A 57,671-nucleotide genomic window follows, 5' to 3' on the forward strand; every position below is an offset into this window, starting at 1 on the left:
CGGTGCCGCAGGTGAGTGCGACCTGAACTTTCACAAGTACTTCGCCGTCGCCCACGCGCGGGATGGGTACTCGTTCGATCTTGATGTCTTCTTTGCCGTAGAGGACGGCCGCCGTCATTTTGCCAGTCACAATGAACGTCCTTTCCACGCGCTGCCCGGTTGGATCACGATTTTCATCGAATCCGGTTGCGGGTGGGCAGCCCGATGGAGCGCTTCCACACTTTCATCCAGCGGGAAGCGGTGGCTAATCAGTTGTTCCAGGTCCATTTCTCGATTCATCACAAATTGTATTGACTGCTCCTGTAACTCCACGGACGCGCTGTAGGAACCCAGCAACGTCTTTTCATCCACACAAACTGCCGCGGGATCGATGGTCGCCTCGCCGCGCACAGTCTGCGCAAACAACAAAACACGACCGCCTGGACGGGTTGCGTCCATGGCAGGCCTTATCAGGGCACTTCCCGCGACCGCCAGAATCACGGCGTCCGCGCCCCGGCCCTCGGTCAGCTCGCGGATCGTACGAACGACATCCGCTTGCGACGCGTCAATTGTCTGGTCCAACCCGAGTCTTGTAGATATTGTAAGCCTCGCCGGATACAAATCGGAAGTTATCACCCGAGCGCCTGCCCGTTTGGCCAGGACCGCCAGGATGAGCCCGATCGGGCCTTGTCCGATGACCAAGACGGTCTCGCCAGCCTCCAGCCGGAGGGTCTCGATTCCCTTCATGCAGGTGTTAACGGGCTCCACAAACGACGCCTGCTCGAAACTGACACCGTCCGGTATAGCCACAGTACCCTGTTCGACAATCCAGTCCATCACTCGCACATATTCGGCGAAACCGCCCCCCGAGGGTTCGAATCCAGCCGTGCAGCCCACGTTTTTGTACATCTCGCACTGGGCAAAAGTTTTCGCACGGCAATAGAAGCATGTACGACAGGGAATGTGATGGAACACCATCACGCGGTCACCGACGCGGAACTTCCGAACACCCTCGCCGATGCGCGCAACTACTCCTGAGGTTTCATGTCCGAAAATGCGGGGAGAGGAGTGCGAGCCGGTGGCAATCTTCTTCAGGTCGGTGCCGCAGATACCGCACGTGTGCACGCGGACGAGGATTTCGCCGTGTCCAATCTCAGGCACGGGAATTTCTTCGAGCCGTACGTCATTGACGCCGCGATAGACCGCGGCTTTCATGGTTGACGGTATCGTGTGCGTCTCGGCAACTTCCGGCGATTTGGTGAGAGTTTCGGACATTCTGATTTATGGCTTCGTGTTGGTGAAGTTCACGGCTATATCCATTTGATTCACATAAGGCCGGTCGGGGATCAACCGTTTGACATCTTTCACCTGGACAACGCAATAGAACTGTTCGACCTTGAACACGCGTCGGGACTGCAGAACAGTCTTCGCATAAGGCTTGGCATCAATCCACCAGAGCTGTTGCGAGTCGCGGGAAACGTCGGGAGATGCCGGCAGGACACTGTCATATATCCTATGATGCGCATCCGCCAGCCGAACGAACCATCCCAGAATCTTGGTGTCGCCAACCGGGATGTCGGGAATAAAACGCAGGATGTAACGAGGCCGGCCAAACGAGTCCAGAATTTTGAACTCCTGCTTAGGCTTTTCAGCAGTGAGGGTGACATCTAACGTCAGTTCTGTAATCTTGGTGGGGCCTTTTTTGAACGCTTCAGAGTAAACGGTCTTCACCGAGTCTTCAGCGGCGGCCACGGATGAGGCAGTCAAGAGGACAACGAGTATCCAACGAAGCACATTCCTCCTTTTAAAGCATTTCCTTCATTTCAAACCCGACTCAGATACTGATCGAGTGCTACGCACAATGATCGACTTGCTCGGGCGCTGTTTCTACCGAGAGCGATCACTGGCCACCATAGTGAAGGCCGCACTGCTACGTACATCACGAACGGCCTCACGGAAAAGGTGCCGTCCAATTTCATAAACTTTTCCAGGGGCGGCATGTTGAAACCCGCCTCGTCGGATACGACTTTCAGCGCGCCAAATCGAACGCCGCGACGTTCCGCGCCCTGCGCTACCGCTGCCGCTTCCATGTCTACTGCCGCCGCGGAGTACGCTGTGCGCAACTTTTCTTTTTGCTCGCGTCCAGCGACCGCACTGTAACTCACCAATATGCCTTGGCCCGATCCGGTATCCGTTCGGACGCCGTCGGATGCGTTCACCACCGTGCGCGGCTCGAAAATGTCACTCACCGTTAGCGCCGGATCCAGTCCGCCGACAAAGCCCGTCGACACAATCTGCGTGGGACGAAACTCTTGAATGATGGCCTCGGTAGCGCGGCGAGCTGCATCCGCGCCGATTCCACCGCAGATCAAAGCTGCATTTCCATTTTCAAAGAGCCGGTACTGCCTGCCACCATGTTCGATCGTCCGGACCTGCCACTTTCGGATCAGCGGCGCTACTTCCCGTTCAAGCGCAGCGACGATCGCGATTCTAGGCATATCCGTTGTTACGAAACCATTCCACTGAGCGTTGTAACGCTCCATCCACTGGCGACGAACGCCAGCCTAATTCGCGCTCGGCCTTCGCCGAGGTGATGAACATCTTCTTGCGCCCCATGCGAACCGCGTCGATGGTCGCCCGCGGCTCCTTGCCGAGTATGCGTCCAGTCACGGTCTCGTCGACGACTCCCGCAGCGAGCGCAAAAAAATACGGTAACTTCACCTTGGGCGATGGTAGTCCTGTGATCGCGGCGAGTCGATCAAGAATCTGTTTCAAGGTTAGGTTCTCGCCACCCAGGATGTAGCGCTCTCCCGCTCTTCCCTTTTCCAACGCCTGGATGTGACCGCGAGCGCACTCGGTGGCATCGACCATATTCAAGCCGGTATCCACGTAAGCCGGAAACTTTTTCTTAAGGAAGTCGACAACAATTCGTCCGGTCGGAGTCGGCTTAAGGTCGCGTTCACCAATCGGCGTCGTGGGATTGACGACCACGACATCGACTCCAGCCCGCGCCGCTTCGAACGCCACTTGTTCCGCCATAAACTTGGAACGCTTATAAGGTCCAATCATTTCAGCCAGAGATACTGGACTGTCTTCACTCGCCACCGTGCCGTTGGAACTGAATCCCATGGTTGCGACGCTCGACGTGTAAACGATACGCCGCACGCTTTGCTTCCGGGCGGCTTCGATCAGGCCACGCGTTCCTTCTACATTCGAGCGGTACATCTGCTCTGGATCCTTCACCCAGAGCCGGTAGTCCGCAGCAACATGAAAGAGCGCGTCGCAGCCGGCGAGAGCTTTTTCAAAGGTCGCGATGTCCCTGAGATCACCGACCACTCGCTCGGCGTTCAAGTCCGCGACGTTGCGCAGATCGCTCGAAGGCCGAACCAGCAGTCGCAAACTCGCTCCCTGCTTTTGCAGGACGCGAGCGACGTGACTGCCTAGAAAGCCTGTAGCGCCAGTGACGAAAGCAAGCAAAATCAGTTCTCAGTTCTCAGTTCCCGGTTCTCAGTCTCAAACCTCTCGTAGTCACCTTTGCGGATCTCTTCACCGGTCATGTACGTAAGCGTCATGCACTGAGAACCGGGAACTGAGAGGTACTCCTAGCTGCTGCTCTTCATCACCTTGGCATAGGTGGTCAAGGCGATCAGCGGGAAGTACTGGCGATACAGGTGATACGCCAGATAGAACACCCGAGGGAATCCCGTTCCGGTGTAAAGAGGTTCATCCCACGAACCGTCCACCTTTTGGGTACGCAGCAGATACGCAACACCGCGCGCGACCGAATCGCTGCGCGTATCGCCTGCGGACAGAAGACCCATGATCGCCCATGCTGTTTGGGAAGCAGTGCTCTCTCCCGTACCTCGCAGGCTTGGATCGTCATACGATCCCACGGATTCGCCCCAGCCGCCGTCGGAATTCTGCACCATGCGCAACCACTCGGCGGCCTGCTGGACCATCGGTTCGTGATTGTCGATGGCCATCGCTTCGAGTCCGCGCAAGACCAGCGCGGTACCGTAGATGTAGTTGACGCCCCAGCGTCCGAACCAACTGCCATCGGGTTCCTGCTCGGCACGAATAAACTTCAGCGCCTTCATCACCGCAGGATGATTCTTGTCGTACCCGTAAGTTGCGAGACACTCGAGCATGCGTCCGGTGATGTCGACGGTCGCCGGATCCAGCATGGCGTTATGATCCGCGAACGGCACGTATTGGAACACCATGCGGTCGTTGTCTTTGTCGAACGACGCCCATCCGCCATTCTTGCATTGCATGGAGAGCATCCAGTCAATGGCGCGCTGCACGGACTCGAGCTGATAGCGTCCATTGGGATGCTCGACGCGGCTCAGGCCGAGGCACACCATCGCGGTGTCATCCACATCGGGATAGAACTCGTTGTTAAATTCGAAATACCATCCGCCGGGCTGACCCTGCGGATTCTTGATCTTCCAGTCGCCGACGGTGCGCACCTGTTTCTGCAGGATCCAGTCGGCGCATTTCACCATTCGTGGATCGGTCGTCGGCACGCCCGCTTCGCCGAGCGCGAACAGGGCATACGCCGTGTCCCACACCGGGGACATGCAGGGCTGCATGCGGAACGTGTCTTCTTCTTCAATGCCAAGTTTTTCAAATTCGTCGGATGCGCGAATGACTTGGGGGTCGTCGACCGAATAACCGAGACAACGCAGCGCGATGATCGAATTCATGATCGAGGGATAAATCGCGCCCAGACCGTCGCTCTTCTCGAAATGTTCGACCATCCACTTTTCCGCCTTGCGGAGGGCAATCGTTCGCAGCGGACGAATGTGCACTCGTTCGGCCCAATGGGTAAGACGATCGAGCACGAGAAAGAAGTTCCGCCAGGAGAAGCGTTTCTTGTCCCACCGGAGATGCATCCGAGACTTGTCGCGACCGCCGACAAATAATTCTTCGACGCCCATGTCATCGGGGATCTTCTTGAACGGCTTCTTCGCATAGCAGATCGAAAGCGGCACCAGGATGGCGCGCGACCACGAAGAAATTTCGTAAATATTGAACCAGAACCAGTTCGGAAAGAGCACGATCTCGGGCGGGATCGCGGGAACCGCATCGTAGTCGTACTGCCCGAAGAAGCAGAGGTAGATTTTGGTGAAGGTGTTGACCTCGGTCACTCCACCCATTTCCAGGATTCTCTTGCGCGCGCTTGCGAGAGCGGGATGATCCGCCTTGAAGCCGGCGAGTTTCAGTCCGAAGTAGGCCTTGACGGAGGCAGAGATGTTCGACGGGCCTCCCGCATAAATACCCCAGCCGCCGTCGGCATTCTGATGATTGAGGATGTGGCGAGCGGCCTTATCGAAGCGCTGCTGATTTCCCGTACCGAAGAGGGTGTGAAGCAGGATGTAGTCGGATTCAAGGGTGGTGTCAGCTTCCAACTCGCCGCACCAGTAGCCTTCTTCGTGCTGTTGAGAAAAAAGGAATTTGCGCGCGCCGTCGATTCCAACTGCGACCCGGCTCATCAGGTCGTCGATCTTGCCGAATCGCATCTGCGGCGCAGAGGCCGGACTCGAGGGGGAGTAATCGTCCATTAGGACTCCACAGCGACGCTCGCGGGCGCCGCAGCAATGGCTTCCACGATTTCCGGCGGCAGTCCAAAGCGGACATTCTCCGGCATGATCTCCAACTCCTGAATATTGTTAAAACCCTGGGTTCCCAGGAAAGTTACGACTTGCTCCACCAAATGTTCCGGAGCCGAAGCTCCGGCTGTCAACGCAACTGTCTTCACGCCAGTCAACCACTCCGGACGGATATCGCGGTCATTGTCGATTAGATGCGCGTCCGTGCGCAAAGCGCGCGCCACTTCCACCAGGCGCTTGGAATTCGAACTGTTGTCGGAGCCAACGACGAGCAACAAGTCGGCGTCAGAGGCAACATGCTTTACTGCGACCTGGCGATTTTCGGTGGCGTAGCAGATGTCCTGCGCTGCCGGCCCTTTGATGTTGGGGAATTTCTTGCGGAGGGCAGCGATGATGTCGCGAGTCTCGTCGAGGCTGAGCGTGGTCTGAGTGAGATAGGCGACGCGGTTGGGATCCGGCACAGTGACGGAGTCCACTTCGCTGGGCGACCCGACGACTTGTGTCACCGTAGGCGCCTCGCCGAGTGTTCCGATCACTTCGTCGTGATCGCGATGGCCGATGAGGATAAGCGAATATCCCTCGCGCGCGAACTTGACCGCTTCCACGTGCACCTTTGTGACCAAGGGACAAGTTGCATCAATCACGCGCAGCTTGCGGAGCTTGCTCTTCTGCCGCACTTCCGGGGAAACTCCGTGCGCGCTGTAGATGACGCGCTCGCCTTCAGGGACCTGGCTGACACTGTCCACAAAAATGGCGCCCTTCTGCTGGAGTTCTTCCACGACAAACCGGTTGTGGACGATCTCCTTGCGGACATAGATGGGCGGACCAAAAGCTTCCAGAGCGATCCGGACGATGTCGATTGCGCGGACGACTCCTGCGCAAAATCCACGCGGCTTCAACAGCAATAAAGTCTTACTTTCGGCCAATGCAATTCCCCCACTGATATCAGGTTACACGTTTCCTTGTGACGATTGTTTCTAGGGTATCGAAAACGGCACTCCCAGTCAATGTAAGCCTTTGATAGGGCGGGGATTAGCAGCGAATGGGGACTGGGAGTAGCGAACGGTACTGGCCTACCAGAGGCGGCGGACTCCATAGTGATCGAAGACTACTTCGTTGCTGACAAGAACCAGGTCTTCGGTCTAGCAAATGTGGGCTAGCTAAGGCAAGAGTTGGGTCCGTGGGATCTGATTTTGAGGCGGGATGAGCCCCGAAAGTCTCACCCGTTGGCCTTGATCATTTGCTCGGCATGTTTCCGTGACGTTTCCGTGAGCTTGGCGCCGGAGAGCATCCGCGCCACTTCTTCGGTGCGCTGTTCGCCCGTGATCAGGCGGACTGAGGTCTTGGTTCGGCCGGAGGTTTCACGTTTTTCGATCAGATAGTGCTGGTCAGCGAAAGTGGCGATTTGCGGTAAATGGGTAACGCAGAGGACCTGATTGCCCTTGGACAACGCTTTCAGTTTCTTGCCGACGGCTTCCGCGGCACGGCCGCCGATGCCGGTATCGATTTCGTCGAAGACCAAGGTGCGTTGAGCGGCTGCGGACTTCTTCTTCCCTGCCGGATTGGCTCCCGCCTCTACACTCGCTTTCAGCGCCAGCATAACGCGAGATAATTCTCCGCCTGATGCGATTTCTTCCATCGGCCGCATGGGCTCGCCGGTGTTGGTGGCAATGCGGTATTCCACCTGGTTAATGCCGGACGGCGTCCAGTGGTCCTCGCTGTCCTGCTCCTCGACGGCGATTCGAAAGCTTGCGCGCATGGCGAGGTCGTTGATCTCGGCTTCGACCAACTTTTCCAATTTGCGGCCGGCCTCGGCGCGTTTGCGGGACACGGCACGAGCCGCCTTTCGATACTCCTCTGCCGCTACTGCTTGTTTAGCGCGCAGTTCGCGTAGGACTTCATCTTTGTTTTCCATCTCGTCCAGTTTGCGGCGGACGTCTTCCCCGAATGCAATGACCTCTTCCAAAGTTGGTCCGTACTTGCGTTTGAGGCGATCGATTTGCGCCAGGCGATCTTCGAGTTCGGCCAAGCGCTCAGGAGATGCCTGAATGCCACCCGCATAGTCACGCAGGGTTGCGCCGACGTCTTCCACGGAGATGCGTGCGGATTCCAAGGCTGCGAATGCTTCCTGAAATTTCGGTTCGTAGCGGGCCAGTTCTTCTACCTGTTTCTGCGCGGCGCGCAGGCTCGACGACGTGGAGGCATTCCCTTCATAGAGCAGGTCGAACGCATTGATGGCAGCGCCGTAGATCTTTTCGGAGTTGGCCAGGACCCGCTTTTCGGTTTCGAGGCGTTCATCTTCGCCGGGCTGCAGGCGGGCCTCGTCGATCTCGCGGGATTGGAAGGTCCACAAATCCAGCAGGCGCATTCGATCCTGCTCGTCGCGTTCCAGGTCGGCGATGCGGCTGCGGATCTGCTTCCAGTTAGCAAACGGAGCTGCTACCGCGTGGGGCTCGACGTTGGCGTAGGCGTCCAGCAAGGACTGCCGCGCGGCCGCGTCGGAATGAGCAATCGATTCGTTCTGGGCGTGGATAATCGCCAGGTGGGGCGCGATCTGCTTCAGGACCGACACGGTGGCGGGCTGATTGTTGATGAAGACGCGGCCCTTGCCTCCGGAAGCAATCTCGCGGCGCAGGATGAGCGAGGCGTCTTCGGCATCCAGACCGTTACTTTCGAGGATCTCCTCGATCGCGGCCAGGGCCGCACCTTCACTCTCGAAAACGGCAGAAACAACCGCACGGTCTGCGCCGGTGCGGATCACTTCGGACGAAGCCTTGTCGCCCAGGAGCAAACCGAGCGCGTCGATCAGGATGGACTTGCCGGCACCGGTTTCGCCGGTCAGGAGGTTCAAACCGGCGGCGAACTCGACGACTGCGTTGTCGATCACCGCGTAATTTTCGAGTCGCAGTTCGCTGAGCACAGAATTATCGAAAGTCCGAAATCAGGCGCAGCATAGCACACACAGGGGATCCACGCCCGTACATCAACGGGTACAGGATGGCGGAAAACTGCCCTTCTGAGTTTGCCTTCGGAGCGGGCATTCCGGATCATGAATCCGGCCATGCAATTCTTCCCCCGAGTGGCATTGTTATTGTTTTTGTCGGCGTTACCACTGGTCTCAGCCAGTGCGCAGAAACTCGAATGCAAGCCATGCAGTAACCACTTCGGAAAAGTTCAGATCGGCAATTCAAGCCAGCGTTCCATCCAACTAAGTAATGTCGGCAAGCGTTCGTTGAAAATCATCGCGATATCGATCAAAGGCAAGGGCTTTAGTCTGGGAAAGTTCCCGGTGCCAATGAATCTGGGCGCGGGAAGGTCGATCAGTCTTCCCGCAACATTCAAGCCCAAGGTAGTGGGGAAGAGTACCGGTACGATCACGCTCTCCACAAACGGTACGAACGCAAAGCTCTTGATCGATCTGTCGGGCGTGGGGTTTACGCAGAGCCAGGCTCATTTGTCGGTGACCCCGACCAGCCTCGACTTCGGCAATGTCAACGTGGGTTCGAGTGCTTCGCTTTCGCTGACGCTGAGTGCCACGGGTGCAACCGTAACGGTGTCTGCGATCCAGTCGGATAATTCGGAGTTCACTTTGCCCGGGCTCAACCTGCCGCTCACCGTTGCGGTCGGGCAGAACGTGCCGGTGACGGTCAAGTTCAAGCCCAGCATCGGGGGCACATCATCGGGAACGTTGACCATTGCCAGCAACGCTGACAATTCACCTGTCACGGTTTCGGTCACGGGGAGCGGCATTACGGGAGGGTCCCATAGCGCGGACCTGACATGGAACGCGAGCAATGATCCGGTGATCGGATACAACGTGTATCGAGGCGGCACCAAGGGCGGCCCGTACTCGCAAATCAACGGCGTGCTGGACTCTTCGCTCGACTATACGGACAGCACTGTGAAGGGTGGCGCGACCTACTATTACGTGGTCAAGGCCGTCGCTTCGGACGATGTGGAAAGCGCGCCGTCCAATGAAGTGAAAGTTTCTATTCCTAGTCCGTAGGGAAGATCGTCGTGGGTCGTTCGTCCTTCGTCGTTCGCTGCTGGTCATTGGCACTCCTCTCTATGTCCTTTGCTAACTGTGATGCATCGAAGACTTTCAGCTAGCGATTAACGACGAACGACGCCCGCCCGACGACCATCCCAGCATTGACCGATGCGGTACCCCGCTCATCTGCTTGTCAACGCTGTTCTATAATCGACGGAAGGACTCTCCAACCTCATGCATTTTTCTCCTGTCCTTGCATTTTTTGCCGGCGGCGAAATCGTCGATCTCGTTCTGCAGACTGGCGCGGTCGCTAAAGTCGTTCTCCTGATGTTGATTGCCTTCAGCGTGCTTTCCTGGGCAGTGATCCTTTCCAAGTGGCGCCTGATCAGCCGTGCGCGCATGCAGGGTGGGCGCTTCGTGCGTTCGTTTCGAAAAGCGCAGCGCATGCAAGATGTCGCTTCGGTCGTGGACCAGTTTCGCCCGAGTCCGCTGGTTGATGTCTTCGAAGGCGCGGTCGTGGAGTTCAAGCGCCAGATGGGAACCACCGGCGCGATTCATAATCTTCCCGCGATTCAGCGCTCGATGCAGATTGCCTCGTCGGAAGGAATCACGCGGCTGGAACGAAATCTCCCGTGGCTCGCAATTACGGGTGCGGTGACTCCGTTCATTGGGCTGTTTGGAACAGTCTGGGGAATCATTGACGCTTTTCACGGCCTGGGTACAGCTGGTGCGGCTACGTTGCGCGCAGTGGCTCCGGGAATTTCTGAAGCGTTGATCACGACCGCCGCAGGTCTCGCAGCTGCGATTCCGGCGGTGATTGCGTACAACCTGCTCATCGGATCAATTCGCGAGCTGGCGGCACGCAACGACGACTTCTCGCTGGAGATGCTGAACCTGGTCGAGCGCCAGACGCCGCAACCCGCGGAGGCGCGTCGCTAATGGCGTTTACCAATGCCAACGGACGAACGCAGACCGCGCTCGCGGATATCAACATCACCCCGCTGGTCGATGTCGTACTCGTCCTGTTGATTATCTTCATGGTGACTGCGCCGGTGCTGCAGTCGGGCATTGAAGTCGCGGTTCCGCATACGCGAACAGTGAAAGAGATCACGGAAGAACGCCTCGTGATCAGCATCGATAAATCGCAGCGCGTTTATTTCGGCAACGATCCCATCAACATCAACCAGATCGCAGCTGCGCTGAAGAAGAGAGTGCGCGATCCGCAGCATCAGGCGATTTATCTGCGATCGGACGAAGCCGTGCCTTTTGGTGCCTTCGCGACCGTGATGGACGCGGTGAAATCTGCCGGTATCGGCAATGTAAGTATTGTGACGCAACCCATCGACTCCCATGGCGGCAAGCACTGACATCTATAGCGAACGCAGCCAACTGACGCGGCCCATGGCCTGGTCGGCGGGACTGCATCTCGCGTTCGTCACGTTCATTGTTCTCTACACCACGTTCGTCCACGGATTCCGCGGCGAAGGCTGGGGAGCGGGCGGCGGTGGAGATGCGATGGGCGCGACACTCGTCAGTTCCGTTCCCTTGCCCGCGAGCGAAGTACAAACAACAAATGTGCTGGCAACGGAATCCAAGGGTCTGTCGAAGTCGGAACCAAAGGCGCAGGAGCAGACTCCACCGGAAGCGGTTGCGATCCCGGACAAGAACACCAAGATCAAGCCGAAACCGGTCACCAGCGCCGCAAAGAAGAAACCCGAACCGGAGCCTGAGGATTCGAATCAGATTCCCTACGGTGAAGGCGGCCCAGTGAGCGGGCCGTACAGCATGTTCAACGCTGGTGGAGCGAAGGGTGCATTCGGCTTTACCGGAGGTAGCGGAGATTTCGGCAACCGGTTCTCGTGGTATGTGCAGGCGGTGCAGCGCAAAGTATCGGAGAACTGGCTGAAGTATGAGATCGATCCCAGCATCACCGAAGCGAAGCGCTTCTATCTGACCTTCGACATCGCGCGAGACGGCACGCCCGGGAATGTGAGTATTGAGCAGTCCAGCGGTGTGCCGGTCGTTGACCAATCGGCCGTCCGGGCGATTCAACGCATTGATACTTTCGGACCGTTGCCGCCCGAGTATTCGGGAAATAAAGTTTCGGTAGAGTTCTGGTTTGATTACAAGAGATAGCGATTAGCTTCTAGCTCCTGGCTTCTAGCTCAAGAATCGCTCTTTGCATCAGCTACTCGCCGCGAAGCGGAGCAAGAATGCAGCCCACGGCGCAAGCCGTGGGTGGGCTCCCAAGAAATCTAGAAGCCCCAAAGGGGCGAAAGAAACACAGGAGAATAAATTGAGGAAATTTGCTCAGCACAATGGCCGGTTCCCTTTCGTCGCGATCGCGATGCTGCTTCTCTTCGCGGCGAGCGCCTTTGCACAAGATTGGATCAAGACCGGCACTGGCCTGGGCGTGGAGAAGGTTCGGCTGGCGGCATCCGACTTCAAGCCTGCTACGCAGGATCCCAAGAACACCGACCTGCTGAAGACGTTCAACGACACTCTGTTCAGCGATCTCGATAATGCGGGCATCTTCGACCTGGTCTCGAAGAGCTTCTACCCGGTATCCGTCCCGGGACAACCGACCGAACTCAATGCGAGGGATTGGGGTTCTCCTCCACCGAATGCGTCGATGCTGGCGTTCGGCAACCTGGGCGTGACGTCGGACAAGGTTCAGGTTCAGGGCTGGCTCTATGACGTTAAGAGCACTTCAACTTCTCCGCAGGTACTGGGCAAGCAGTACAACGACAATGCGACAACGGATGCCGTCCGCGTCATCGCGCACAAGTTTGCGGATGAAATCATCTTCCGATTGGGTGGGGGAATCGCGGGTATCGCCGAAAGCAAGATCTATTTCGTGAGCAGCCGCGGCGGTAGTAAAGAAATCTGGGTGATGGACTACGACGGCGCCAACCAGCACGCGGTCACGCATCTTGGATCGATCTCGCTTTCTCCACGGATCGCGCCGGACGGATCGCGCCTCGCCTTCAGTTCGGTGCTCAAAAGCGGCTGGGAAATCATGATGTATTCGCTGGAACTGAACCGGATGGTGAGTTTCACGCGGTTTGGTGGAATGAACCTCTCGCCATCATGGTCGCCGGACGGCAGCAAACTGGCGCTATCCTCTTCGCGCAACGGCTATCCCAATATTTTCGTGGTGGACGCGGCGGGCGGAAATTCGAAGCGCCTTACATCCGGCCAGGGACCTGACGTTTCGCCAACGTGGAATCGTAAGACTGGGGCACAGATCGCATTTGTCAGCGGGCGCACGGGATTGCCGCAGATTTACACCATGGAAGCGGATGGCACCAATGTGCAGCGTCTCACTGACCAGGGGTATGCGGTATCGCCAAACTGGGCGCCTAACGGGCAGTTCCTGACGTTTTCATGGATGCGCAAATACGGTCCTGGCGAACCGGGATCGAACGATCTCTACTTGATGGATATCGCCAGTAAACAGTGGGTGCAGCTCACCCACGATGCAGGCCGTAACGATTCTCCGTGCTGGTCTCCGGATGGCAGGCACATCGTTTTCCAGTCGCATCGCACCGGCACCGATCAGATTTTTTCCATGCTGGCCGACGGCACGAATGTGAAGCAGTTGACGTTCAGCGGCAACAACTCGCAGCCCAACTGGAGTTGGAAGTAGGGGAACCTGTTTAGCAACGGGGCTTCTGTTGCGGTGATCGTTGCACCCCGCAGAGCACGAGCATAGAATTTTATTAACGAGGTGAAGCACTCGATGAGACGATTTTTGACGCTGGTATTCATGCTGAGCATCATTCTTTTCGTGGGCGCCTGCAAAAAGAAAGTTGCGCCACCACCGCCGCCACCCCCTCCCGCACCGGCTGCACCGACGGCTTCCCTGTCGGCGAATCCGAATACGATCGACAAGGGCCAGTCGACCACGCTGACATGGCAGACCACGAACGCCACCGAGGTCAGCATTGACGGGATCGGTCCAGTCGAGACAAGCGGCTCCAAATCAGTCACACCCGCCGACTCCACAACTTATCGCCTGAGCGCAAAAGGCACCGGCGGAACGCAAGACGCGACCGCTCGGGTTACTGTGAACGCACCTCCGCCTCCGCCACCACCCCCTCCATCTCTGACCGAACAACAACTGTTCGCGCAGAGCGTGAAGGATATTTACTTCGAGTACGACAAGGCGGACATTCGCGCGGATCAACAGGCAGCTTTGCAGGCGGACGCGCAGTTCCTGCAACAGCATCCGAATATCCACATCACGATTGAAGGACACTGCGACGAGCGCGGTTCGACGGAATACAACCTCGCGCTGGGAACAAATCGTGCGGACGCAGTCAAGAACGCGCTCGTGCAAGGTGGAGTGGGCGGCGATCGCATCAAGACGATCAGCTACGGCAAGGAAAAGCCGTTCTGCACTGAATCGAACGATTCCTGCTGGCAGCAAAATCGCCGCGGGCACTTCGTTTACGAACAGTAACAAACGTGGCAAGTTGCTGGCGCTACTCTCACGGGGCGGCTACGGCCGCCCTTATTTCTAAGCCCAACCAACTAGCCGTCGCCGGAGGGTTTTACATCCAATAGGTTGACTATGAAATCAAATCGCATCTTCCCTGTCCTCGTCCTGATTCTTACCCTTGCCTATACGCCGGCGTATGGCGCCAGCAAAGAAATCATCCAACTGCAGACGCAAGTCGATCAACTGCAGCAGCAGATGACGCAGATGACGCAGTCCTTCAATGAGCGCATGGGCGTGATGAAGAACCTGGTCGAGCAGAATACTGACGTCGCTAACAAGGTGAATGTCAGCTTGAAGGATCTGCAGGCGCTGATCACCAAGCAGCAGCAGGATCGCGGCGCGCAAGTGGACCAGATCTCAGGCCAGGTACAGGCACTGAACGACACCATGGACGAAATCAAAGTCCGGCTGGCGAAGGTGAGCAAGCAACTGGAAGATATGCAGTCGGCACAGCAGTCGCTCGCGGCCAACCAGGCGCAGCAGCAACAACAGGCGCAAGCGATGGCAGCGGCCCCGCCGCCGGACGTCCTCTACAACAATGCCTTGCGCGACTACAACGGTGGCAAGGCGGATCTGGCTTCGCAGGAATTGAACGACTACATCAAGTTCTATCCCAATACCGATCTGGCGGGGAATGCTTACTTTTACCTGGCGGAAATGCAGTACCGCGCGGGGAATTTTCCGAAAGCGATTGAACAATACGATCTGGTCCTGCAGAACTTTCCCAGTGGAAACAAGGCGGCCGCCGCGCAACTGAAGAAGGGCTTTGCCCTGCTGGAATCGGGCAAAGAGGACGAAGGGACGCAGGAACTGCGTCATGTGATCCAGCGTTATCCGAAGACGAACGAAGCGACGCAGGCACGGGAACGGCTGCGCAAAGCGGGCGGGACGCCAAAGTCCCGCTGAGAATTTCTCTCACCGACCAGCGACTATCGTGGTGACCCACGGATATCCCTACGCAAATGAAGGGCTGTTGCGCCTCTGGCGCTAAAGTTCCGGCCCGAAATTACCGATAGGGCAAGCGGAGATATGCCGGGCTGGTTGCGTACGAGTCTCGCCTGCCTTTTGATGTGTTGGCACGAACCATCAAAACTTCAAGGGTCCTGCGAATGAGCAGCGGGTACTTCCCCGTCTTCCGTCCACTGCCGGCAGCAGGATACCGACCCAGGAGAACGCACGGTTGATTTCCCTGAAGAAGTATCTGGAGATGGACGCCACCGAACGCCTCGCCGAAAAACCGGAAGGCGGCGAACTGCTTCCAGCGGTCATGGAGCTATATTGTTCTGCCTTGCGCTCGATGGGAAAGAGTGCGGTGAAAGCTTGCCCTGTGGTGGGCGCCGAACTGCAGGTTTCTCTCGAGAAAATAGAGCAGCAACTGACCAGTGAGCCAACGGCCGACAGTGTTAAGAAGACGGAAAAGCAAGTCACCGACAAATTGGAGCAATGGGGCACGGGCACTGCGAAACATTTCCAGGCCAAATCCGACGAAGTCAAAGAACTCCTGATCGTTCTGGCTAAGACGGCGGAGTCCGTGGGCGAACGCGATCAACGCTACACGGCCCAGTTCAGCGACCTGACGACGAGACTCAGAGCGATTGCCAACCTCGACGATCTCACGCAAATCCGGTCGTCCCTGATGCAGCGCGCGACCGAATTGAAAAGCTGTGTCGATCAGATGGCGCGGGACAGTGAGGATTCGGTGACGCAACTCCGGGCTGAGGTTACGAACTATCAGACCAAACTCAAAGCGGTCGAACACCTCGCATTGAAGGACACGCTGACCAGCGTTGCCAACCGGCGCAGCATTGAGGCGCGCATGGAATGGCTGATCATGCAGAACGAGATTTTCTGTGTCGTAATGCTCGACCTGAACGGATTCAAACAGATCAACGACTCGCATGGACACGCCGCCGGCGACGATCTACTCGTGCAGTTTGCCAAGGAACTGGAATCGAATATCCGCGCCAACGATCTGGTCGGCCGCTGGGGTGGAGACGAGTTTATCGTGGTGCTGGCCTGCAATTTGGCCGGCGCCAAGTCTCATCTGGAAAGAATTCAGAAGTGGGTCTGTGGCAAGTACACCATTCAAACCGGACAAGGAAAAGAAACACGGGACGTGCAGGTCTCGGCATCGGTTGGCCTGGCGCAATGGCGTCCCGGAACCAGCATGCAGGACGTGCTGAAGGAAGCCGACGCAGCCATGTACAAGGACAAGCAAGCGAATCGTAAGGGAAAATCGTAGCGTCGTCTGCCAGGATTCCGATCACCCAATCGAGGCTACCCGCCTTCCAAACAGCCCCGGCAGAAGAAATATTGCATCTTGGGGAGACTTCCACGAGTCCTTCGTGAGAGAGTCATTGCAGTCTACAAACAGATCTCTGGGGCCGGATCCAAACAATCGCGCAGCGTAAACCAACTCAATCCAGTTGAGGAGGTGGATTGTCATGAGAACAATATTGCTGTTGTTGTTCCTCGCCGTCATCGTCGGCCCAAGACTTGCCAGCGCCGCTGGCAAAATTCCGTCCCTGAAGGCAGAGCGCTGGGTGAATTCGCCTCCCCTCACCGCGGAAAATCTGCGCGGCAAAGTGGTTCTGATCGACATCTGGGAATACACGTGCGTGAACTGGATCCGGACCGCGCCTTACGTGAAGGCGTGGAACCGCGATTATGCCAAGTCCGGCCTGGTCGTGATTGGCGTGCATGCACCCGAGTTCGAGTTCGGCAAGCATGCTGAGAATATCGATCGTGGGATTCTCGATCATGGGCTCACTTATCCGATTGCCATTGATAATGATTTTTCCATCTGGCGATCTTTGGACAACAACGCCTGGCCAGCGAAGTACCTCTTCGACGCGCAGGGGAAGCTGGTAAAGCGGTGGTTGGGAGAAGGAAGCTATCAGGAGATCGAGAAAGAGATCCGGCGACTCTTGCTTGCCGCAAACCCTGGGATCGAACTGCCCCCGCTCAGTCCAGAAGCGACGGCGTTTGCGAAGGCTGGTGAGCCGTCTTATGCCGGAATCACCGAAGAAACCTATATTGGCAATGACCGGCGCGAGCCCGGAACGGTGAGCACCGAAGGCGATTGGCGGAGCGCAGGCCAATATGTCGAACTCCGGAAGGGCACCGGGAAAATCGTGCTTCCCTTCGCCGCCGGTGAGGTAAACCTGGTCATGCAACCGGGAACGTCAGGAAAGTCCGAGGTGACGGTTTTGCTCGACGGAAACCCAGTCGGCGAATCGCGCGGGGCCGACGTTGGGCCTGATGGAGTGGCGCGATTCGATCGTGCAGGAATGGTCCGACTGGTTGCAAGAGCGCCCCGGGCAAGGCACGTCCTCACTCTGGTCGCTAGTGATCCCGGTGTGCGGGCCTATGTGTTCACCTTCGGCCCCTGAGGATAGTGAGTAAAGCACGCACGCCGGTTGCTGTCAGCGTTGCCGCTCCCGAAGCTGGGTAGAGGAAGCGGCGCAGCAATCCTGATTCATAGTTGTTGGTCACAACACCTGTTCTGAACGAGGGAAACAAGTGTCATTTGAAATCGATCATGATCGCCGAAAGTTTTTGCAGAAGTCAGCTATCGCCCTGGCTGCGGCCGAATTCGCCGCCCTCAGCTCTGCGATCGCCCAACCCGCCGCCGTACCTCAAAACGATGTGGGACGGATGAAGCCAGGCGCGAACGCCTCATTTGGCCCGTTGAAGCAAGTGGATGCAGGCCTTCTTAACGTCGGATACGCCGAAGCTGGCCCCGCGAATGGTCGTGCGGTAGTCCTGCTGCATGGTTGGCCCTACGATATTCACAGCTTTCTCGACGTTGTGCCGTTGTTGGTCTCCGCGGGTTATCGCGTGATTGTTCCCTACCTGCGGGGCTACGGCACAACTCGCTTTCTTGCCAGCGAGACTTTCCGAAACGGCCAGCCAGCAGCGCTCGCCGTTGATGTTATTGAGTTGATGGACGCTCTCAAGATACGGGCGGCAATATTCGGCGGCTTCGACTGGGGCGCTCGGACTGCAGCTATCGTGGGTGCGCTCTGGCCTGAACGGTGCAAAGCACTGGTCTGCGTCAGCGGCTATTTAATTGGCAACCAGGAAGCCGGCAAGGTGCCGTTACCTCCGAAGGCCGAGTTCCAATGGTGGTATCAATACTATTTCGCCTCGGAACGCGGACGGGCTGGATATGAAAAGTACCGGCGCGACTTTGCCAAACTCATTTGGGGGCTCGCGTCGCCGAAATGGAACTTTGACGATCCCACGTTTGATCGGAGCGCCACGTCGTTCGACAACGCAGACCACGTCGCTATTGTGATCCACAACTATCGCTGGAGGCTGGATTTGGCGGAAGGCGAAGCGAAGTATGACGACCTGGAAAAGCGTCTTGCAAAAGGCCCGGCGATAAAGGTCCCCAGCATTACTCTCGAGGGTGAGGCCAATGGCGCACCACACGCGGATGCCAGCTCCTATGCTAAGAAATTCTCGGGAAGGTATGAGCACAGACTCATCACGGGTGGAATTGGGCACAATCTGCCTCAAGAGGCACCCGACGCTTTTGCAAAAGCTGTTATTGATGTGGATGGTTTTTGACTTACCCAGGAGGAAAGAACATGGCAACTACGCAGGCTGAAATCCGCAGCAACGACCAGACCAGTGTTACGAAACTCGATATGAAGTTCGAAATCGTCGTCATCCCGGTATCCGATGTCGACCGAGCCAAGGAGTTCTATGCGCGGCTGGGGTGGCGGCTCGATGCCGACTACGACAGCGGCCAAAACTTTCGCATCATCCAGTTCACGCCGCCCGGCTCCGGATGCTCGATCATTTTCGGCAGGGGCGTCACTGACGCGGCGCCTGGCTCCGCCCAGGGTCTGTACCTGATCGTCTCGGAAATCGCTGCTGCACGCACCGAGTTGCTCAGTCGCGGCGTCGAGGTCAGCGAGGCGTTCCATGCCGCCCCCGGCCAGTTCGCCGGCACGGACGAACCTTTCTTGTTTGGCCATCTCCGTGTCACTGGTCCGGAGCCTGATCACGCGAGCTATCGCTCGTTCGCGTCGTTCCACGATCCGGATGGCAACGGCTGGTTGTTTCAGGAAGTCACAAACCGGATGCCCGGCCGCCTCGACCCCGCGGCCACGACCTTCGCGTCCGCAAATGATCTCGCAAGCGCGATGCGGCGCGCGGCCGCCGCCCACGGACGGCACGAAGCGCGCACAGGCCAGGCCGACCAGAACTGGCCTGACTGGTACGCCGAATACATGGTGACCGAACAGAACGGCAAAGAGCCGCCGCAGTGAGTGCGCAGTGTGTGGAATAGTGAGCGCGGAATGTCGGCGACTGGGGTAAGCGAACAGGGTGCTTTAGTCCCTGTAGCCTATCGGCTTCAGCCTGCGTCCACCGCCGCAGGCTGTCCGACTTCCGCGCCGGATGGACGCAAAGTGATCCAGTCGGTTTGCACGCGATCCCAATCCTGAATGAGGAAGCCGTAGGACTCGAACAGCTGTCGAATGCGCGGCCGTTGCCACCCTGCAATCTGTTCGAGGATTGGCACCAGCACCGCCAGGGCGTTGTCGCTGAGGACAGTTCGCTTGGCAATCTGGGCAACGTGCTTCGACTCGGATACTGCAATAGTAAAACCGTCGCGCCGGTTGACGTGCAACATTACGTGAATATCGGAACTGCCATCGCCGACATACACCACATGGTCGGCTGCGATACTTAGATCTTCTTGCAGTTGGTCGAGGCGCGCGACTTTCCCGTATCCGGCGGTGGCGCGCACCAGGGTATCGATCTCGCCGGTGGCGGTGTATTTGAACTCGGTGCCAAAGATGTGATCTTCGGGAACAATCCCTTCGAGCGCGGACTTGATCACTTCCACGGGCGCCGCGGACAGGACGTAAAAGTCGAAGTGAAAGCCGTCAATCTTCCGGTCCAGGATTTCGTAGACCTGTTTGATATTTTCTTTCAGGCGAATCCGCTTGCCGACTTCAAGCAGGTGCTCTTTGCGGACGCGTCGGCGGAATTCCGGGTCGTGCAACAGCAGGTATGACAGTTCAGCGCCCTGCTGCACAAGGTTCAGCTTGGTCATTCCCTTGATCTTGCGTTCGAACTCTTCCACGGAAATACCAACCAGTTCACTCAAGACGTAACCGGTATCGTTGAAGGTCAGCGTCTGATCGAAGTCACTGGCGAACAAATAGCGTTTCAAATGCTTCTTGGGCATGGACTATTTTAGATTCCGCGGGCCATGAATCGACTATTAAATTTCCATATCGCTATGATTACAGGAAGTTACGGACAAAGATCGGGACTTCAGGGGTTGTTCCAAAAGGTGGACGAGCGTAGGCTTGCGCTGTAAGAAAGTCGTACTTAATTCGCATTCCTAGGAGTTCATCCATGTCCGGACACGCGGCCGATCATCTCAAGAACGATTCCGACCGAGGCAAGGGTTCGCTCGAACCCGACGAGCGCGATCAGGCTGGGAACAATTCGATGAATGGCCAGCTTTCGCATCGCAATGTTCATCCCATGGCGGAAGGGGCGGATTCGGATTTTCCGGAACCGGCAGCGGGTCCGGAACATTCGTTCGAGGGAGAGTTCGAGAAGAAGAGCGCGTAAATACTTTCCCGCGCGCGCATGAAACGCGGCAAGCCGCGGCTCTACATCGAATTTTTTTCTTCGTCAAACGCGCAATGCCTGCGACTTCGCCTGCTCCTGCCTCATCTGATGAACTGCGTTTTCGTTCTCTTACAACTCCCTAAATTCAAGGAATACAAAATGCCCAGCATGAAAGCAGTGCAAGTCGGAAAACCCGGCGGCAATTTTGAACTGGTGGAGCGCCCGATTCCCGATCCCGGCCGCGCGCAGGTTCGAATCAAGGTAGAAGCCTGCGGCGTCTGCCATAGCGATGTACTCGTGAAAGCGGGACTATGGCCTGGCATTCAATATCCCAGGGTGCCCGGACACGAAATCGCCGGGCGCATCGATGCGGTCGGCGCTGATGTGACCAACTGGAAGCCTGGACAGCGCGTCGGGGTCGGGTGGCATGGCGGACACTGTTTCACCTGTGAATTTTGCCGGCGCGGCGATTTCGTTCTCTGTCGCAACGAAAAAATTACTGCCATTCATTTTGACGGCGGCTACGCCGAGTACATGATCGCTCCCGCGGAAGCGGTGGCGGCCATGCCCGATGATCTGGATGCCGCTGACGCTGCTCCGCTGATGTGTGCCGGGATCACGGTATTCAATTCCTTGCGCAATGCCGGGGCACGCGCGGGCGCGCTGGTCGCGGTGCAAGGCATTGGAGGCCTCGGGCATCTCGGGATCCAATACGCTCACCAGATGGGTTTCCGTACGGTTGCAATCGGACGCGGCGCCGACAAGGAGGCGCTCGCTCGCAAACTGGGCGCCAGCATCTACATTGACACAGCAGCTGGCGATCCCGCGGCGGCACTTCAGAAGCTAGGCGGCGCTCGCCTTATTCTCGCTACTGCGCCGGATTCGAAGTCGATTTCAGCGATGGTGGACGGGCTCGCTCCGGGCGGAGAGTTGCTTGTGATTGGAGCCGCTCCCGAGCCTCTCACTGTCAGTCCCTTGCAACTGATTCCGGGACGCAAGACGGTTCAGGGATGGCCGTCCGGTACGGCCATGGACTCCGAGGATACCCTCGCCTTCAGCGCACAGACCGGAGTGCGTCCGATGATTGAACGGTACCCGCTGGAAAAGGCGGCTGAGGGATTTGAACAGATGATGAGTGGACGGGCCCGGTTCCGGGTCGTCCTGACGATGTAACCTGCATCCTCCCCGCCCAAGATCAGGCGCAACGGCCATGTTCGACCTCCTATCCCCACCGACCGTTCGGTGGGGATTTTTCCGCACTTCCTACTGATAATTCCCAACTAGACACTCGACATTTGATTGATTTTTCTACTATTGTGCGTAGTAGTTCCATTTGTGCCTAGCGGTCACGTGGGGATTCTTCGAGAACCGTCATGTGCCTTCCCATCCGGCACAGGGCCTGGAGTTCATTCACAAATCACGTAAGGAGAACGAAATGGTCGGAAAGAGTGCACCCTCCCTCAGACATGCCATGGTCGTGGCAAGCCTATTGTTGTGCTGCTGTGTATCGGGATTCGCGCAATCCCGAATGACGGTTCGCCGGGAAGTACAACGCGACGTTTCGCCGCCATTGCGGGAAATGATCAAACTGATGCCACCGCCCTCGCTGGCGCGTCATGAAGCGGAGCCGGCTCGGCGGATTCCACTTCCTCCAGGCCTGGAAGCACAAGGGCAAGTAGAAGACTCGGTCCGACAACAGACGATGGTTCCTTTCACACCGGTGGTCGGCACCAGTTTTGAAGGCTTGGGGCAAGCTCAATACGGGTTCACCGTTAACAGCGCTCCTCCGGACACGAACGGCGCAGTCGGCGCGACCCAGTACGTGCAATGGGTGAATTCCTCCTTCGCGATCTTCAACAAGAGTACAGGCGCACTCGTCGCCGGTCCCACCGCAGGCAATACTCTGTGGGCAGGATTCGGCGGAGGCTGCCAGACCAACAATGACGGCGATCCGGTGGTGCTGTATGACAAGCTGGCGCAGCGCTGGGTCTTCAGCCAGTTCTCAGTTTCGACCACGCCGTTTCTGCAATGCGTGGCTGTCTCGACGACGTCCGATGCAACCGGCACCTATAACCGCTACAGCTTCCAGTACAACAACTTTGATGACTATCCCAAGATGGGCGTGTGGCCGGACGGCTACTACGAAACCTTCAACATGTTTAACGGCAACACCTTCGTTGGCGGCGATGTCTGCGCGTACAACCGTGCGGCCATGTTGAGTGGATCGGCAGCCAATCAAATCTGCTTCCAGCAAGGATCCTCGGTGGGCGGCATGTTGCCGAGCGATCTCGATGGCACCACCGCTCCACCAGCCGGATCGCCGAACTACGTGGTGTACTTCGGAACCAATAACCTGAACCTGTTTAAGTTCCACGCCGATTTCACAACTCCGGGAAACTCAAGTTTCACCGGTCCGGCGGTAATCCCGGTGGCAGCGTTCACGCCACTCTGCAACGGCGGAACCTGCGTTGTGCAACCGAGTACAACACAGCGGCTGGATTCACTTGCCGATCGCATGATGTACCGGCTGGCATACCGCAATCTAGGCAACCATGAGTCGCTGGTCACGAACCATTCGGTCGCGATCACCGGCGGCGGCGGCGTGCGCTGGTACGAAATTCAGAATCCCAGCGGAACGCCGGTACTGGCACAGCAAGGCACGTTTGCTCCGGACGCGAGCTATCGCTGGATGGGCAGCATCGCAATGGATCAATCGGGAGACATGGCGGTGGGTTACAGCGTGTCCAGCAGCACGATTCGTCCGTCAGTTCGCTATACGGGGCGAGTCCCGACCGACCCCTCTGGCACGATGGAAGCGGAGGTGAACGTCGTCACCGGCGGAGGATCCCAGACCGGAAGCTTGAGCCGCTGGGGCGACTACAGTGCCATGACGGTTGATCCGGTGGATGATTGCACGTTCTGGTTCACCACCGAATACATGAAAACGACCGGCAGCTTTAATTGGGCGACGCGAATTGCGAACTTCAAGTTCCCAACTTGCGGCGGTGTCCAGACTCCGGACTTTTCGATTGGCGCGGCGCCGTCTACCTTGAGCATCCCGCAAGGTGGGAATGGTACCAGCACGATCACCATCACCAGTCTTGCCGGCTTCAACAGTGCAACCACGCTCAGCGCCTCCGGCTTGCCGACGGGCGTCACGGCGGCATTCTCGTCGAACCCGGTCACTCCCCCGGCCAATAGCAGCGCAACTTCAACCTTGACGTTGACTGCTTCGGGCACGGCAACGACGGGCACCGTCAATGTCACTGTCAACGGAACCTCGGGGACGCTCAGCCACAATGCAACCATCGCGCTCACGGTGACCTCATCCGGTGGAGGAGGTGCGCAAACCGCGGTGTTCGATTCGGTCCTGAAGGCACCGAAGTGCGCGACGGTGGGAACATCGTGCGACTCGGGTCCAACGCTCCTGTTGGGACGAGGCACGATGACTGGCGGGAATGAAGTCAACCGTCCGAACACGATTAACAGCACGTGTGCAGACGGCAATTCGGGCACGTTCCATTCGGATGAATCGAACGACCGTCTTTCCATTTCCGCGACCAGCGGCAATCTGACGCACGGAGCAACGGCCACGGTGAACGCGACCGTGTGGGCATGGAGCGGATTCACGAACGACCATCTTGACCTGTACTCCGCAGCCAATGCGAATAGTCCGACGTGGACTCTGATCGGAACGATTACTCCGACGGCGGCCGGCGCGCAGACGATTTCGCGAACCTTCACACTTCCGACGGGCACGTTGCAGGCGGTGCGCGCTCAATTCCGCTACCAGGGAAGCGCTTCTTCCTGCACGGCAGGCTCGTTCAACGATCACGACGATTTGATCTTCGCGGTGCAGTAACAGAAGATCAGTCGCCAAACAATTCGAGCCGGTCCTGAAGTCAGGGCCGGCTCGATGATTTTTGGGATGGCGATCTCTCGTACGGACTAAGCGCCGGCGCTTGCACCCACGGCGCGTACGCCTTCGTTGCAGACTTTTGCGAAGGCATCGACGACTCCGCTCTGGAATTTTTCACCGGACGCTGCCGCGATCATGCCCTGAGCTTCGTCGGATGTCATGGCCTTCCCATCTTTCGCAGAGGTCAGGCGCAGATACATGTCGGCCACGGCAAGAATGTGCGCTTCGATCGGCACATTGACCGCGCGCGCGCCTTGTTCTTCGAGGATCTGTTCCGCGACGATGATCGGAATCACGCGACGCAAGGATCCACCCATCGCATGGGCGCGAGGATCCGCCTTGCGATTCTTGCGAAAACTGGCAACGATTTCCTGGCGCGTGACGTCGGCGGCTTTGTAGAGCATGTCGTGACTGATACCGAGCGAACTCAAATCACGCAACAGGATCGCAGAACGCAACATGTCAATGCGGTCCGACCCCATGCCCATGACGTTCGCCATGCGGGTCACGATGTCCAAGACGCGCTGGTTCTCACCCTGCGTGAAGCGTTCGTTTTCGAGAAAATGCTGCAGGACGACCAGAAGTCCGCTGAAGCTTTCGCGGATGTCGTTGGTCATCGCCTGCTTGCGTTCGTAGAGCGTGCCCATCACGTAGCTGGTGACCGCCAGCATGCCCGCCCAGATAGCGAAGTTGAAGAGGCGCTCTCCCGGCAGAACCAGCGTGCGGTGGGCCGGCATCATGTTGTTCACGAAGTTCAGCAGCACGACCACGAAAACGCAAGCAAATGCGGTCAGAGTGGCGTGGCGGCGTCCAAAGAAATAAGCGGAATAGATGGCGGGAAGAAAATAGAAACACAGCACCATGGGCAGCGAGTCCGCGAAGAACTGCAGTGTCGCCGCAATCAGAAACAAGGACAGCAGGAGAACGAGTTCTTTTGTGACTTTGCTCATCAAGGAACCTTGTTTGGACGTTTATGAAACTTGGCGGGATTCGGTCTGGGGGGCGACCTTCCGGATAAACCGCCGGGAGACTGACACGCCTCCCTCTCGTTTCATGTTGAGGCACCTTGGAGTCCAGACAAAGTTACGCAAGTAATGAAGAGGGGGATGGGCCGAAGCGGACACGCCCCCAGCGGCTGAAGCCGCCTTCAGTGGCCACCCTTACGGCACGACTGAAGTCGTGCCCTCCCGCCCTCATCTAAACTAAGGAGCTTGCTTCAGGCAAACGGGTTCTCGTCGGCGCTCCGACCGTAGATCACAGGAACGGGAACGTCCAGCAGGCGGAGATAGACCGACAGCTGACCGCGATGGTGATACCAGTGGTTCATCATGATAGACCGCGCTACTTTGATGCGAGGCATTTGAAAAGCTGGCTTACCACGCACAACCAGGCGCCAGTTCGTCTGCGCCGCGTCGTCGCTCATGCCGTTGAGGAAGGCCTCGGCGTCGCGGACGCTCTGCTCGAACGCCGCATGAATTTCGGCCAACTCCTTCGGTCCAGGCGGATCAAAATTGGCCTGCGAGGCATCGAATTCATCCACTTGCAGAAGTTTTGCGAGGTCCCCGGGAACTTTGGCGATGTGCATCGCTAACTGGCCTAGAGACATTGATTTCTGATGAGGCTTCCAGGCCAGTTTGTTTGCCGGTACGCGATCGAGGATCCGCTTGGTAATCGCGGCCTCTTCGCGAAATTCATCCAGCATCGATTCCGTTGCTGCTGTCATACCGTCTTCTCCTGGGCAATGCTTTCGCTTTTATTAATTCGTCGTGACCGGACCATCAGGCGGATTCCTTGTCCGAGCAACACGAGTCCTGAGTCTTGGCCGGGGCTTGAGAGAGTTGCTTCACGTCGACGAGATTGCTTTCACTGTATCGGTCATGGTGTCGCACCCATGCCATTGGATGAGGCAACCCTTCCTCGTCCCGGCCCTTGGGCGTCAGGTCGATATATTGGTAGGCGACCAGCATGGGATCGAGTCCACGCGCGTAGACGGAATACGTGTGGAAGATCTCACCCGCTGCGTTCTTGTAGAACACGCTCGCTCCCGGACCTTCCTCGGAGGGAAATCCGCTCGCGGCATAGTTGTAGTACGCCGTTCCTTTCGCCATCTCCTCTTTCGAGAACGAGACGTGATAGTCAGAGTTGAAATCGCTTCCGAAGGAAGACATCCACTTAAAGCGCCATCCCATGCGCTTTTTGAAGGCATCGATCTCGGGCAGGGTCGCGCGGGAAACCGCCAGTAGTGTCGTGTCGCGCGCCGCCAGGTGCGGGATCGCTCCATCGAAGTTGTCGGCAATGAACGAGCAACTGGGACACCCTTCTTTCCAGCCCGGACCGAACATGAAGTGATAGATGATCAACTGGCTCTTGCCACCGAACAGGTCGGCGAGGGTCTCTTTCCCCTTCGCCCCCTCGAAGACATATGGCTTCTCTACTTTTTCCCATGGCAGTTCGCGGCGTTGCTTGCTGAGTTCGTCGCGCAGGAGCGTCAACTGTTTTTCCTTCTTAAGCAGATCCTTGCGTGCGGCCAGCCATTCTGCCGGCGGCACGACGGTCGGTACTTCTCGTTTAATCGTCGCGGTAGTCATACTCATTTCTCCTTTGAAAGTCTGTTCTGCGAATCTCTCTCTTCATCTGCCTTCTTCGGCCGGACGATCTTCACGATCAGAGCGGTGAGGCCGCCGGTCGACATCACGCCGCTGATCATCAACGCCGCACTGGGCAAGCATTCTGGACACATGAATTCTTCCTCGATGGAAAATCGCCCTTCAGCGGGAACGCTTCCCTTCCGCTCGCTTGCGAACGCTTTCGTGCATGTGCGTCCAGCCTTTGTTGACACCTTCCCGATGGGCTTCCTGGATCAGTCCCAGCGCCGAATGATGAAACTTGATCAACGTTCCACCGTTCTCCTCCGAGAGGAGGTACTGCAAGTTCGAAACAACCGGATAGGACATGAACAGGGGCCCGGAGATTTCCAGCAGCGTAGGACGCTTGATCGCTTGCACGGTTCCCCAGCAATGGCCGTTGTCGCCGCCCAGGTCTCGGAACCACCGTCCGCCCGGCCACGCTTCGATCTTCATCGGCATTGCCGTGCCGTCGGGTTTGTCATTTTCCGGGCCTATCTGCTCTAAAAGAGCTGCGAACGTCACGTCGATCGGCGCTTTGACGTGGATCTCATGGGTCACGTTGAGAATCATCTGTTCAATGCTTGGTGCGGTTACAACCATGTTTCCTCCTCAAAATGAAAAGTCATCAGATGTCTTTTGCTTTGCTCTCGGCACGCTCTTTTACACGCGTCAATTGATGGGACCAGAGGCGCTCGAACGTGCTGGCCCACTCATGTAACGGACGAATCGCATGGGCATCCGTTCGATACAGCATGTGACGGCCGCTACGGCGAACGCGTACAAGGCCGACATCGCGCAGGACCTTCAAATGCTTGGACACCGAGGGCTGCTCGATCCCAAGCTGCACGACAATGTCCCCTACTGGACGTTCCTGCAGCGCGAGGTAGCTCAAAATTTCGCGCCTGCGAGGTTCGGCGACGGCGTTGAAAGAATCGGACGTGGTAGCGGCTCGTGCCATGAGCTGTTTATATATTCCTATATCGGAATATGTCAAGCGCTTTTTCTAGTAGTTGCACCGGGCGCCGTGGGGGGCAGGTCGCGTATTTGGTGTAATCGCCTGATTGCAACAATCATCGCGGATCGTCCGTTGGGATTGCAGGCTGATTTGCTCTAACATCAGTGTTCTATGGAGAAACCGTTCAGAACTTTGCGCGGGTTCCTAGCGGGAAAAGAACGCGAAGAAGACACCTACTTTGCGTATTCAGCAACCTTGCGCATCTCGGGCGAGATTCCAGACATGGACGAGATTTCTGCCACCCTCGGACTCTCACCCACGCATTCGCACCGGAAGGGCGAGAAACGTAGCGCCAATGGTCATCCGTACCGTCAGGACATGTGGTCGTACACTCCCGCAGTTGAGAGATCAGAACCGCTGCACAGGCACATCGACGCTTTGTGGCTAGAACTGAAGCCACACAAGCGCTATCTAATGGGGCTCAAGAAATCCTTGAACGTCGATGTGTTCGCTGGGTACCGCTCGAATTGCGATACTGCCGGAATCGAGGTGCCACACACCTCCCTAGAGATGTTCACCGAATTGGAGATTCCCTTCGGGGTTTCGATCATCGTGACGTAGTTGTTGAAAAATCGCGATTACACCAACAGCTGCGACGATGTACCGCGCATTCGTCTTGGGCTAAACTTGCAAGTTGATGCGCCAGACTGACCAGGTACCGCCCGACCTTTTCCACTCGGAACTTCCGCGTTTCGGATCAAAACACTGGGTGCCGACAAACTACAGACAACGGGTAGTGGCGTTTGTGTTTGGACTGACATTCGTCGTGGGCGCAGTCCTCGCCATCGTGTCAACTGTACTTCTCAAAACCGAAGTGGCTGCTGCTCTTCATTCGGAAGCCGCTGCTACGGTTTTCAGCTTCTTTCTGGTGTGCTTAGTTTTGGTGGGCGGCGTAATCGTCATTGTCCTTGGCGTTCGCCTACTTAGGAGCGCCTTTCGCACCAGCGCAAATCGCCCTGTATAAGACTGGCGTTTCCCTTAGATTCGCCGGGTTGTTGGGGTAACATCGCCATTACACCAACAACCGCCCCAGGTGGCTCACCGCCCGACGCCGAACAAGAGTTGTTGGTGTAGTCGCCTGATTACGACAGTTGGGCACCGTGTCTGACCAATCTGACGGAACCCCACCGGCCTGTTTGGTGTCTCTATACTTTTGTGTCTTTATACTAGTGAAGTCCCACAAAAGTTAATACCACGGAGGCTGTCCTCACTTGTGACACTCTTATGGGTGTGAATGGAGTGGTGGCGTATCTCTGGCGCTCGATGGACTGGTTGAGGCGCATCGACGTCATCGTGCTTGTGTTGATGCTTTCCTATGTCCTCTTTGTCGTTGCCCGCGCATTCCACCGCATACAGATAATTGGAGTTGTGCATCGATTTCCTGATGCCGGTCAGAGGAAATCCAGCGACCTGAAAGCGCAAGCTCGCACGCTCAAAGCTATTGTTTCGATCGCGCCATACCTCGGACTCGTGGGCACGGTGCTCGGTATACTGAATGCCCCCGGCATGGGCAGCGGCATCGCCATGGAAAAGAGCGCTGCTCTTAGGCGTATATCGTCGGGAATAGCAGAGTCATTAGTCCTCCCTGCTGTGGCGATACTCGTGACCGTTCCAGCGATATGCTCCTACAACTATCTCTGCACTTGGATAGGCCTGCTGGAAAACAGGAAATCTGAAAAGACACGACGAGGTTGCCAAACAGTCACGGGCGGATTCTCACGCCCACCAGCATTTTCTTTGGTTGCTGCAAGTGGACTCGCAATCCTTGTCGCTTTGTACACACCGTATTTCGACCCACACCGAACAGTAGGCTTCGGCATCGATTTAATTTCGACTCGCTGCGAATACGTTCAGAATGATCGAGTCACCGTGCTGCATGTCACGAACGCAAGAAAACTCTTCATTAACGACGAAGAGGAGGATTGGGGAAATTTGGCTGGTCGCTTGTCCGAGATTTACAGCGTGAGAGAGTACCGGACGCTCGATCTACTCGTAGACAAGGAACTCTCTTTTCAGACTGTAGCAGATGTGATCGACATCGTGGCCGGTGCTGAGAACACGGTGGGAACGGAGCCTCTGAACATCGAAGTCCGCCTGATAACGCCCGACGCGTTGAATGCTGGTTGCGTCGCCATACCGTTGAGGTTTCTTTCTGGTCCGATGTAGTTGGCGTTAAATCGCCATTACACCAACAACCCAACCCGGCAGGCACGTGGGGCAAGTTGTTGCCGCTAACGCTTATTTACTGCCTTTGCGCGGGGATGGGTCTGGTCGTACACGTTCATGACGTGCTTGACCGAGAGTTGCGTGTAGCGCTGCGTGGTCGCCAGACGCTCATGGCCGAGTAGTTCCTGGATCGCTCGCAGGTCAGCGCCTTCCTCAAGCATGTGGGTGCCAAACGCATGGCGCAGCGTATGCGGATGTACATCCGGGGACAAGCCTTTCGCGACAGCGATCCGCTTGACGATTCGTCCTACGCTCCGCGTTGTCAGCCGTCCGCCGCGCTGGTTCACGAGCAAGGCTGCGTTCGTTTTCTTCAGGGTGACCAGCAACTGTTGTCGCCACGGAATATAGACTGCGAGGGCTGCGCGCGCCGATCCTCCAAAAGGAACGTAACGTTCCTTCTTCCCTTTGCCGCGGATCAGAATGGCTTCCGCACTCAAGCGAATGTCATCGAGATTGATGCCGACCAACTCCGAGTTGCGGATGCCACATCCGTAAAGCAGTTCGAGAAGAAGACGGTCGCGTTCGGGGAACGACGCCTGTTCCGGCATCTTGCCGTCAAGGACAGTGTTCATCTCCTCGATCGTAGGAACACGCGGCAACTTCTTCGACAGCCGCGGCGTAGAAACAAGTTTGGCGGGATTGCTTTCGACGACGCCGTCCTGTGCCAGCCAGCGATAGAGCGAGCGTACGGCAGCCAGGGCGCGAGCCACCGAAGTCTTACCGAGGCCATTGTCATAGAGATGCGAGAGGAAACCGCGAATTACAATGTGGTCGATACTCTTCCATCCGCGGGTGCCTACATAGGCTGCGAATGCGTCGAGATCGCCGGTATAGGCCTTGATGGTATGCGACGACGCGTTGCGCTCGCGCAAATGGCGTAGGAAGGAGTCGGTGGCCAGCTCCACGGTAGTGCGCGAATGTTCGCGGTCCAGTCTCATAGCGGATGATCGCTACTCAATGTCCAATCCCCAAACAAGCTGTCATCCTGAGCGGAGCGAAGGACCTGATTTTGTGTGCTGCTGAGAACAACAGGTCCTTCGCTTCACTCAGGATGACAATTCCGAGAAGCATGTTCATCGCGCTTTTGCCCTAGGATGATGCTTCGTATAGACACTCTTCAGCCGGTCGAGCGCGACATGGGTGTAGACCTGCGTCGTTGAAATATCGGAGTGGCCGAGGATGGTCTGCACGGTACGCAAGTCGGCGCCATTTTCGACCATGTGGGTAGCGCAGGAGTGTCGCAGCATGTGCGGACTCGCGGAACGGCCGGAGCCTATGGACGCTTTGCGAACCACCTGCCAAAGTCGCTGGCGGCTCAGCCGGCGCGCCCCAGCTCCCACGAAAAGGAGAGGCGATGACTTCTTTTTCGCTAACACTTCCCTGCTATTCTTCAAGTACTGCTGCAAGGTTTCCTGGGCGGGTACTCCGAGCGGAACCATGCGTTCTTTGTCACCCTTGCCGCGTACCAGGATGTATCCCATTTCAAGTTTAAGGTCTTCGAGGCGGGCATCGGCCACCTCGGAGACACGCACGCCGCTGGCGTACAGAAGTTCGAGCATGGCGCGATCGCGGAGCGCGAGGGCCTGCGCTCGCGGGGAGTCATTGCGCGGTTTCGTCGATGCCAAGGTCGCTTCCACTTCGTCGCGGCTGAGAGACTTTGGCAGCACCTTCCATTGCTTCGGGCTGTCAATATTCAGCGTCGGATCTTTTTCAATCTTCCCGTCGAGCAGCAGGTAGCGATAGAGATGGCGGATCGCGGAAAGTTTTCTTCCGACTGACCGGCCATCGATCTGGTTGGAAAACAATTCCTGGATAAAGTCCCTGACATCTTCGCGACGCGCCCCGTTCAGAACCTGACGGCGGCCTTCCAGAAATTCCGCAAACTGTGACAGGTCGCTGGTATAGGCGGCGATGGTTAACTTTGCGGAACCACGCTCCACACGCAGGTAGTCTAGAAAACTGGACAGCGTGCGGGAATTGGCTTCAGAAGGCACAAACCAAGTATCCGCGTTGTCAGACGTTCGAGGGAGTAATGAAACAGATGCCTCGAACTGCTGAGCACTACTCAATACATCCATCGCGGATGATTCGGCTTAGAATAAATCCATCATGCTTAAACTTAACGCCCTGCTCTTGATCGCGCTGCTCTGGTTGTGCGGATGCAGCAAGTCCGCACCCACTTCTCCCGCTACGGGTTCATCCGCCAGCAACATGTCGAACGCCAGCGCTCCGGTGAGCGCAGACGAACCCGTCGACAAGAAACTCCAGGAATTGGCTGGCAGCGGCGCAACGAACTGCGGTCATCTGAAATCGCAGACGGTCCCCGAAATGGATGCGGCCGGAAAATGCGTTATGCAGGGAGCGCAGCAGAAGAAACCTTTTTACGTTGCCTACGAGTTGCCGGGGATGATCATCGCGATCGCCGGCAATGCGCAAGGAAAACTCTTCTCCGTACAGTCGCAACCTTCAGCCGAGGGCGGACTGGCAACAGTTCCCTGTCCAGCGGAACTGCGCATCGCGCCCAGCGGACGCGCGACCTGCTATTCCCCGGGCACGTTTCCCATGGGCATGGACGCGAATCATGGCGGCAGCATGACGAAACCGCCGACGGGAGCGAATCCCCATAAGGGCCTGGGCATTCCGGCGCCCGGAAATGCAAACCCCCACAAAACGCCGCCAGCGGCTCCCGCGAAACAATCGTAGGCCGCGTAACGCTACTGCTGCGGCCCCTGGTCCCCTCCGATTCCCGGCGGTGGCGCCGGGATCGTGATGTCGATTGTGTGGACAGGCCCGAAAGTCGACAGGGGCTTGTCGAATTCACTGGTATTGCCGACCACCAGGACCGACATCTGATCGCGGTGAATGTACTTTGCCGCAACCCGCGCGACATCTTCCTTGGTGACCTTCTCGATGCCGGACTGGTAGCGCTCCAGGAAGTCGAGCGGGTAGCCGTAAAACTCGTAGGCCATTTTTTCCTGCAAGACCTTTCCCGGCGAGTCAAAGCGGAAGATGAATGAATTCAGGATTGCATCTTTCGCGCGTTTGATTTCTTCATCGCTAATCGGCCGTTTCGGCGACAGGTCGGAAATTTCTTCGTCGAGCGCCTGAATCGATTCCACTGTGCTCTGACTTTTCGTGCTCATGATCAGACGCAGCATGCCCGGACGATCCCATCCCGTGCCGATTCCGCCGCCGACCGCGTAGGCAAGTCCCTTGGTGGTGCGAATGTCACTGAAGAGACGAGAGGAGAATCCGCCGCCGAACGCTTCGTTGAATACCGAAATCGCGAAGTAGTCCGGATTCTTACGCGTGGTTCCGAGGCCCACCAGATAGATGTTGCTCTGGTTGACGTCCGTCTTCTCCACCAGGTAGTTGCCGGGCTTGGCGGGGGTGATCGGCACTTCGGGATCCTTCGCGGCCGGGCCTTTTGCCCACGCTGCAAAAGCCTGGCGCAAGCGCGCTTCCATGTCCGCGGAGTCGAAGTCGCCGACTACTCCCAGGATGATGTTGTTGGGATGAACGTAGCTGTGATGCCACTCGACCAGATCCTCGCGCTTGACGGCCGCAACCGATGCATACTCCGCAACGCGCGCGAATGGACTGTCTGCTCCATAGGCGAGTTTGGCTGCTTCACGTCCGGCGATGCCATCGGGTTCGTCATTCCGACGGGAAATGGCGTCGTACATCCCCTTCTGGGCAATTTCTATTTTGTCAGCACGAAATTCGGGATTCTGCAGCAGGTCGACGAACGCTTTGAAAACGTCGCCGAGATCGCCCTTCAGGCAAGACCAGCTGATGGTCGTCGAATCCATGCCGCCACCGGTTTCGACATGTGCGGCACGTTGTTCGAGGTAATCGTCAAGTTGATCGCCGGTTTGCGACTTCGTGCCACCGGTCCGCCACACTTCGCCGTAGATGTCCATCATGCCGGTCTTGGCGGCGGGAACGGCACGCCCTCCACCGCGGATGCGCGCGATGCCATCGATGAGCGGCAACTCATGATCTTCTTGCAGAAAGATCACCATGCCGTTGGGCAGAACGATGCGCTTGGGCTGCGGTGGATGAAACGTCGGCAGTGGCTTAATGGGGACGTCTTTCCAATTCACCGCCTGCGCGAAGAGTTGAACGCTCGCTGCGACCAGCGTTATTGCTAGAAAAATCTTCAGGGCGCTCTTCATTGGGCACCTCCTTGAGAAACAGGCGCCGCACCGGGCGGCGGTCCTGCCGGAGGAGCGAATTCGATAATTCCCACGGTGCGATTGTCAGGAATAAACGTCTGGTTGGCGATGCGCCGAATATCGGCTTTGGTGACTTTGTCGATACGATCCACCGATCGGAACAGCTCGCGCCAGTCGCCATAGCGTGCCGCGAAGGTTCCAAGATTCTGTGCAAGGCCTTCGTTTGATCCGAGCGAGCGAATTAGATTTGCTTTCGAGCGCGTCTTGATCATGCGCAATTCTTCATCGGAAATATCTTCTTTTCTCAGACGATCTACCTCGGCGTGAATTGCGTCCGCCATCTCCTGCGGCTTATGGCCTGGAATCGGCACCGCATAGAAAGCGAACAGGTGCGGATACTTGTTGCCCGGCATGCCGGAAAAACCTGCAGAGTCGGAAGCGATCTGCTTGTCGCGCACCAGCGCGCGATAGAGGCGCGAGGTTCGTCCGCTCGACATCAAGTCGGTGATGGCATCGTAGACGGCGTCGTCGGGATTGTACGAATCGGGCCGGTGGTAACCCTCGATATAGATGGGCTGCGCCTGTTCGTGAAGAACGACGCGCCGCTCGGATTTTTGCGGTGGTTCGGTGGTGGTGGCCTCGTCAGCAGAGGGGCGGGTAGGCAGCCGCGAGAAATATTTTTCGATGATCGGCATCGTCTCGGAGGCCTTCACATCTCCAACCAGCACGACCACCATGTCGGACGCGACGTAATATTTGTCGAAAAACTTCTGCGCATCCGTCGCGGAAAACGAATTCAAGTCCCACATATAACCGACCGTTGGCCGGTGGTAAGGATGGGCCGCGAACGATGCGCTCGTGAACTGCTCGAGCAATCGTCCAATGGGATTGCTGTCGGTGCGCATACGCCGCTCTTCGATGACTACGTTACGTTCCTTGTAGAACTGCCGCATGACCGGATGCAGGAATCGTTCCGACTCCAGGTACGCCCAAAGTTCCACTCGATTGCTGGGGAAGGAATAGTTGTATCCGGTTTCGTCGTGATTGGTGAAGGCGTTCATGCCTTCGCCACCTTCGCTCTCGACGATCTTTCCGAACTCGTTGTTATAGGGAGCGGAAAATTTGTCTGCCTCGGCGATGGCGTCTCTCCAGGACTTTTCCAGTGCCTTGAGCTTCTGGTCATCGCGGCCTACCCGTTTATCGCGCTCGGCGATATACGGACCGTAGGCATCTTCTACTTTTTGGAGCGCCTTCTTCTCGCCTTCATAGTCACGCGTACCGATTTTGTCGGTACCTTTGAACGCCATGTGCTCGAACATGTGCGCAAGGCCTGTCTTCCCCATCGGATCCTGCACGGAGCCTGCGTCGACGTGGGTGAAGAAAGAGAAGACGGGCGCCTCGGGCCGCTCGCAGATGATGACGGTCAGGCCGTTCGGAAGTTTCTTCACGGTAATGCGTTTTTCGAAGGATGCCAGATCCTGGCCGAATGCAAACGAGGAAAAACAGAACAAGAGAGTGATGAAAAGAACGTGACGGGACTTCATTCCACCTCCAACGGCTGGAAACATGATGAAATTCGAAGGTACTTGTGGGCGCAAGAAATTGTCAAACCGGACCTCTTCTATAGAGACGTAAGAGAGGCCAATGGGTTAGATGCTCGGGATGAAAGTTGCGCCGGCGGTCGCGCCCCAACTCCTTCGGAACTGTCATCCCGAGCGAAACGAGGGATCTGATTCTCTGGCGAACTGCAGATCCCTCGCTTCGCTCGGGATGACAGACTTTAAGAGTGGAATCTAGAGGGCTGATGCGGGCGCTCAGCTCTCCCAGACCCACTTCCCTCCGACCATGGTGCGCTCGATAGGAATATTGATGATGTTGCTGGGATCTTCCTTGAAGACATCGCGTCCCAGTACGACCAGGTCGGCCAGTTTCCCTGCCTCGATCGATCCCTTTAGGTTTTCTTCGTAGGAAGCGTAGGCGCCGTTCATCGTACCCACGCGGATCGCTTCTTCCAGCGTGATTTTCTGTTGCGGTCCCCAGACATTTCCCTTGGTATCGGTGCGAGTCACTTCGGATTGCAGCGCCATCATGGGCTCGAACGGTCCGGGCGGATAGTCGGAGGCTTGCGTGGGTCGAATGCCGGCATCGATGAAGCTACGGAGGGCAAACATGTGATTCACGCGCTCGGCACCGTACTCTTTCATCTTCTCGCCGTGATAGTAGGCGTAGGTTGAAAAGGGCGTCGGGATCGCACCCAGCGCTTTGATCCGTCCGACAAGTGAATCGTTGACGACCGTGCAATGCTCGAGGCGGTAGCGCGCATCGCGACGCGGCATTTCCTTTTGCAGGCGTTGATACACCCGCAGCGTGGTGTCGATTCCCACGTCCCCATTAGCGTGCGTGCCCAGTTGCCATCCGGCGGCGTGCGCTTTACGAGCTTGTTCGTAGAGTTCCTGCTCGCCCGTCACGAGAATTCCGAAGTCGTCCGGACGACCAATGTACGGCTGCGATAGTCGCGCCGTGCGCTCGGAGATGGAGCCGTCGCATATCATCTTTTGCGCGCCGACCCGCACCCATTCATCGCCGAGGCCGGTCTTAACACCAGCAGCTAGCATCTGGTCGATATAGGGATAGCGGATGTGGCAGTACACTCGCATCAACAGTTCACCGGCCTCTCGAGCGTCCTGGTAGGCGCGAAGGTCGTCGGGCGAGCCGCCAGCGTCGGTGACGGACGTGACTCCGGTGCGGGTCATCATCCTGGTGATCAGTTTCACGCCCTCGCGGTGATCGTCGCGCGTGAAGGTAAGAGGGTTGGCCTTTTCGAATGCATCCTTGCCGTGTTCGCGGACGTGCCCAGTCAAGCGTCCGGTCGCTGAATCGCGATCATATTTTCCACCCGGAGGGTCTGGAGTCTTGTCGTCCAGTCCGGCCAGTTTGATGGCTAGCGAGTTTGTCCACGCTGTGTGACCGCCACGGTGCTCGACAAATACGGGATGGTCGGGCACGGCGGCGTCGAGTTCCTCACGCGTGAGCGGCCGGCCCTCGGACGTCTTCGTGTCGTCGTACTTAAAACCGAGCACCCATTGGGCGGGAGGCGTGATGGCGGCGCGTTCGCGCAGAGCTTTCAGGATTTCGGCGATCGACCGCAAGTCGCAATCCACCATCCGCAAGTGAGACAGGCCAGCCTCGGCGGGATGCGAGTGAGCGTCAATAAATCCGGGGAGCACGGTCTTACCGCCAAGATCGATCTTCTTCGCATTGCCAGATGCCAGCGCCAGGACTTCGTCGTTCGATCCAATCGCAAGAAACCGGCTATTGGAAATGGCGGCAGCTTGCGCCTTCGGCTGACGGGGATTCACCGTCCAGAAATTGCCGTTGTAAAGAATCAGCTCGGGCTCACTGCGATCCATTGCAAAAAGGGACGATGCGCTTAATACTCCAACCCCGTAGAGAAACTCGCGACGCGATGCAGGCATCACAACTCCTTTTTCGTTTGCGGGAAACTATACTGGAAAACGTCGTTGGTCGTTAGTCGCTGGTTGCTTGCAGAGCGCAGGTCCGGATGGAACTCTGCCCGGCAAGCGAATTCCGAGTGACAAACGACCATCGACGAACGACGCCCTATGCCCACCTCTACCATCGTCGACGTTGAAGACCGCAAGCTGAAGCTGTCTAATTTGGAGAAAGTCCTGTACCCGGCTGCCGGATTCACCAAGGGACAGGTGATCGACTACTACGTCCGGATCGCGCCCGTGCTGGTGCCGCATCTCGCCGGACGCCCACTCACGATGAAGCGGTATCCCGAAGGCGTCGATCACGAATACTTCTTTGAGAAAAACGCTCCCATGCACCGGCCGGACTGGGTGAAGACGGCCCCCGTGTGGAGCGACAGCAATCACCGCACTATCAATTTCATTCTCGCCAATGACTTGTCGACGCTCGTCTGGATCGCGAACCTGGCGTCGCTGGAACTGCATCCGTCGCTCGCGCTCGGAGCCGACATTGAAACTCCTACCATGATCGTTTTTGATCTCGATCCCGGACCACCCGCCAACATTGTGCAGTGCGCACAGGTCGGGTTGTGGGTACGCGCGATTTTCGATCATTTCGGATTGCAAAGCTTCCCTAAGACTTCCGGATCGAAAGGGATGCAGATTTACGTCCCGCTCAACACGAAAATGAGTTACGACCAGACGAAATCCTTCGCGCATGCGATCGCGCGCTTGCTGGAGCAGGAACATCCTGACCTGGTTGTGTCGGACATGAAAAAGGCGGTCCGCACCAACAAGGTATTCGTCGACTGGAGCCAGAACGATCAGCACAAGACGACGATCTCCGTCTATTCGCTGCGGGCGCGCGAGCAGCCAACCGTGTCAACGCCGATCACCTGGTCGGAAGTCGAACAGGCATTGAGGAAGAAAGATGCGCAACGCCTGGTCTTCGAAGCAACGGACGTGCTGAAGCGCGTGGACAAGATGGGCGACTTGTATGCGCCGTTGCTGACGTTGAAACAGAAACTGCCACAACTCGCTGGACTTGGCGGCGAAGCGGCCGCAGAACAATCGGAATCAGTTGCGATAGCGGCGCAGGCGGACGAGAGTCCCCGTTCACGCACGAGTGCGAAGAAAGCGACCGTCGCTGCGAAAAAACGTCGCAAGGTATAATCGCGCTCTACGCAAGCGCTACAGAACCCATGGCTACGCTTTACGTCGGCACCTCCGGATGGGCATACCCGAGTTGGAAGCCTGAGTTCTATCCGGAGAAGCTCGCGCAGAAGAAGTTCCTGAACTACTACGCGTCGCGCTTGAATGCCGTCGAAGTGAACTACAGTTTTCGGCAACTCGTCAAAGAGACGACCATCCAGAATTGGATCGCCGAAACGCCCGAGCACTTTCACTTCACGATCAAGGCCCACCAGGTTCTCACTCACATCAAGCGCCTGAAAGATGCGGAAGATTTCCTGAAACGTTTCCTCGGCACGCTGGAAGGACTGGAACGCGCCGGACGTCTCAGCCCGATACTTTTTCAACTTCCGCCGAATTTCAAGGCGGACCAGACGGTACTGTCGGAATTTCTGAAGCTCCTGCCCCGAACATTGCAGGCTGCTTTCGAATTCCGGCACGAATCCTGGTTCACCGACGCGACGTGGACTACTCTCCGCGAGCGCAACGTCGCGCTCTGCGTCGCAGAAACGGAAGAGCGAAACACGCCCGATGTGGTCACCGCCGATTATGCCTACTATCGCTATCGCAAGCCGACTTATTCAGCGGAAGAACGTGCGGCGATGGTGGGTCGCATCCAGGAGCACATTTCCGCCGGCCGCAATGTGTTTGCCTATTTCAAGCACGAAGAGACACCCGAAGGCGTGCTGTACGCGGTCGACGTTCTCAAGACCGTAGGCGCATGAAGTCAAGCTGACTAGCAAATCAGATGGTGTGCGATACGGTTTTCAATTATGACTACTCCGGCTCGCGAAAAAGCACAGTCCCTGAAGACGGTCTTCGACAATCTGTACAAGATCCTTTCGCGCCACTCCCCACCCTTCAAGATCAAGACAGGGCTGGTCCGAAATAAACGCGACCTGCATTTGATTGCGCCCAAACCCGTGGCCATCCCCGGCGCCTATGGCGGCAAGCCGATGGATAAAGCGGTGACTGCGATCATCGAGCAGAAGGGCTACATCGGCTTCTATTGTTCGCCGGGCTATTTTACGGAGGGGTTAGGCGCGGATGCGCCCCCTGAGATGATGAAGTTCCTGAAGGGAAAGAGCTGCTTCCATGTCACGCGCCTCGATGCCAAGCTGGAAAAAGAAATCGAAGGCGCACTGAAGGCCGGAACAAAACTGTTCAAAAAACAAGGCTGGCTGTGATTTTTGGTTTCGAGCGAACAGGCTAAGGTTTGCCGCTCATCTCTTCCGCCGCTTTCGCGACGCTTTCAGGCTTGCCCAAATCCCGCCAGTAGTATTCGTCGGCGCGGAAACCCAGAATTTTCTCTCCCTGCGAAGCAAGACGCATGTAAGTGGAGATGATCGAGAACGCGCCCTCTTCGGTCATCATCCCGAGCAGACGCGGTGAGATCACGTGGATGCCAGCGAACGCGAGTGCTCTGGGCCGGTGCGCGTGTTGCACAAGTTCCGGAATCCCGTCTACGCCCGCGCGTCGCCCGCATAACTGTTGCTTTTCATCAAAGAGCAAGTAGCGAGAGGTTGCGCGGTCTTGCACGGCCAACGTTGCCAGAGGCTCATGCTCATCGTGGAACTTCATCATGCGGCCGAGATCGATGGTGCTGACCACGTCCACGTTATGCAGCAGGAAGGGCTCTCTGGAATGGTGAGGATCCTGCTTAAAGAACCATGCTGCTTTCTTCAGGCCTCCGCCGGTGTCGAGCAACAACTCTTCGCGAGAGACTTCGATTCGCATGCCGAAGTTGTCGTTCGCTTTCAGGTAGTCGACAACCATGTCGGCAAAGTGATGGACGTTGACGATGACGTCGCGGATTCCGAAATCGCGCAAACGCTCGAGCGTGATTTCGAGCATGGTGTGGCCAGCGACCTCGACCAGGGCTTTTGGGCGATCGTTGGTCAGCGGACGCAGACGCGTTCCGAGGCCGGCGGCGAGCACCATGGCTCTCATTGGCCAACCTTCTCCAACTCCATCCGTTCCAGTTCACGGTGCTGCAACTGGACTTCGACGCCGCTCCGTCCGCGCAAATGTTTGGCCAGTTTCTCGGCGAGAAATACCGAGCGATGCTGGCCGCCGGTGCAACCGAACGAGACCATCAGATTCTTGAAGCCGCGGCGTTGGTAGGTGTCGACGCTGGCATCGACAAGAGACGTAGCGTTGGCCAGAAATTGGTGGACGCTATCCTGCTGGTTGAGATATTCGATGACTGGAGCATCTCGGCCCGTCAGCGGCTTGAAACGATCTTCGCGGCCGGGATTGGGCAGACTGCGGCCGTCGAAAACAAAGCCGCCGCCATTGCCGATCTCGTCCGCTGGTAAGCCGCGGTGGAACGAAAAGCTGAGAATCCGCACGGTGAGCGGATTTCCCCCCGAGGCCACGCTCTGCAACCGATCGGAGGCGAGCATGCTGTTGAAGGCCTCAAACAGCGTGGGGAGCGCGATCGGCAAGGTCACGTTGTGCAGCAGCCAGCGGACATTCTTCAGTGCATAGGGGACGCTTTGCAGAAAGTGCGTCTTGCGCTCGTAGAATCCGCGGAAGCCGTAGGCACCAAGCGCCTGCATGATGCGGATGTAGACGTAGGCGTAGTAGTGCTGGAGGAATGCGTCCCGATCGAATTCGGTGTATCCGGCGAGGACTTCGAGATAGTGATCGAGCAGCTGCTGGCGCAATTCGGGAGGCAGGTCGGCCTTGGCGTCGTAGAGTAGCGACGCGATGTCATATTGCAGCGCGCCTTTTCGGCCACCCTGATAGTCGAGAAAGAAAGGCTGGCCGTCGCGCAGCATGATGTTGCGCGATTGGAAATCGCGATAGAGAAAATATTCGCGCGGCGCGCTCAACAAGAACTTGGTGAGGCGTCCGAAGTCATCTTCGAGTGACTGCTCGTTGAAGGAAATGCCCGCTAGCCGCAAAAAGTAGTATTTGAAATAGTTCAGGTCCCACGCAATCGATTGCCGGTCGAAACTCCCGCGCGGATAGCACACTTTGTAATTCAAATCGCGACCCGCCTCGACCTGAAAACGCGGCAGCATGGCGACTACTTTGCGATACGCTTCCACTGCCTCCGGAGAAATCTTGTCACCTGTGCGATTTTTCGAAAGGAACTCGAAGAGCGTGGTGTCGCCGAGGTCCTCTTCCAGGTAGGCGCCTTCGTCTAGTGCTTCCGCATAGATTTCCGGCACCGGCAAGCCGAGCCGACGAAAGTGTCTGGAAAACTCGATGAACGCAACATTTTCCTCGCGCACGTTGTAGAGGATGCCGACTGCGGTGGCGCTTCTGTTCGAAAGACGAATGATCTTGCGTCCCGACCCGCCCAGTTCCCCTTGCACCGGCAGCACCCGGTCCGCGGGCGCGTGAAAGCGCCGCTCAAAAAGTTGTTTGAGGATATCCATGAAAACGTGGTGCGCCGAACGGGAGCCGACGACTAAAGATCAAGATAACACTGGAGGAGCTTCGGAGTGGGGCCCGGCATCTGCGATTCTCTGGTCGGGACTAGCTACGGAGCGTGGTTAGAGTGGCGCGCTGTTTCCGGTTCAGTTCTTGGGCCGTCGGTCTCTCTCCGCTTTGTCGAACAGGTACTTGATGCCGCCCAGCACGACGGCAAAGAGCAGGACCGCACTCAATACTCTCCACGTAAACATTTCCCCCTCGGATCTGAGTTGACTTTACTTTGCGCAGGCATCGGACGAAAGATTACGGGGTACTTGTTACGGTGGCATTACGCGCGGGTGAGCCAAGAATGGTCTGGAGACGTAAACCAACGCCAAACCCATCATTTGACAGATCTGAAGGAGAGGCATAGTGTAAGGCGAACATAAGGCGAATACGCGATGCCAGTGTCAGGACTGCCCCTTCTCCCCGACTTCGAAACCGGTTCGAAACTTGTGGGCATTGCGCGTATTGCGGCGGCTGGCGAATCGTTGCGCGAGGGGCACAACGTGGAGTACTTCACGCTCGGCATCCGGTCGCTTCTGTGTCGCATCGTGAGCCAGCGGAAGTTGCCGTTTGCCTGGGCGATCAATCCTTACCGAGGATGTGAGTTTGCCTGCAAGTACTGCTACGCCCGCTACACGCATGAGTTCATGGAACTGCGGGACGGAGTCGACTTCGAGCGCAAGATATTCGTCAAACAGCATGCTGCGCAGTTATTGCGGCAAGAACTGCGCCGAGTGAAGGCAGGCGAAGGCATCGCCATCGGGACGGCAACCGATCCCTATCAGCCGGCGGAACGGCGTTTCGAAGTGACGCGGGCGATTCTTGAAGAGTTGGCGCTGCACTCGGGCCTGTCGGTTGGGATTGTGACCAAATCAAATCTGGTTACGCGCGACGTCGAGTTGCTGCGCAAGGTTGCGCAGAATAACCGCCTGCACGTCAGCGTCACGGTGACGACGGTCGACGCGGACCTGGCTCGGATTTTGGAGCCACGCGCGCCGCGACCTGATCTGCGATTGGAAGCTGTCCGTCAATTAAATCTGGCGGGTGTCGACGCGGGCGTCAATCTGGCGCCGGTCTTGCCGGAGATCACAGATCGGCCCAGCGACCTCGATGCGCTCGTCAAGGCTGCTAGCGAGGCTGGAGCAAAATTCATTTTTTCGGGGCCACTGTTTCTGAAGCCGTGCTCGGCAGCAGTCTTCCTGCCGTTTCTGGAAGAAAACTTCCCTGCTCTGGTTGAGCTTTACCGGAAGCGCTATGCGGACCACGCGTTCCTGCCCAAGGGATATACGGAACGCCTGTCTCGGTTGATCGAGAATCTAAAACAGAAATATGGCATCGGCAAAGGCGATCGCGGAAAACATGAGCGCGCGCGGTACGTTCCGCCTGAGGAGGCGCAATTGCAGTTATTTGGAGGCGCGGGCTGAAAGCATGGTGTGCCCACGCCTTCGCAGCGACGTTACATTCCTCTGACGCCTATAATGTCTTTTCTGCCATGACCTTTCCCCAGCCACCAGGCTCGCCCTCTCGACTGAAATCCGAGGCCAATCGTTTCTGGCAGCGCGTCACGGAAGGGTTGGAAGCCGATCAGCTCTGGTCACAATTCGCCAAGGACGCTCGCTCCAGTTACCGTTTCTATTCTGCGGAGTTGTCCGAACGGGCTGAAGGGCAGTCGGGACCAGCGCACGTGTGGCATGTTGCGAAAGCGCTGTTCTGGGCGGTAATTGAGAAGCTCACTCCCGCGCGACGCGTTCTGCTGTTGGTCGCGCTTGTCCTGCTGTTCCTTCCGTCGGGTGGATTCACGTTTGGAGATCGCGCCGGCCAGGTGCGCGTAATCGCGTTCGACATGCGTCTCTGGGGCGGCCTGCTTTTGCTGATGGTGTTGCTGCTGGAGCTGGCCGACCGGGTCGTCATGAAGCGTGATCTGGAAATCGCCAAAGATATTCAATCGTGGCTGCTGCCCGGTACTCCGTTGCAGCTTCCGGGATACGAAATCGCCTACGCCACGCGTCCCGCGAACACGGTCGCGGGCGACTACTACGACGTCATTGTGAGAGCGGGCTCATCTCCCGCCGATGGCCGAATCCTGTTTGTGATTGCGGACGTCGCTGGAAAAAGCATTCCGGCGGCGATGTTGATGGCGACGTTTCAGGCCAGCCTGAGGACACTTTCGAGCACCGGCATTCCTCTTGCGGAACTGGTGGTGAGTTTGAATCGCTACGCCTGCTCTAACACCCAAGGTGGTGCGCGCTTTACAACTGCCTTTCTCGCCGAACTGAATCCGGCAACCGGGGACCTCGTCTATGTCAACGCCGGGCACAATGCGCCCATGCTGAGAAGAAGCGCGGGAAGCATGGAGCGGCTGGAGACGGGCGGAATCCCGCTGGGAATTTTGCCCGAAGCAACTCACGAAATAGGTTCCACGAACCTCAATTCTGGAGACTGGCTGATCGTGTTCACCGATGGAGTGGTCGAGGCGGTGAATTCCAAGGGTGAAGAATACGAAGAACCCCGGCTGGTTGCAGTCGCTGATTCCGCTGCAACGACTGCGCCTCCAGAGTTTCTGCGCCGACTCCTTGCCAACCTTGATGGGTTCGTCGGCAACACGCCACAGCATGACGATATGACGTGCCTACTGCTGAAAAGAAGCGGGTAGGCTTCTGGCTACTAGCTACTAGCTTTTCCCCCGAAAGAGCGAACAGCTAAAGACCGTTTCTCAACTTCCCGGGATGAGCTCCCGATACATGCGATGAAAGGCGTGGACGCCTTTTTCCTGCTTCACGCTGTAGCGGCCATTGTGATAACTGCGGGAGTGCAGGTTCTTCTGGACGATCTCACAGATGGATATGTCTTCCCGCTGAATCTCGTCACTGAAAGTTACCGACTGGCGGGCTGCTTCGCTGCCCAGGTTCTCCTCCGGCAAATACCATTCGAAGATGGCCAGCGTGCGTTCCGGTTCGAGCGGCAGGATGATATTCAGGGAGAAGTTGTCGGGATAACAGTTCAGCATCCAGTTGGGAAACATCCAGAAATAGTCGGCGGTGAGTTCGTCACTCGCTTCCTGGTAGCGTCGCGGAGTGCTGTCGCCCGGTTGCGCGCCGCGGATCGGACTCCACTGACGCACGTGCTGGGCATAGCTTTCCACGGTGTAGGAGTTGTAATTAAGTTCGCGGTTCAATGCCGGGTGGACGCTGGGCAGATGGTAGCCTTCGAGATAATTGTCCACGTAGGTTTTCCAATTGCACTTCATCTCGTAGGTGCGACGCTCGGAAAACTTCATCTGACGGAAATTGAACTTCTCTGCTTGCGCGGGCAATTCGCCTAGGAATTCAGCCAGGGGCGCCGCTCCGGGATCCAGGTTGACGAATATCAGGTTGAACCATTCTTCCACCTGGACGGGGACCAATCCATGCTCCCGGGGATCAAAATGCTCGACGCCATCGAACTCGGGCGTAACCAGCAAAGCACCGTCGAGGCGATAGGTCCATCCGTGATATCCGCAGCGAAAGAGTTTACGATTGCCGCAACCCACCGCAGGATTGCCGGCCCGATGACGGCAAACATTGTAAAAGGCGCGCAGGATCCCATCTTCTCCGCGCACGATCAAAAGGGGCTCCCCGATCAGGTCAAAGGTGAAGTAGTCGCCGGGTTGCGCGACCTGATGGACGTGGCCAACCAACTGCCACGTGCTGGAGAAGATCCTGCTTTTCTCGTCTTCGAATACTTCCCTGGTGAAATAGCGCGGAGCGTCCAGGGTGGATGCGCGCGCGATATCGCGATCCGGATCCATTTTCAGGTTGGTCATGAGGGTGAGAAACAACATTCTAGCGCGGACATGCGGAAATCCAATCGCGAACACGCCATAATTTGTCAGTCTGAACCACGCGGCATTGTCACATCGAGTAGCCGCACTGTGATCCGGCGTAGGGTACGGTGCGAAAAAGTACCCAAACTGTTGCAATTTCCGTCTTTTTGAACGTTACCAACGTCATGGGGAGCTTGGCCTGCGAGATGCAATAGTCATTGCGGGTGGCCGGCGTGCCATCCCAAACGCCACCGAGAGACGAGGGAACTTGAAGATGCGGAAACAAAAGGGCTTTTCATTAATCGAACTGCTAATCGTAGTAGCTATCATTTTGATCATTGCGGCAATTGCGATCCCGAACTTGCTACGGGCTCGTATCGCGGCCAACGAGGCTTCGGCGGTGTCATCCGTTCGCACCGTAAACACAGCGGAAGTCAGCTATAACTCGGCGTATCCGACGGTGGGCTACTCTGCCACGTTGAACACGCTTGGATCCGGCGGAACCTGCCCGACGCCTCCGACACAAGCGCAAGCGTGCCTGGTGGATGACGTTTTGGCAATCACACACGTCAAGACTGGCTACACGTTCACCTACCAGGTGGTCGCGGGCACCGGACCAAACGTAGGCTATGCGGTCGAGGGCAATCCAACCGCGTTGAACCAGAGTGGTGTTCGCAGTTTCTGTTCTTTCGCAGATGCGGTGATTCGTTTTCAAGCGTCCGGTGGCGGTCTCGTGACCTGCCCCAGCGCGACTCCTCCGCTCCAGTAATACAAGTTCCAGCTTGCGTGGGCGTGGATCACGGGAACATCGGAAGTATCCGATGTTCCCGTTTGTTTTTGGGCTGATTTCGCATGCGGAGGCCACGGCGGCCGTCCCATCTGCCATAAATTGGCATGTGTACACCGTTTCCGGGCAGTCTCGAATCCGAGATTACCTCAGCTGGGGAGATCTGAAGCTCCGGGCGCGCGGACAGCGAAGGGACTTGGACGAGAAGGGACGATACTTTCGTTACTTAAGCCAGTGGCCACTGAGGTGCCATAGTGAGAGTGGCTGGTCATTAAACCAGAAGCGTAAAAACCGGAGACGAGGACACAATTTGAAGATTCAGAAACAGAAGGGCTTTTCTCTTATCGAGTTGCTGATCGTCGTGGCGATCATCCTGATCATCGCGGCTATCGCAATCCCGAACTTGCTGCGCGCTCGCATCGCAGCCAACGAGTCTTCGGCGGTCTCGTCGGTTCGTACCGTCAATACAGCGGAAGTGAGCTATAACTCGGCTTATCCTACGGTCGGCTACTCCGCCACACTCGATGCCTTGGGCTCGGGCGGCACCTGCCCGACTCCTCCCACGCAGGCTCAGGCCTGTTTGGTTGACGATGTTCTGGCGATCACCAAGGTGAAGACTGGCTATACCTTCACGTATCAGGTTGTGGCTGGAACTGGTCCGAACGTCGGCTACGCGATCGAAGGCAATCCGACTGCATTGAACCAGAGCGGCGTGCGCAGCTTCTGCTCGTTTGCAGACGCTGTCATCCGTTTCCAGGCGTCGGGCGGCGGTCTGGTCACTTGCCCGAGCGCTACGCCTCCGCTTCAGTAGTTGAGGTCGTCAACGCAGAGATTCAAACGGGAACACCGGAGCAATCCGGTGTTCCTTTTGTTTTTGCCGGGATTATTAGAACTAGATTGGACGAGACCGAAGGCTGGACGCCCGTTTCCGCCGGTTTAATCCATTGCAAAATCTGCCACAAATTGTCAGCGCCGCTATCCAAAAATGTCATCCCCGGCAGCTTGGCGCATTCCTTGAGGTAACCAATAGTTTGAAAATGGCTTGCAATAATTGGACTTGGTCGCGCGGTGCACTCTTACTTTCGTCACTCCAGCCTCTGGCCCTTTACATGCCATATTGCATGGCGACTGGTAATCAAACCAGGAAAAATTTAACGGGGAGACCTAAGAGATGCGGAAACAGAAGGGTTTTTCACTTATCGAATTGCTGATCGTGGTGGCGATCATCCTGATCATCGCTGCTATCGCGATTCCGAACTTGCTGCGTGCACGTATTGCAGCGAACGAGTCCTCGGCGGTCTCGTCGGTTCGCACCGTCAACACAGCTGAAGTCAGCTATAACTCGGCCTATCCGACCGTGGGCTACTCGGCCACGCTGGACGTTCTTGGCTCCGGCGGCACCTGCCCGACGCCTCCGACCCAGACTCAGGCCTGCTTGGTTGACGACGTTCTCGCCGTCACCAAGGTAAAGACTGGCTACACCTTCACGTATCAGGTTGTTGCTGGAACTGGTCCGAACGTTGGGTACGCTGTTGAAGGCAACCCGACCGCGTTGAACCAGAGCGGCGTGCGCAGCTTCTGCTCGTTCGCAGACGCTGTCATCCGTTTCCAGGCGTCCGGCGGCGGTCTCGTGACCTGCCCCAGCGCTACGCCTCCTCTGCAGTAAGAGGCGACCAACTGGTCTAGGAAAGAGGGACATCGGGTTCGCCCGATGTCCCTTTTGCTTTTTGCGGGAACCTTCAAGCCCGCCCTTCGACACCAGCTACCCCCTTTCCACCACCTGCTGTCACGCAATGACAATTTGTGTCAAACCGGACTTACATAGTGCGTTAGAACGGTCTCATCGACTCACTCCGTCGCCTCTCACAACTTTGATCTAAAGGACTTAGGCGAGTTTGGCGATTACCAATGGGTAGTCCGGATTGGCCCTTGAGGTGCCATAGTCAAGAGTGAGAAACACGAGGTTAGCGGAAGATGCGGCACACCACTACAAAAGGCTTTTCGTTGATCGAATTGTTGATTGTTGTGGCGATCATCCTGATCATCGCAGCGATTGCAATTCCGAATCTGCTGCGGGCACGAATGGCGGCGAATGAATCGTCCGCCGCGGCCGCGATCCGTGCGATCACGTCGGCCGAGACCGGATATTTCAGCGCGTACCCGACCGTGGGATATGCGAACCAGCTTCAGGATCTGGGTCGGACCGAACCCTGCATCCCAGCTCCAACGCATGCCTGCCTGCTGGACGATAACCTGGCCAACGCCGTACCCGGAAGCGGAGGGCACAGCGGCTATTCGTTCCTGGCGACGGGAATCAATCTGGGAGGCACGATCAACAGCGCCTATGTGGCAGGAGCCGCCCCAAACGACCCCAGCATGACCGGAACACGAGATTTTTGCGCACTGGCGGATGGTGCTCTGCACAGCCAGCCGACCGCCGGACCTGCTCCTGCGAACACGATTGGAGTCTGTCAGGCATACGCCATCGCACAATAAAGTTTGGCCTAGTACCTGGGGGAGGGTACAAGCCGGAAATGAGCCTGGAAGAAATTCCAGGCTCTTTTCTTTTTGGAGACGACTCGATACGGAATGGGCTGATCCCTCAATGCCGCTGACTTTCGTAATGCAGGCAAACGCTGCGGAGATTTCATCGCGCCTGGTGCGAACTATAATCACGTCGATGCCGTTCCCGGCATGAATTACCCATGCTCGCCATCGAAACCAACAATCTGGAGAAGACTTACGCCGTTGGGTTCTGGCGCAAGAAACCACGGATTGCACTCCATCCGCTGAACCTGACCGTTCAGGAAGGCGAAGTATTCGGTTTTCTAGGCCCCAACGGTGCCGGGAAAACCACGACTTTGAAACTACTCATGGGCCTGGTTTTTCCGACCAGCGGATCGGCTCGGGTTCTCGGCATGGAAGTCGACGATGTCCGCGTCAAAGCACAAATCGGATTCCTGCCCGAACAGCCCTATTTCTACGATTATCTGACTGCCAGGGAATTGCTGGAATATTACGCCCAGCTTTCGGGTGTGCCGGCAAAAGAACGCGCCACTCGCGTAGACAATATGCTCGCGCGAGTTGGACTCGCGGATGCGGCACGTACGCAATTGCGCAAGTTTTCGAAAGGCATGCTGCAACGCGTGGGACTGGCACAAGCGATCCTCCACGACCCCAAGCTGGTCTTTCTGGATGAGCCCATGTCGGGCCTGGATCCGATGGGCCGGCGCGAAGTCCGCGAACTGATCGAGCAATTGAAGCGGGAAGGAAAAACCGTTTTCTTTTCCACGCACATTCTTTCGGACGCGGAAGCGCTCTGTGATCGCGTGGCGGTGATCCAGAAGGGCGAATTGCGTGGAGTGGGAGCGGTGGCGGATCTGACCAGGCAAGTGCAAGGCAAGATCGAAATCATTTTTACCGGCCGCGCTGTCCCGACCGCGCTGTCGAGTTTAGGGGCTGAAGCTCATGCCAGCGGAGATGTGGTAATCGCGGTGTTGCGGGAAGATCATCAGGATGCAGCACTAGATATCCTACGGCGCGAAAAGCTTCGCCTCATCTCGTTGACTCCAGTGCGCAAATCCCTGGAAGAGTATTACGTACAGAAACTTCAGCCGCAGGAAAGCGGTCGGGGAGTGGGCGCATGAACTCGAGAATCGCTCATATCGCATTCAATACGTTTCGCGAAGCGGTGCGAGACCGCGTTCTCTATAACCTGATTGCCTTCGCGCTTCTACTCTCGGGCGCAGCAATTCTCGTCGGACAGATCTCCATCGACATTGAGCGCCTGGTGGTTGTGAACCTGGGGCTGACAGCCGTGACGCTATTTGGCGTCGTGATCGCGATCTTCATCGGCATCGGACTGGTTTCGAAAGAGATTGAAAAACGGACTCTCTACACCGTGCTCTCACGGCCGGTGCGGCGCTGGGAATTTGTCGTCGGCAAGTTCTTCGGACTCACGGGCACGCTGGTTGTGAACACGTTCTTCATGGCGATCGGAGTGTTCCTGGCGCTGCTCTATGTCGCGCATCACTTCCAACTCAGCGACGTGGGAATTCTGGCGGCTCTGTACTTTATCGTCCTGCAATTTTTCATGGTGTGTTCGCTGGCGCTTCTGTTCTCGTCCTTTTCATCGCCGATGCTGGCGGCGGTTTTCACGTTTGCGCTCTTCGTGATCGGAAATCTTTCCGAAGACTTGCGCGGATTTGCCGCAGTCGCCAAAGGGGTTGGAGGATGGGTGGCGACTACGGTCGGCTATCTGGTTCCTAATTTTTCCGCATTGAATGTAATCAGCCAGGTGGCTCATGGGGAAGCGATCACGGGGCGCCTGATCCTCTACAACAGCGTGTACGCGTTGCTATATTCGGCGATGGCCATCTCGGGAGCGGTGTTGATCTTCCAACGCCGGAATCTGAAATGAACTCGTCACGCCGGGTCACCTTCGTCGCGTCGGCCCTGCTCGTTCTGACTCTCCTGGGCACGGTGGCAACTTTGCGAGCGCTCGATCGCATGCGCCGCGATACTGCGTTTCAGGAAGTTTTGTATGTCAGGTCCCCGAAAGCTCTGCGAAGAATGAGCCTGGGATATACCGGCTTGATGGCGGACCTCTACTGGACGCGCGCCGTTCAATATTTCGGTTACCAGCATCACCAGCACTCGCGCGACTTCCATTTGCTGGCTCCCCTGCTGCAGATTGCGACCCAATTGGATCCCAAACTGCAGCCCGCATACCAGTTCGGCAACAATTTTCTGGCTCCGCAGCCACCGAACGGTGCGGGTCAGCCGGAAGAAGCAATCAGATTGGCGGAGTTCGGAATTCAGAATAATCCGGACAGCTGGAAGCTCTACTACGGGCTAGGATTTATTTACTACACGGAGATGAAGGACTATTCGAAGGCCGCGGAGGCTTTCGCGCGTGGTGCGGAAGTGCCCGGGGCGCATCCCTTCTTGCGGATCCTGGCGGCCCGCATGGCGCAACACGCCGGCGAATTCGAGACGGCTCGCATGTTGTGGACCACGACATACCAGACCAGCACCGACAAAGACATTCAGCGCAACGCCACCGACCATTTGCGCGCTCTGAAGGTGGACGAAGATGTAACGCAACTGGAAAAGCTGGTGAGCGCCTACCGCCAGGAGTTCGGACTATTTCCAGCCAGCATGTACGAACTGGTTCGGGCGGGAATGATTGGCGGAGTTCCGGTTGATCCGACGGGGCACCCCTACGGAGTCATGCCTGACGGCCGGGTGGAAGTGCAGGACCCTGACAGCATTCTCTACATCACCAAGGGGACACCGCTGAATTACGAACCTCCGCAGCCGAAAGCCGAGAAACAGAAGTAAGCTCCAGTTCACTTCCCGGATCGTCCTTAACATCGAACGCGTCGTGATCGAAATCTGACGGCTTCCGAAACAGGTAGTTGAAGCGTCCTTCCGGCCAGTCATGGGGCCAATAGCGGACCAACTCCAGTCCCGCTTCTTCCGCCATGGCAACGAACTCCGAAGGCTCGGCGTAAAACGAAACAGAAGAGCCACTGCGAATGATCATTGGCTTGCCTGTCAGTTTCCAGAAGATCATGCGGCGGGCCATTCCGAGCGCCGCGCGTGTCCCGTATTCTCCGAACAGGTAGGTCAGTGTTTCGCGAACGGTTTCGAACTCCGGTTCGGGCGGCGGCCCAGGCACAAACGGAATCTCGCCCAGATAGACGCGGGCACCGGGCCTTGCGATGCGTTCGATCTCTCGCAAACTTTCTGGGATACGTTCCCTGGGCACGACCAACAACACATTGTTGCAGACCACGACCGATGCGCAGGCATCGGCCACGGGCAGACTGTGCGTGAATCCTTGACGCACCTCCAAGCCGCGGCGGCGCACGAGTGCCGCTTCTTCTTCCGTGGCCAGTAGTCCGATCGCGTTCGCGACTCCTGATTCGTGCGCAAGGCGTAACAAAGTACCATCGCCGCAACCAACGTCGACCAGGTCGTCGGCGGGAGTCAATCCAACTTCACGGATGATTCCAGCATTGACGCGGCGCGTAATTTCGCTGGTGTTCTTGCCGCGCAGGGCGAGATCCCCAACATCGCGAATTCCTTGGGCGACTTCGCGGCAGTACTCCACGTAGTCTTCAGAGCGGGCAATCATTAAGAAAATCTTAGGGGCATTGCTCGATTGGACGAAGTACCGAGACGGGTTCCCTGCCCTGTGTAGGACGGACTTGGCGGGCTGATTTGCTAGCATGCATCGTGTCCAGTTTTCCCCAGCAGCTGTCGAGAGCGATTGCGGAGCGGTGGCGGGAGGAATCCGCGCGCGGCAATTCGCTATCGGCGACCGGCGCGATTCTGCGCGAGCTTTACGGCTTCGTACGCGACTCTACTCCCGAGCGAAGGCGCAGCCGATATGGCGACATGGACTACGACTGGGAACATCGCGTCAACACAACCAGCGGCTCAGTCGGTTGGCAGGAGCGCCTGCTGGGAGTGTTTCATTCAGCCTATCAGCCGACCGATGCCGAAGCATTTCACGAAATGATGGCGGCGTTACCCATCGACTTCGGTGAGTTCACTTTCATCGACATCGGATCCGGCAAAGGGCGCACGTTGTTGATGGCGTCGGCCTATCCGTTTCGAAGAATCATCGGTGTTGAACTCTTGCCGGAACTGCACCGCGCAGCTGCGGAAAACATTGCCGTGTATCGGAATGACGATCAGCGATGCAAGCAGATCGAGTCGCTGTCGGCGGATGCTCGCGAGTTTGAATTTCCTCTCGAGCCACTGGTGGTGTACTTGTTCAATCCGTTGCCGTCCGCCGGTTTAGAGCGCCTTCTCGCAAATCTCGGCGAATCTTTGCAGCACAAACCGCGAGCGGTCTATGTGGTCTACCACAATCCCCTGCTGAAGGAACTGTTGGAAACATGTGCCTGGCTGACGAAGGTTGGGAACACCACCAACTCTGTCATCTACCGCAACAGTGCATTCCCACAAAACCCGCCGTAGAGACGCGGCGTGTCACGTCTCCTTCGCCGACGGCACAAACACTTCGGCGGAGAGTGGGGACGTCCGCGTCTATGCGTGCTGGTTGCATCTAAGATGGAGTGAGCATGACTGCGAAGATTCACTTCGGCGTAACCCTTGTCTCCAAGCGAGCGGCTAATATTTCGGTCCGACTCTTGAGGACCGTGGTGGCCGTTCTTGTTCTGGCTGGGCCTTTGGCGATGCAGGCACAGGACATCCGCCCGATCGCCCGGGCCGTCGACGAGCACTACAACCACCTGCGCAGCCTGCAGACCGACTTTACCGAGATCTATCGCGGAGACGGGGCGGAGCGGACCGAGACGGGAACCCTTTGGCTCAAAAAGCCCCGCAAGATGCGATGGGAATACCGTTCTCCCAAGGAGAAGCTGTTCGTAAGTGACGGGAAGGTCGTCTGGTTTTACCTTCCGGCAGAAAAACAGCTGCGGAAGACGGAGTTCAGAAAACTGGACGACTTGCGGTCCCCAATTGCATTTTTGCTTGGTAAAACCAAACTGGAGAATGAGTTAGCTGGACTTTCAAAGGTAGCAGATCAGGCTCCAATGAATCCAGACAATACTCTTCTCCGCGGTGTACCGAAAGCGATGGCGGAACGGATCAGCGAGGTCCTGCTGGAAGTGACACCGTCGAGCCAGTTGGCTCGAATCGTGTTCACCGAAGTCGATGGGGCATCGACCGAATTTCGCTTTGCGAGTCCGAAGGAGGACTTGGAGATTAGCGATCGCCAGTTCCTGTTCACCCCTCCTCCCGGGGTGGAAACTGTGGAAGGCGAATTGGGGCAGTAGGCGGTCCGGTAGACCGCACAGTTACTTGCGTACCAGAACAGGGTACGGTACGGTAACTGCTTGCGTAATCGAATGTTACACTTGCGGTAAGGCACCGGATCTGGACCGTAATCATGGCTGAATTTCTGGTCAAAGTCGCCGACGAACAAGGCCACCTGCGCCAGCAGGTGGAGCACGGGTATTCCGAGGCCGAGGTACACGACCGCTACACGCAACAGGGATACCTGGTCTACTGGGTAAAGCCCCGCAGCCTGCTCACCCCCGGCGGCATGACCCGGCGCAGCAAGCTAAAAGCGGCCACCTTCTTGATCTTCAATCAACAGTTCTTGACGCTGATGAAGGCGGGCCTGCCGATCCTGGTTTCGCTGGACCTGTTGATCAAGCGGCAGCGCGACAAGTTCCTGCTGCAATTGCTGGAGAACGTCCGCGAACGGGTCAAAGGCGGCGAGCTTCTATCCGACGCTTTTGCTGCCCAACGCGTGTTTCCGAAGATCTATACGACGACCCTGTTGGCGGGCGAGAAGTCTGGCAACATGGAAGAAGTGCTCAGCCGGTATATCGCATACCAGCGGCTGGCACAGACGTTCCGCAAGAAGCTGGCAGTTTCGCTGGTGTATCCGGCGCTCCTGATTTCGGTGGTTTCGGTGATGATGATTTTCCTCGTCACCTATGTGGTCCCGAAGTTTGCCGAACTGTTCAATAACCTGGGGGCCACATTGCCCGCGATCACAGTTTTCATGCTGGCGGTCGGCTTGAACGCGCAAAAGTATGCGTGGGCGATCGTAGTGATTCTGGCGGTCAGCATCCCGCTCTTCTGGCGCTGGAAGCAGAGTGACCGCGGGGCCGAACAGGTCGATAAGATGTTGTTGTCGATCCCCCTGCTGGGCGAGATCCGGCTGAAATACCAGGTGGCGAATTTCTCGAGGATTCTGGCGACGCTGCTGCAAGGTGGCCTGCCGCTGGTTCCGGCGATGGAAACTGCCGGAGCGTCCATGAGCAGCCGGAAGATGTTAAATGGGATCCTGAACGCGACCGAGAGAGTCAAAGAAGGACAGAGCCTGGCGAAGAGCCTGGAGACGGAGAAGATCTTCCCCGACCTGGCGGTAGAAATGCTGGAAGTCGGTGAATCTACAGGCGCACTACCGGCAATGTTGAGTTCGGTGGCGGAGTTTTACGAGGAAGACGTCCAGACTGCGCTAGGTGCGGCCATGGCGTTGATTGAGCCTTTGATTCTGATTGTGATGGCAGTCGTTGTGGGAGGCATATTGATTTCCCTCTATCTGCCGATCTTTACGCTGGGGTCCGGCATCCACTAGGGACTGACCAGCGATTTTGGAAGTACACTGGTAATAAGAATGGCCGAAAAGAAAACCATCGTGGTAAACGGCGGCGCCAATGGCGGAAAGCTTTCGCCAGAGCCGGCACCGACTGCTGGAGATGAGCTCGAGCGAGCTCGCGATATTGCGCGCCGGTACCGCTGCGAATTCATCGATCTGAGCGACTTCCAGTTGCATCACGATCTGTTCGAAAAGATCCCAGTGCATCTGATGTTCCGCTACAACTTCGTCCCGCTGGAAGAAATCGCGGACGGACGTCTGGCCATTGCGATCGCCGATCCCAGCCAGTTGATGATGATCGATGAGATCAGCCTGCTGCTCGGCAAGCGGATCGTCACCAAGGTCTCCACGCTCAAGCAGATTTCAGAAATTCTCAAGAAGACCGAGCAGTCGAAGCGCGTTCTGGAAGACGCCAGTGAAGGCTTCACGCTGGACGTGATCCGCGAAGACGAAGCGGGTAACGACGAAACGATTTCGATCGACAAACTGACCGCGTCGACGGGCGACATGAGCCCGATCATCCGCCTGGTCGATACCACAATCTTTACAGCGTTGCAGCGGCGCGCCAGTGACATTCACATTGAAACCCGCGACGATTCGGTCCTCATCAAGTTCCGTATCGACGGTGTGCTTACACATGCCATGCCGCCGATTGGCAAAGAGCATCACTCGACCATCATTTCCCGCATCAAGGTCATGAGCGAGCTCGACATTTCCGAGCGCCGCGTCCCGCAGGACGGCCGTTTCCGCGTGAAATACAACGGACGCGCCATCGACTTCCGCGTTTCGATCATGCCGTCGATCCACGGTGAAGACGCCGTGCTTCGTGTGCTGGACAAAGAGTCGATGAGCGAGAAGTTTCGCAAGCTCACGCTCGATGTGGTCGGGTTCGACGAACTCGACCTGCGCCGTTTCCGACGCTACATCAAGGAGCCGTACGGGATGGTGCTCGTCACGGGCCCAACCGGTAGCGGTAAGACAACCACACTGTACGCGGCGATCAACGAGATCAAGAGCGACGAAGACAAGATCATCACCATTGAAGATCCGGTTGAATACCAGTTGCGCGGCATTACACAGATTCCGGTCAACGAGAAAAAGGGCCTGACGTTCGCGCGCGGACTGCGGTCGATTCTGCGTCACGATCCTGACAAGATCATGGT

General features: G+C 57.1%; 56 protein-coding genes and 1 pseudogene (2 of these 57 running past the window's edge). 33 read left to right on the top strand and 24 right to left on the bottom strand.

Annotated elements, in window-relative coordinates:
• From HY010_00295 to recN, 8 genes are all read right to left on the bottom strand, one after another.
• On the bottom strand, positions 1-118 hold the start of the coding sequence (locus HY010_00295) for a zinc-binding dehydrogenase (protein ID MBI3474145.1). It extends 920 nt beyond the left edge of the window; only the first 118 of its 1,038 coding nucleotides appear in the window; it begins with the start codon at positions 116-118; its stop codon lies beyond the left edge, outside the window.
• Between the two features lie 8 nt (positions 119-126).
• Positions 127-1,254 (bottom strand): alcohol dehydrogenase catalytic domain-containing protein, encoded by a 1,128-nt coding sequence (locus HY010_00300; GenBank protein ID MBI3474146.1) that lies wholly within the window; start codon positions 1,252-1,254, stop codon positions 127-129.
• Positions 1,255-1,260: 6 nt separating this feature from the next.
• Positions 1,261-1,773 carry a hypothetical protein gene (locus HY010_00305; GenBank protein ID MBI3474147.1) on the bottom strand — a complete coding sequence of 171 codons (513 nt, stop codon included), beginning with the start codon at positions 1,771-1,773 and terminating at the stop codon, positions 1,261-1,263.
• Positions 1,774-1,802: 29 nt separating this feature from the next.
• A complete protein-coding gene (locus tag HY010_00310; GenBank protein ID MBI3474148.1) occupies positions 1,803-2,477 on the bottom strand; it encodes a hypothetical protein in 675 nt (224 codons plus the stop codon).
• Entirely contained in the window at positions 2,470-3,456 is a 987-nt protein-coding gene (locus HY010_00315) for an NAD-dependent epimerase/dehydratase family protein (GenBank protein MBI3474149.1), read from the bottom strand. The genes HY010_00310 and HY010_00315 overlap by 8 nt, the downstream gene beginning before the upstream one ends.
• Positions 3,457-3,581: 125 nt before the next feature.
• Positions 3,582-5,543 (bottom strand): squalene--hopene cyclase, encoded by a 1,962-nt coding sequence (gene shc / locus HY010_00320; GenBank protein ID MBI3474150.1) that lies wholly within the window; start codon positions 5,541-5,543, stop codon positions 3,582-3,584.
• The gene (locus tag HY010_00325; GenBank protein MBI3474151.1) at positions 5,543-6,523 is read right to left on the bottom strand and encodes a 4-hydroxy-3-methylbut-2-enyl diphosphate reductase; all 981 of its coding nucleotides are present in this window, start codon (positions 6,521-6,523) and stop codon (positions 5,543-5,545) included. Before HY010_00325 ends, shc begins: the two co-directional genes overlap by 1 nt.
• Positions 6,524-6,810: 287 nt before the next feature.
• Positions 6,811-8,511: a DNA repair protein RecN gene (recN, locus tag HY010_00330; GenBank protein ID MBI3474152.1), complete on the bottom strand. Its 1,701-nt coding sequence runs from the start codon at positions 8,509-8,511 to the stop codon at positions 6,811-6,813.
• A gap of 129 nt (positions 8,512-8,640) precedes the next feature.
• Between recN and HY010_00335 the strand changes: the two genes are divergently transcribed.
• The 11 genes from HY010_00335 to HY010_00385 all read left to right on the top strand — a co-directional run bounded on the left by HY010_00335 (position 8,641) and on the right by HY010_00385 (position 19,368).
• The gene (locus tag HY010_00335) at positions 8,641-9,597 is read left to right on the top strand and encodes a choice-of-anchor D domain-containing protein (protein ID MBI3474153.1); all 957 of its coding nucleotides are present in this window, start codon (positions 8,641-8,643) and stop codon (positions 9,595-9,597) included.
• Between the two features lie 219 nt (positions 9,598-9,816).
• Complete coding sequence (locus HY010_00340; protein ID MBI3474154.1) at positions 9,817-10,521, top strand: MotA/TolQ/ExbB proton channel family protein; 705 nt, start codon at positions 9,817-9,819, stop codon at positions 10,519-10,521.
• Positions 10,521-10,949 (top strand): biopolymer transporter ExbD, encoded by a 429-nt coding sequence (locus HY010_00345; GenBank protein MBI3474155.1) that lies wholly within the window; start codon positions 10,521-10,523, stop codon positions 10,947-10,949. Before HY010_00340 ends, HY010_00345 begins: the two co-directional genes overlap by 1 nt.
• On the top strand, positions 10,933-11,718 hold the full coding sequence (locus tag HY010_00350) for a TonB family protein (GenBank protein ID MBI3474156.1): 786 nt from the start codon (positions 10,933-10,935) through the stop codon (positions 11,716-11,718). The genes HY010_00345 and HY010_00350 overlap by 17 nt, the downstream gene beginning before the upstream one ends.
• Before the next feature lie 211 nt (positions 11,719-11,929).
• Positions 11,930-13,231: a PD40 domain-containing protein gene (locus HY010_00355; protein MBI3474157.1), complete on the top strand. Its 1,302-nt coding sequence runs from the start codon at positions 11,930-11,932 to the stop codon at positions 13,229-13,231.
• 93 nt (positions 13,232-13,324) lie between these two features.
• Complete coding sequence (gene pal, locus HY010_00360) at positions 13,325-14,047, top strand: peptidoglycan-associated lipoprotein Pal (GenBank protein MBI3474158.1); 723 nt, start codon at positions 13,325-13,327, stop codon at positions 14,045-14,047.
• A gap of 111 nt (positions 14,048-14,158) precedes the next feature.
• Entirely contained in the window at positions 14,159-14,992 is an 834-nt protein-coding gene (gene bamD / locus HY010_00365; GenBank protein ID MBI3474159.1) for an outer membrane protein assembly factor BamD, read from the top strand.
• Between the two features lie 274 nt (positions 14,993-15,266).
• Positions 15,267-16,328, top strand: coding sequence for a GGDEF domain-containing protein (locus HY010_00370; GenBank protein MBI3474160.1), 1,062 nt, complete (start codon positions 15,267-15,269; stop codon positions 16,326-16,328).
• A 202-nt stretch (positions 16,329-16,530) separates the two neighbouring features.
• Positions 16,531-17,478, top strand: a complete 948-nt coding sequence (locus HY010_00375) for a redoxin domain-containing protein (protein MBI3474161.1) — start codon at positions 16,531-16,533, stop codon at positions 17,476-17,478.
• A 130-nt stretch (positions 17,479-17,608) separates the two neighbouring features.
• Positions 17,609-18,661 carry an alpha/beta hydrolase gene (locus HY010_00380; GenBank protein MBI3474162.1) on the top strand — a complete coding sequence of 351 codons (1,053 nt, stop codon included), beginning with the start codon at positions 17,609-17,611 and terminating at the stop codon, positions 18,659-18,661.
• A 20-nt stretch (positions 18,662-18,681) separates the two neighbouring features.
• Positions 18,682-19,368, top strand: a complete 687-nt coding sequence (locus HY010_00385) for a VOC family protein (protein ID MBI3474163.1) — start codon at positions 18,682-18,684, stop codon at positions 19,366-19,368.
• 86 nt (positions 19,369-19,454) lie between these two features.
• Here HY010_00385 and HY010_00390 read toward each other — a convergent pair whose 3' ends face one another.
• Positions 19,455-20,294: an HAD-IB family phosphatase gene (locus tag HY010_00390; GenBank protein MBI3474164.1), complete on the bottom strand. Its 840-nt coding sequence runs from the start codon at positions 20,292-20,294 to the stop codon at positions 19,455-19,457.
• Between the two features lie 173 nt (positions 20,295-20,467).
• Here HY010_00390 and HY010_00395 point away from each other — a divergent pair, with 173 nt between their 5' ends.
• The 3 genes from HY010_00395 (at position 20,468) to HY010_00405 (ending at position 24,551) form a co-directional block, all read left to right on the top strand.
• Complete coding sequence (locus HY010_00395; protein MBI3474165.1) at positions 20,468-20,689, top strand: hypothetical protein; 222 nt, start codon at positions 20,468-20,470, stop codon at positions 20,687-20,689.
• Between the two features lie 159 nt (positions 20,690-20,848).
• Complete coding sequence (locus HY010_00400; protein ID MBI3474166.1) at positions 20,849-21,862, top strand: alcohol dehydrogenase catalytic domain-containing protein; 1,014 nt, start codon at positions 20,849-20,851, stop codon at positions 21,860-21,862.
• A gap of 355 nt (positions 21,863-22,217) precedes the next feature.
• Positions 22,218-24,551, top strand: a complete 2,334-nt coding sequence (locus HY010_00405) for a hypothetical protein (GenBank protein ID MBI3474167.1) — start codon at positions 22,218-22,220, stop codon at positions 24,549-24,551.
• An 86-nt stretch (positions 24,552-24,637) separates the two neighbouring features.
• On the opposite strand, the gene HY010_00410 is transcribed toward HY010_00405, so the two are convergent.
• From HY010_00410 to HY010_00435, 6 genes are all read right to left on the bottom strand, one after another.
• Complete coding sequence (locus HY010_00410) at positions 24,638-25,558, bottom strand: hypothetical protein (protein ID MBI3474168.1); 921 nt, start codon at positions 25,556-25,558, stop codon at positions 24,638-24,640.
• Between the two features lie 266 nt (positions 25,559-25,824).
• Positions 25,825-26,310 carry a DinB family protein gene (locus HY010_00415; protein ID MBI3474169.1) on the bottom strand — a complete coding sequence of 162 codons (486 nt, stop codon included), beginning with the start codon at positions 26,308-26,310 and terminating at the stop codon, positions 25,825-25,827.
• A gap of 76 nt (positions 26,311-26,386) precedes the next feature.
• Positions 26,387-27,196 carry a DUF899 domain-containing protein gene (locus HY010_00420; protein MBI3474170.1) on the bottom strand — a complete coding sequence of 270 codons (810 nt, stop codon included), beginning with the start codon at positions 27,194-27,196 and terminating at the stop codon, positions 26,387-26,389.
• Positions 27,197-27,198: 2 nt separating this feature from the next.
• Entirely contained in the window at positions 27,199-27,348 is a 150-nt protein-coding gene (locus HY010_00425; GenBank protein ID MBI3474171.1) for a hypothetical protein, read from the bottom strand.
• 28 nt (positions 27,349-27,376) lie between these two features.
• Positions 27,377-27,835: an SRPBCC domain-containing protein gene (locus tag HY010_00430; protein ID MBI3474172.1), complete on the bottom strand. Its 459-nt coding sequence runs from the start codon at positions 27,833-27,835 to the stop codon at positions 27,377-27,379.
• A gap of 25 nt (positions 27,836-27,860) precedes the next feature.
• Complete coding sequence (locus HY010_00435) at positions 27,861-28,193, bottom strand: winged helix-turn-helix transcriptional regulator (GenBank protein ID MBI3474173.1); 333 nt, start codon at positions 28,191-28,193, stop codon at positions 27,861-27,863.
• A 189-nt stretch (positions 28,194-28,382) separates the two neighbouring features.
• Here HY010_00435 and HY010_00440 point away from each other — a divergent pair, with 189 nt between their 5' ends.
• Together HY010_00440 and HY010_00445 are read left to right on the top strand one after the other, a co-directional pair.
• Complete coding sequence (locus HY010_00440) at positions 28,383-28,811, top strand: DUF4279 domain-containing protein (protein MBI3474174.1); 429 nt, start codon at positions 28,383-28,385, stop codon at positions 28,809-28,811.
• Positions 28,812-29,474: 663 nt separating this feature from the next.
• Positions 29,475-30,416 (top strand): MotA/TolQ/ExbB proton channel family protein, encoded by a 942-nt coding sequence (locus tag HY010_00445; protein ID MBI3474175.1) that lies wholly within the window; start codon positions 29,475-29,477, stop codon positions 30,414-30,416.
• A 65-nt stretch (positions 30,417-30,481) separates the two neighbouring features.
• On the opposite strand, the gene HY010_00450 is transcribed toward HY010_00445, so the two are convergent.
• Positions 30,482-31,414, bottom strand: coding sequence for a tyrosine recombinase XerC (locus HY010_00450; GenBank protein ID MBI3474176.1), 933 nt, complete (start codon positions 31,412-31,414; stop codon positions 30,482-30,484).
• A 135-nt stretch (positions 31,415-31,549) separates the two neighbouring features.
• A complete protein-coding gene (gene xerD, locus HY010_00455) occupies positions 31,550-32,554 on the bottom strand; it encodes a site-specific tyrosine recombinase XerD (protein ID MBI3474177.1) in 1,005 nt (334 codons plus the stop codon).
• 31 nt (positions 32,555-32,585) lie between these two features.
• Here xerD and HY010_00460 point away from each other — a divergent pair, with 31 nt between their 5' ends.
• On the top strand, positions 32,586-33,179 hold the full coding sequence (locus HY010_00460) for a hypothetical protein (protein MBI3474178.1): 594 nt from the start codon (positions 32,586-32,588) through the stop codon (positions 33,177-33,179).
• Between the two features lie 11 nt (positions 33,180-33,190).
• Here the strand turns inward: HY010_00460 and HY010_00465 are convergent, their stop codons facing one another.
• The 3 genes from HY010_00465 to HY010_00475 form a co-directional block, all read right to left on the bottom strand.
• Positions 33,191-34,654, bottom strand: a complete 1,464-nt coding sequence (locus HY010_00465) for an insulinase family protein (GenBank protein ID MBI3474179.1) — start codon at positions 34,652-34,654, stop codon at positions 33,191-33,193.
• Positions 34,651-36,198: an insulinase family protein gene (locus HY010_00470; protein MBI3474180.1), complete on the bottom strand. Its 1,548-nt coding sequence runs from the start codon at positions 36,196-36,198 to the stop codon at positions 34,651-34,653. The genes HY010_00465 and HY010_00470 overlap by 4 nt, the downstream gene beginning before the upstream one ends.
• A 270-nt stretch (positions 36,199-36,468) precedes the next feature.
• Complete coding sequence (locus HY010_00475) at positions 36,469-38,130, bottom strand: amidohydrolase (protein MBI3474181.1); 1,662 nt, start codon at positions 38,128-38,130, stop codon at positions 36,469-36,471.
• A 147-nt stretch (positions 38,131-38,277) separates the two neighbouring features.
• Between HY010_00475 and HY010_00480 the strand changes: the two genes are divergently transcribed.
• From HY010_00480 to HY010_00490, 3 genes are read left to right on the top strand one after another with little or no spacing between them, the layout of a single operon-like run.
• Positions 38,278-39,318 (top strand): ATP-dependent DNA ligase, encoded by a 1,041-nt coding sequence (locus HY010_00480; GenBank protein ID MBI3474182.1) that lies wholly within the window; start codon positions 38,278-38,280, stop codon positions 39,316-39,318.
• A 29-nt stretch (positions 39,319-39,347) separates the two neighbouring features.
• A complete protein-coding gene (locus tag HY010_00485; GenBank protein ID MBI3474183.1) occupies positions 39,348-40,061 on the top strand; it encodes a DUF72 domain-containing protein in 714 nt (237 codons plus the stop codon).
• Positions 40,062-40,109: 48 nt separating this feature from the next.
• Positions 40,110-40,523: a hypothetical protein gene (locus HY010_00490; GenBank protein ID MBI3474184.1), complete on the top strand. Its 414-nt coding sequence runs from the start codon at positions 40,110-40,112 to the stop codon at positions 40,521-40,523.
• Positions 40,524-40,545: 22 nt separating this feature from the next.
• On the opposite strand, the gene HY010_00495 is transcribed toward HY010_00490, so the two are convergent.
• Together HY010_00495 and HY010_00500 are read right to left on the bottom strand one after the other, a co-directional pair.
• Complete coding sequence (locus tag HY010_00495) at positions 40,546-41,286, bottom strand: nucleotidyltransferase family protein (GenBank protein MBI3474185.1); 741 nt, start codon at positions 41,284-41,286, stop codon at positions 40,546-40,548.
• Positions 41,283-42,725: a phosphotransferase gene (locus tag HY010_00500; protein MBI3474186.1), complete on the bottom strand. Its 1,443-nt coding sequence runs from the start codon at positions 42,723-42,725 to the stop codon at positions 41,283-41,285. The genes HY010_00495 and HY010_00500 overlap by 4 nt, the downstream gene beginning before the upstream one ends.
• Before the next feature lie 438 nt (positions 42,726-43,163).
• On the opposite strand from HY010_00500, the gene HY010_00505 reads away from it, so the two are divergent.
• Entirely contained in the window at positions 43,164-44,192 is a 1,029-nt protein-coding gene (locus HY010_00505; protein MBI3474187.1) for a radical SAM protein, read from the top strand.
• A gap of 68 nt (positions 44,193-44,260) precedes the next feature.
• Positions 44,261-45,421, top strand: a complete 1,161-nt coding sequence (locus HY010_00510; GenBank protein ID MBI3474188.1) for a serine/threonine-protein phosphatase — start codon at positions 44,261-44,263, stop codon at positions 45,419-45,421.
• Positions 45,422-45,481: 60 nt separating this feature from the next.
• On the opposite strand, the gene HY010_00515 is transcribed toward HY010_00510, so the two are convergent.
• The gene (locus HY010_00515; protein ID MBI3474189.1) at positions 45,482-46,570 is read right to left on the bottom strand and encodes an aromatic ring-hydroxylating dioxygenase subunit alpha; all 1,089 of its coding nucleotides are present in this window, start codon (positions 46,568-46,570) and stop codon (positions 45,482-45,484) included.
• A 274-nt stretch (positions 46,571-46,844) separates the two neighbouring features.
• Here HY010_00515 and HY010_00520 point away from each other — a divergent pair, with 274 nt between their 5' ends.
• From HY010_00520 to HY010_00550, 7 genes and pseudogenes are all read left to right on the top strand, one after another.
• On the top strand, positions 46,845-47,339 hold the full coding sequence (locus HY010_00520; GenBank protein MBI3474190.1) for a prepilin-type N-terminal cleavage/methylation domain-containing protein: 495 nt from the start codon (positions 46,845-46,847) through the stop codon (positions 47,337-47,339).
• Between the two features lie 334 nt (positions 47,340-47,673).
• The gene (locus HY010_00525) at positions 47,674-48,168 is read left to right on the top strand and encodes a prepilin-type N-terminal cleavage/methylation domain-containing protein (protein ID MBI3474191.1); all 495 of its coding nucleotides are present in this window, start codon (positions 47,674-47,676) and stop codon (positions 48,166-48,168) included.
• Positions 48,169-48,528: 360 nt separating this feature from the next.
• A complete protein-coding gene (locus tag HY010_00530) occupies positions 48,529-49,023 on the top strand; it encodes a prepilin-type N-terminal cleavage/methylation domain-containing protein (protein ID MBI3474192.1) in 495 nt (164 codons plus the stop codon).
• Between the two features lie 308 nt (positions 49,024-49,331).
• Positions 49,332-49,421, top strand: a pseudogene (locus HY010_00535) (prepilin-type N-terminal cleavage/methylation domain-containing protein).
• A 641-nt stretch (positions 49,422-50,062) separates the two neighbouring features.
• Entirely contained in the window at positions 50,063-51,004 is a 942-nt protein-coding gene (locus HY010_00540; GenBank protein MBI3474193.1) for an ABC transporter ATP-binding protein, read from the top strand.
• On the top strand, positions 51,001-51,777 hold the full coding sequence (locus HY010_00545) for an ABC transporter permease subunit (protein MBI3474194.1): 777 nt from the start codon (positions 51,001-51,003) through the stop codon (positions 51,775-51,777). Before HY010_00540 ends, HY010_00545 begins: the two co-directional genes overlap by 4 nt.
• A complete protein-coding gene (locus HY010_00550) occupies positions 51,774-52,700 on the top strand; it encodes a hypothetical protein (protein MBI3474195.1) in 927 nt (308 codons plus the stop codon). Before HY010_00545 ends, HY010_00550 begins: the two co-directional genes overlap by 4 nt.
• Here the strand turns inward: HY010_00550 and HY010_00555 are convergent.
• Entirely contained in the window at positions 52,639-53,499 is an 861-nt protein-coding gene (locus HY010_00555; protein ID MBI3474196.1) for a methyltransferase domain-containing protein, read from the bottom strand. The genes HY010_00550 and HY010_00555 overlap by 62 nt on opposite strands.
• Before the next feature lie 101 nt (positions 53,500-53,600).
• Between HY010_00555 and HY010_00560 the strand changes: the two genes are divergently transcribed.
• The 4 genes from HY010_00560 to HY010_00575 form a co-directional block, all read left to right on the top strand.
• Entirely contained in the window at positions 53,601-54,350 is a 750-nt protein-coding gene (locus HY010_00560) for a class I SAM-dependent methyltransferase (GenBank protein MBI3474197.1), read from the top strand.
• Between the two features lie 104 nt (positions 54,351-54,454).
• Positions 54,455-55,171: an outer membrane lipoprotein carrier protein LolA gene (locus tag HY010_00565; protein ID MBI3474198.1), complete on the top strand. Its 717-nt coding sequence runs from the start codon at positions 54,455-54,457 to the stop codon at positions 55,169-55,171.
• A gap of 113 nt (positions 55,172-55,284) precedes the next feature.
• Positions 55,285-56,487 (top strand): type II secretion system F family protein, encoded by a 1,203-nt coding sequence (locus HY010_00570; GenBank protein ID MBI3474199.1) that lies wholly within the window; start codon positions 55,285-55,287, stop codon positions 56,485-56,487.
• A gap of 39 nt (positions 56,488-56,526) precedes the next feature.
• Positions 56,527-57,671, top strand: partial view of a type II/IV secretion system protein gene (locus HY010_00575; GenBank protein MBI3474200.1) — the 5' portion only. Its footprint extends 535 nt past the window's final position; only the first 1,145 of its 1,680 coding nucleotides appear in the window; the start codon lies at positions 56,527-56,529; the stop codon falls past the right edge of the window.

The sequence above is a fragment of the Acidobacteriota bacterium genome (assembly GCA_016196065.1).
Classification (GTDB): domain Bacteria; phylum Acidobacteriota; class Terriglobia; order Terriglobales; family Acidobacteriaceae; genus Acidiflorens.

Excerpts from the sequence above, each read along its gene's own strand:
- HY010_00300 (MBI3474146.1), bottom strand. The coding sequence starts at position 1,254 with ATGTCCGAAACTCTCACCAAATCGCCGGAAGTTGCCGAGACGCACACG.
- HY010_00310 (MBI3474148.1), bottom strand. The coding sequence starts at position 2,477 with ATGCCTAGAATCGCGATCGTCGCTGCGCTTGAACGGGAAGTAGCGCCG.
- shc (MBI3474150.1), bottom strand. The coding sequence starts at position 5,543 with ATGGACGATTACTCCCCCTCGAGTCCGGCCTCTGCGCCGCAGATGCGA.
- HY010_00335 (MBI3474153.1), top strand. The coding sequence starts at position 8,641 with ATGAATCCGGCCATGCAATTCTTCCCCCGAGTGGCATTGTTATTGTTT.
- HY010_00340 (MBI3474154.1), top strand. The coding sequence starts at position 9,817 with ATGCATTTTTCTCCTGTCCTTGCATTTTTTGCCGGCGGCGAAATCGTC.
- HY010_00345 (MBI3474155.1), top strand. The coding sequence starts at position 10,521 with ATGGCGTTTACCAATGCCAACGGACGAACGCAGACCGCGCTCGCGGAT.
- HY010_00350 (MBI3474156.1), top strand. The coding sequence starts at position 10,933 with ATGGCGGCAAGCACTGACATCTATAGCGAACGCAGCCAACTGACGCGG.
- HY010_00355 (MBI3474157.1), top strand. The coding sequence starts at position 11,930 with ATGCTGCTTCTCTTCGCGGCGAGCGCCTTTGCACAAGATTGGATCAAG.
- pal (MBI3474158.1), top strand. The coding sequence starts at position 13,325 with ATGAGACGATTTTTGACGCTGGTATTCATGCTGAGCATCATTCTTTTC.
- bamD (MBI3474159.1), top strand. The coding sequence starts at position 14,159 with ATGAAATCAAATCGCATCTTCCCTGTCCTCGTCCTGATTCTTACCCTT.
- HY010_00375 (MBI3474161.1), top strand. The coding sequence starts at position 16,531 with ATGAGAACAATATTGCTGTTGTTGTTCCTCGCCGTCATCGTCGGCCCA.
- HY010_00385 (MBI3474163.1), top strand. The coding sequence starts at position 18,682 with ATGGCAACTACGCAGGCTGAAATCCGCAGCAACGACCAGACCAGTGTT.
- HY010_00390 (MBI3474164.1), bottom strand. The coding sequence starts at position 20,294 with ATGCCCAAGAAGCATTTGAAACGCTATTTGTTCGCCAGTGACTTCGAT.
- HY010_00395 (MBI3474165.1), top strand. The coding sequence starts at position 20,468 with ATGTCCGGACACGCGGCCGATCATCTCAAGAACGATTCCGACCGAGGC.
- HY010_00400 (MBI3474166.1), top strand. The coding sequence starts at position 20,849 with ATGCCCAGCATGAAAGCAGTGCAAGTCGGAAAACCCGGCGGCAATTTT.
- HY010_00405 (MBI3474167.1), top strand. The coding sequence starts at position 22,218 with ATGACGGTTCGCCGGGAAGTACAACGCGACGTTTCGCCGCCATTGCGG.
- HY010_00410 (MBI3474168.1), bottom strand. The coding sequence starts at position 25,558 with ATGAGCAAAGTCACAAAAGAACTCGTTCTCCTGCTGTCCTTGTTTCTG.
- HY010_00415 (MBI3474169.1), bottom strand. The coding sequence starts at position 26,310 with ATGCTGGATGAATTTCGCGAAGAGGCCGCGATTACCAAGCGGATCCTC.
- HY010_00420 (MBI3474170.1), bottom strand. The coding sequence starts at position 27,196 with ATGACTACCGCGACGATTAAACGAGAAGTACCGACCGTCGTGCCGCCG.
- HY010_00425 (MBI3474171.1), bottom strand. The coding sequence starts at position 27,348 with ATGTGTCCAGAATGCTTGCCCAGTGCGGCGTTGATGATCAGCGGCGTG.
- HY010_00430 (MBI3474172.1), bottom strand. The coding sequence starts at position 27,835 with ATGGTTGTAACCGCACCAAGCATTGAACAGATGATTCTCAACGTGACC.
- HY010_00435 (MBI3474173.1), bottom strand. The coding sequence starts at position 28,193 with ATGGCACGAGCCGCTACCACGTCCGATTCTTTCAACGCCGTCGCCGAA.
- HY010_00445 (MBI3474175.1), top strand. The coding sequence starts at position 29,475 with ATGGGTGTGAATGGAGTGGTGGCGTATCTCTGGCGCTCGATGGACTGG.
- HY010_00450 (MBI3474176.1), bottom strand. The coding sequence starts at position 31,414 with ATGAGACTGGACCGCGAACATTCGCGCACTACCGTGGAGCTGGCCACC.
- xerD (MBI3474177.1), bottom strand. The coding sequence starts at position 32,554 with ATGGATGTATTGAGTAGTGCTCAGCAGTTCGAGGCATCTGTTTCATTA.
- HY010_00460 (MBI3474178.1), top strand. The coding sequence starts at position 32,586 with ATGCTTAAACTTAACGCCCTGCTCTTGATCGCGCTGCTCTGGTTGTGC.
- HY010_00465 (MBI3474179.1), bottom strand. The coding sequence starts at position 34,654 with ATGAAGAGCGCCCTGAAGATTTTTCTAGCAATAACGCTGGTCGCAGCG.
- HY010_00470 (MBI3474180.1), bottom strand. The coding sequence starts at position 36,198 with ATGAAGTCCCGTCACGTTCTTTTCATCACTCTCTTGTTCTGTTTTTCC.
- HY010_00475 (MBI3474181.1), bottom strand. The coding sequence starts at position 38,130 with ATGCCTGCATCGCGTCGCGAGTTTCTCTACGGGGTTGGAGTATTAAGC.
- HY010_00480 (MBI3474182.1), top strand. The coding sequence starts at position 38,278 with ATGCCCACCTCTACCATCGTCGACGTTGAAGACCGCAAGCTGAAGCTG.
- HY010_00485 (MBI3474183.1), top strand. The coding sequence starts at position 39,348 with ATGGCTACGCTTTACGTCGGCACCTCCGGATGGGCATACCCGAGTTGG.
- HY010_00490 (MBI3474184.1), top strand. The coding sequence starts at position 40,110 with ATGACTACTCCGGCTCGCGAAAAAGCACAGTCCCTGAAGACGGTCTTC.
- HY010_00495 (MBI3474185.1), bottom strand. The coding sequence starts at position 41,286 with ATGAGAGCCATGGTGCTCGCCGCCGGCCTCGGAACGCGTCTGCGTCCG.
- HY010_00500 (MBI3474186.1), bottom strand. The coding sequence starts at position 42,725 with ATGGATATCCTCAAACAACTTTTTGAGCGGCGCTTTCACGCGCCCGCG.
- HY010_00505 (MBI3474187.1), top strand. The coding sequence starts at position 43,164 with ATGCCAGTGTCAGGACTGCCCCTTCTCCCCGACTTCGAAACCGGTTCG.
- HY010_00510 (MBI3474188.1), top strand. The coding sequence starts at position 44,261 with ATGACCTTTCCCCAGCCACCAGGCTCGCCCTCTCGACTGAAATCCGAG.
- HY010_00515 (MBI3474189.1), bottom strand. The coding sequence starts at position 46,570 with ATGACCAACCTGAAAATGGATCCGGATCGCGATATCGCGCGCGCATCC.
- HY010_00520 (MBI3474190.1), top strand. The coding sequence starts at position 46,845 with ATGCGGAAACAAAAGGGCTTTTCATTAATCGAACTGCTAATCGTAGTA.
- HY010_00530 (MBI3474192.1), top strand. The coding sequence starts at position 48,529 with ATGCGGAAACAGAAGGGTTTTTCACTTATCGAATTGCTGATCGTGGTG.
- HY010_00540 (MBI3474193.1), top strand. The coding sequence starts at position 50,063 with ATGCTCGCCATCGAAACCAACAATCTGGAGAAGACTTACGCCGTTGGG.
- HY010_00545 (MBI3474194.1), top strand. The coding sequence starts at position 51,001 with ATGAACTCGAGAATCGCTCATATCGCATTCAATACGTTTCGCGAAGCG.
- HY010_00550 (MBI3474195.1), top strand. The coding sequence starts at position 51,774 with ATGAACTCGTCACGCCGGGTCACCTTCGTCGCGTCGGCCCTGCTCGTT.
- HY010_00555 (MBI3474196.1), bottom strand. The coding sequence starts at position 53,499 with ATGATTGCCCGCTCTGAAGACTACGTGGAGTACTGCCGCGAAGTCGCC.
- HY010_00565 (MBI3474198.1), top strand. The coding sequence starts at position 54,455 with ATGACTGCGAAGATTCACTTCGGCGTAACCCTTGTCTCCAAGCGAGCG.
- HY010_00570 (MBI3474199.1), top strand. The coding sequence starts at position 55,285 with ATGGCTGAATTTCTGGTCAAAGTCGCCGACGAACAAGGCCACCTGCGC.